Here is a 57671-nt window from a genome sequence, read left to right on the forward strand (position 1 = left end):
GGGGGGGGGGGGGGGGGGGGGGGGACATGTCTGGGGTGTGGTGTTTGGAGTTTAAAAGGCGATGCCCCCGACCCATACTATCGGGGGCATCGTGGAGTGACGGTGCGGGGTGCCGCATTCCGCGTACTCTCTTCACCGCGGGTAGATGCGGTCGTCCTTTGCCGGAATTAGGACGGCCGGCGGTGAAGTCTGGTGAACCTATCGGTGATTGCCTGCCTTCAGGAATCATGTGTGTAAGGCAGGAGGCGGTTCAAAGCTTACTTGCGGCGCGCGGTCACGAGCGCGTCGATGGAGAACTTGCCTGCGCCGCTGTATTTCGTGGTGTTGTTCATGCCTTCAAGCTTGACAAGTAAAGTTTTACACTTCAAGTAAGTCTAGTTTGTGGAGAAAAAGAGTGCAAAACAGGGGGTTTAGATGACGTTTTGTGACGGGGCTCCACGCCCTAAAACACCCGCGAACCGTCTTCCGGAGCTCAAAAAACGTGAGACCCTATAAAGAGACACAGCCACAGACGCACCCCTGCCTGAACGGGGGAGCAGAGTCAGAAAGGCACAGCATGCAGACTAAACCCTCCATCATTGCCGTCGATATGGACGGCACCTTCCTCACCGACTCCAAAACCTTCGACACCGAACGGTTCGCGCGCATCCTGCCCCGCCTGCAGGCGCATGGAATCCACTTCGTCGTGGCGAGCGGAAACACCTACGCCAAGCTGCGGGACTATATGCGCGGCTTTGAAGGGCGAGGTCTTACCTATATTGCTGAAAATGGGGCATACCTTGCTGATGAGAGCGGTCAGCTTGCCGTGCATCCCTTTGTGGAAGAGGATGTGCCGCGCATCATTGAGATAGTGCAGGGACTCGACCAGATTGGTTTGCTGATCTGTACTACCGAAGGTATCTACCTGCCTAAGGACCGCTGTGACCAGATTGTGCACATGATTCGCGGCTATTTTGAAGACACCGGTCAGGAGCTTCCCGAAACCCTCACCCTGGAGGACTTTGCGGCGTTCTTCTTCCCCGGCTCGGTCATGGTTGACTCTATTGAAGATTTTGAGGGTGCACCCATTAAATTCCCGCTGCTGACCCCGCCAAAGCAGACGCAGCAGCTGAGCGTCTACCTGCGCGAGGCTCTTCCGCAGACCGTCACCCCGATGGTGAGTGGCTTCGGTGCCATTGACCTGGTGCGTACCGGTGTCAATAAGGCGACCGGTCTGAAGGACCTATGCGAGCGTCTGGATGCTGATCCGGCGGGCATTCTTGCCTTCGGTGACGGTGAGAACGACATGGAGATGCTCCGCTACGCGGGCTGGGGTGTTGCTATGTCTAACGCCCCGGAGGTTGTGCGAACTGCTGCTGACGAGGTGATTGGCTCGAACGAGGAACAGGCAGTTCTGGAGTATCTGGAGCAGCTCCTTGATCGTTTGGAAGCTTCGCACTAGACGCTTCACAAAGAGACGCGCAGAAGCCTTTGCATGCGGGGCGGCGCGGGCCTGGGTGAACCTCAGGTAAACACCGCCCTGAAATATTCTGGCAAGGTCGCTAGAAGCCCATGCTGGTAACGAACAGCGCCCGTGAGCACAGAATCTATCCGATATAATTAACAGAATTAGTTTTGTACCCGTTTAAGGAGAGAAAGATGGCGGGAAACCCGCTTCTGAATTCAATGACGAAGAATGTCACTCAGGGTGACTCTCGTTTCGGTCGTTTTGGTGCGCAGCCGCAGCAGACCAGCCAGCAGGCGCAGTACGGTCAGCAGGCACAGTACGGTCAGCAGCAGACCTATGGCCAGTACGGTCAGCAGTATGATCAGCAGGGCTACGGCCAGAACACCTACGGCCAGCAGCCCTATGGCCAGCAGTATGGTCAGCCCCAGTACGGTCAGCAGGCACAGTACGGCCAGCCGTACGGTGAGGCTGACTACGGCGTAGCAGCCCCCACCTACTCGGAGCCCATCCCCGCCGGTGAGCGCCTGACCATGAACGATGTCTTGGTTAAGACCGGTATCAACCTGGGCCTGGTCGCTGTCGGTGCCGCTGTTGCATGGAATGCACCGGTGCTGCTGCTCCTGGGCATGGTTGGCGGTCTGGTCCTGGGTCTGGTGAACTCCTTCAAGAAGAAGGTTTCCCCGATTCTGGTCATGACCTACGCGCTCATGGAAGGTCTGCTACTCGGTGGTCTGTCCGCTGTTGTGGATATGCGCTACCCCGGCGTGGCAGTTCAGGCGGTTCTGGCAACCCTCGTGGTTGCGGGTGTGACCCTGGCTCTCTTCGCCAACGGCAAGATTCGCACCACCCCCAAGCTGAATAAGATTTTCATGATTGGTGCGCTCAGCTACCTGGGTTACGGCCTGGTGTCCATGCTGACCGCGGGTATCTTCGGTTCCTCGCTGAACAGCTTCTCTATTGGTGGTATTCCGCTGGGCCTGGTGGTTGGTCTGTTCGCTGTTGCGCTGGCAACCTACTCGCTGCTGCTGGACTTCACCACCACCTCCGAGGCTGTGGAGGCTGGCCTGCCCGAGCGTGAGTCTTGGCGCCTTGCTTTCGGCCTGACCGCTTCTCTGGTCTGGCTGTATGTTGAGATCCTGCGTGTTCTCATGTACCTGGCAAGCATCTTTAGCAACGACTAAAGCTCACTTTGAGGCGGCGGTACCGTGATGGTGCCGCCGCTTTCGCCGCTTTACTTCCCCGATGTATCGAGGCGCAGGGGAGGGGCGCAACAACATCACCACATACCGCCTCCGCTGGGGCAGCCGAAGCTGCCCCGCGCGGGCGCGACACCGATAACGAGTTGGAGACACCGTGAAAATTACACCTGTTGCAGAAGAGCATGTAGCCGAGGAGGAGCGCGGCTACCGGGTGCCTTTTGCTATGGAAGTTGCTGGTGCTTGGGCGTGGCGCATCATTATGATTGCCGGTGCCGGTTGGATCCTTTGGAAGGGCCTGGGGCACGTCTCCCTGCTGGTTATTTCTCTTCTGGTGGCTCTGCTGCTGGCGGCTCTGCTGAGCCCCGCCGTGATGCTTCTGCGTAAGAAGGGCGTTCGTGCCGGTAGCGCCGCGGCTATTGCCGAAATCGGTATGATTCTGGTGCTCGCCGGTATTATTTCGCTGACCGGTCAGCAGATTCTGCGCGGTTTTGTGTCCATGGCGGATAAGGCGATGCAGGGCTACCAGCAGCTGATTGGTTGGCTGAAGAACCTCGGCTACGAGTTCGGCGCCGACCAGATGAACCAGCTGTTGGATCAGATGGAGAGCGCTGTAACCAATAACCCCAGCTCCGTGCTGCACGGTGTGTCTCAGGTAGGTTCGACTGCGGCTGAGGTTGCGACCGGTACCCTGCTGACCTTGTTTACCCTGGTCTTCTTCCTGATGGAGGGCGAGCGTATCTGGCTGTTCGTCACCCGCCTCTTCCCGAAGGATGCGCGTGCCGCAGTCAACGGTGCGGGTCGCGCGGGCTGGAAGTCCCTGGGAGCGTACGTGCGCGTTCAGATTCTGGTGGCGGCTATTGACGCTATCGGCATCGGTATTGGTGCCGCAATCCTGGGTGTTCCGCTGGCTATCCCTCTGGGTGTATTGGTCTTCCTCGGTTCCTTCGTTCCGGTGATTGGTGCCCTCATATCTGGTGCTGTGGCTGTGCTGCTGGCGCTGGTTGCTCTGGGGCCGGTGCAGGCGCTGATTATGCTCGGTATTGTTCTGCTGGTTCAGCAGCTCGAATCCCACATTCTGCAGCCGCTCATTATGGGTAAGGCTGTTTCCCTGCACCCGCTGGCGGTTATTTTCTCGGTGGCTGGTGGCTCCATGATTTTTGGTGCGGTGGGTGCTCTGTTCGCCGTACCGACTCTGGCTGTGGTCAACTCGGTGGTGCGTTACCTGGCGAACCGTGACTGGGAGAAGGAGGCGCCTCGTGAGGAGGAGTTCCTCTTCCCGCATGAGCTGGAGCGCCGTAAGAAGGCTGAAGAGTCTGAAAAGGCGAAGGAAGCTAAGACTTCCGAAAGATCTGAAGAATCTAAGGAATCTGAGAAGGCTTAGAATTCAGTTCATTGTGATTAACCGCGGGCTAGACGCCCGCACATAAGCTAGGTGGGGGCCGTTCTTGCACTATCTGTTGAGAGTGCGGGGATGGCCCCTGCTTTATGCCGGTGCATCCTCTAAAATGGAGTGTGCACTGTGCCACCGCGCGTCTTTCAGCGTGCGGGGCTAGGTGCCGCCAGAATACGTACCTTCAGAATGGAAACCTCGTGAGCGTAGATCTCGACTCCCTGCCCGTGACCCTCACCGACATTGAACGTGCCGCAGAGCTGCTCGAAGGCGTTATTGAACGCACCCCCGTCGCTCATTCGCGTGCGCTGAGCCAGCGCCTCGGTTCCGAGGTTTTCTTTAAGTGCGAGAACCTGCAGCGTGCCGGTTCCTTCAAGGTGCGCGGTGCGTACGTGCGTATGGCGAAGCTTTCCGAGGAGGAGAAGAAGCGCGGCGTCGTGGCGGCGAGCGCGGGTAACCACGCTCAGGGTGTGGCTCTGGCGGCTGACCGTCTGGGCATTAAGGCTCGTATCTACATGCCGCTGGGTGCGGCGCTGCCGAAGATTACCGCGACCCGTGATCACGGTGCTGAGGTTGAGTTGCACGGCGTGACCGTGGATGAGGCTCTGGCGGAGGCGAAGCGCTACGCCGAAGAGACCGGCGCGGTGTTCGTGCACCCCTTCGACAATGAAGACATTATTGCCGGTCAGGGCACGATCGGTCTGGAAATCCTGGAGCAGGTTCCGAATGTTGACACCGTGATTGTGGGTGTTGGCGGCGGCGGTCTGCTGGCTGGCCTGTCCGCTGCTATCCGTGCGAAGGAGCAGAAGCTCGGCAAGAAGATCAAGATTATTGGTGTTCAGGCGGAGCACGCGGCGGCGTACCCCCTGTCGCTGGCTGCGGATGCTCTGGTGCCGCTGAAGAAGGTTTCCACCATCGCTGATGGTATTGCGGTGGGCCGCCCCGGCCAGATGCCTTTCTCCATCATCAAGGAGCTGGTGGACGATGTGGCGACCGTGAGCGAAGATGATATTGCTCGCGCCCTGATTTTCCTGATGGAACGTAACAAGCTTGTGGTGGAGCCTGCCGGTTCGGTGCCCGTGGCGGCGCTGATGAACGGCAAGCTGAAGGAAGAGTACGGCGACCTGGGTACGGTCGTGTGTGTGCTCTCCGGCGGCAATATTGACCCGATGCTGATGTTGAAGGTGATTCAGCGCGGTCTGTCTGCGGCTGGCCGTTACATGACCGTAAAGATGATGCTTTCTGACCGTCCGGGTGAGCTGGCAACCATTTCCCGCATTATCTCTGAGAACGACGCGAACGTGACCGGTGTGGACCACACCCGCGTGGGTGGCTCGCTCTCCATGGGGGATGTGTCGATTACGATCGATATGGAAACCAAGGGCATGGAGCATTGCCGCCAGGTGATTGCCGCTCTGGAGGACGCGGGTTTCAAGCCCATCATCGTCTACTAAGCCGATATATTTATTAGCCGACGAGCTGTAATAGGTGCGCCTGCGACTTATAGGCAGAACGCAAGAATAGACACAAACAGTGTGGGGCACTGACCGTTGATGGTCAGCACCCCGCACTGTTTGTTTTATATCTAGCGCTGTCTCTTAGCTCTAACTTCTTAGCCCTGGTAAGGGGTTGCGGAGATAATCTTGGCGCTCAGTTCCTTACCGTTCGGAGCGGTGTAGGTGACCTCGTCGCCCTGCTTAGCGCCCATAATTGCTGCGCCGAGGGGGGACTTCTCGGAGAAGACCTTCAGGTCGCTACCTGCCGGCAGAGTGTCCTCAATTTCGCGGGAGCCGAGTAGGAACTTCAGGGTGCGGCCGGCAACCTCAGCTTCGATAACCATGCCGTGTTCTACTACGCCGTCGTCAGCGGGAGTGTCGCCGATGTGTGCGGTTTCCAGCAGGTGCTTGAGCTGCTTGATGCGCGCTTCGTTCTTCGCCTGCTCGTCGCGTGCTGCGTGGTAGCCGCCGTTCTCGCGGAGGTCACCCTCATCGCGTGCCTGCGCGATGCGGTCAACGATTTCCTGGCGGTACGGGCCGGAGAGGTACTCCAGCTCCTGGGTGAGGCGGTCGAAGGCGTCCTGAGTGAGCCATGCACCGGTGTTTTCAGCCATGCGTGTCCTTTGCTTATGCGCCGGCTCTGCCGGTGCGAAACGAATAAACCCGCTACCGCGTGCCGCGTTCAATGCGCGGCGGTACCGGTAACGGAATGAATCAACAGACCTATTCTAGAGCACCGGAGGATTTTCGGCTGTTATGCCGGTCGTATCTTCCCCTCTGGGCACATCTTCGCCGGTACGCACGCCGGTAGCTGAACACTCCGCCAGCATCATCCTGTTTCTTGCCAGTGAATCTGCTGATATGACGGCACGTTTCACGACGTCACACGGCGTCATCTGCGCTAGTGCACCGGCGCTATCCTTGGGTATCATACGAGAAGCTACAACCGTAAAATTTCTGCCGTGTAGCGCTCGTATTCGCGAATCACAGACACATCATCGACCCCTGGCGCATCACCTAAAGGAGACCACCGTGAGCGAAGCCATTGAACAGCTGAAGGCAAACCTGCCGACTCACCCTCCCGTGGACTCCCTCAAACCGCTGGAGGAGGACTACACCGGTCTGCGCATCCTCGCGGTGCACGCCCACCCGGACGATGAGTCCTCCAAGGGCGCCGGTACCGCCTCGGCGTATATTGCCCGTGGTGCCCGCTTCATGGTGGCGACGATGACCGGCGGCGAGCGCGGTGACATCCTGAACGAGGAGGTCGATAAGAGCCCCCGTGCGCACCGTGACCTGCCGGGTCTGCGCCGCGCTGAGATGGCGGCTGCCCGCGAGATTATGGGTATTGAACACCGCTGGATTGGCTTCTTCGACTCTGGTCTGCCCGAGGGTGACCCCATGCCGCCGCTTCCCTTCGGTAGCTTTGGCACCATGCCCCTGGACCGTGCCGCCGCGCCGCTCGTGCGTCTGGTGCGTGAGTACCGCCCGCACATCATCATCACCTATGACGAAATTGGCGGCTACCCGCACCCCGACCACATCATGACCCACAAGGTTGCCGTGGAAGCATTCGAGAAGGCGGGCGACCCGGATGCCTACGTGGGTGAGGGTGAGCCCTGGACCCCGCTGAAGCTCTACTACGACCGCGCATTCAACCCCGAACGCACCCTCGCCCTGCACGAGCATCTGCTCGATACGCACGGTGAGAGCCTGCTGAGCGGCTGGATTGAGAACCTCGCGCACCGCGCCTCCTCGGGGGAGGCACCTCGCCACGAGACTACGACCCGCATCCTGGTTCACGAGCACTTTGAGCAGCGCGATCAGGCTTTGCGCGCGCACGCCTCGCAGGTGGACCCGAACGGCGTGTTCTTCGCCGTGCCCAGCGAACAGCTGAAGGACATTTGGCCCTGGGAGGACTACACGCTGGCCGCCTCGCACACTGAGGTTCAGCTGCCCGAATCTAGCCTGGACGAGGGCCTGAGCGACTACTACGTTATCTAGGCTGGGGTGCATCGCCCCGCGCGTTACAATGATGCCCTTCACCCACGATATGAGTCGTAGGTGAAGGGCATCATCCATTCTTAGGCGCGCGATGCGTGCAGCCCCTGTGCACAACCCCGAACGCCGCCACCAGATGCCACAAATTTTGAGCCGATTCTCAGCCCAACCGTGATGCCGATTGCCGCGAAGGTACGGCGCGGCGGCGTAGAATAAGAGCTTGGACTCTTTCGTTATGAGCCCGCTGAATTATCTGCCACGACAGCCGAATGAGGTATGAGCTATGAGCGCCAACGCCCTGCCCGTGATTACTGTGCACGGCCACGCCAGCAACCCCGGCACTGTCACTGAGCCTACCGTCTATGAGCAGGCTCTGGCGCGCTCGCTGAGCCCCGAATCCCTGCCGGCACATATTGGAGTGCTGGTGGACGGTAACCGCCGCTGGGCGGCTCAGCGCGGCTTGAGCACCCGTGAGGGCCACGCCGCCGGTGCGGAGCGAATTATTGATTTTCTTGCCTGGTGTACTGAGCTGTCGATTCCGCAGGTGAGCCTGTACATGCTCTCCACTGAGAACCTGAAACGCCCCGAGAAGGAACTGACCGGTCTGGTCGCTGTGATTGATGCGTTTCTGGTGCGTCTGGTGGAATCCGCCTGCGGTCCGGTGCGCGCTATCGGCAATATTGACCTAATTCCTCCTCAGCTGCACGAGCGCCTGGATTGGGCGATTGAGCAGACTGCGCACCTGCCCGGTGTTCGCGTGAACATTGCGGTCGGTTACGGCGGACGCCAGGAGATTGTGGACGCGGTCCGCTCGGTTCTGCGTGAGGCCGCCGCTGAGGGCGCATCCTTGGACTCGCTTGCTGAACAGCTGAGCGTGGAGGATATTTCTTCGCACCTGTACACTGCCGATATGCCCGACCCGGACCTGCTGATTCGCACTTCGGGTGAGCAGCGCCTGTCCGGTTTCATGACCTGGCAGAGCGCGTATTCTGAGTTTTATTTCTGCCGTGCCCTGTGGCCGGATTTCACGCGCGTTGATTTTCTGCGTGCTCTGCGGGATTACGCGAATCGTTCCCGCCGATTCGGTTCCTAGACCTTAGATGCTCTAGCGCCATCGGTGCATGTTTCTCGGCTGGCTGGTTCCTGACTAGTTGGTTCCTGGCTAGCAGTCTCTGGTAGTACAGCCTCCAGCAATACAGAATGGACGTTCTATGCTCGCTGAGCTTTCCCGCCTCTACAACGCTGGAGGCGCCTCCGTTATTGCCGCTTTGGTGCTCGGCAGCTACCTGCTGTATTTTCTGTGGTGTGCCCTGCGGCTGTGGCGTATTGACATGCGGGAGCACCGTCTGCCGCACCGCATCCTGATTCCTCTGGCTATTGCCACCTACACGGCGTTGCCGGTGTCTTTGCTTTTTGCCGGTCGCCCCGCCGATATTTGGCGTGTGATTGGTGCCGGTCTGGCACTGTGGTTCTGCTACCTGCTTCTGCGTATCCTGTCTTTTGGTACGCTGGGCCGCGGGGATGTGAAGCTTGCCGGTATTCTGGGCGGTGTGCTCGGGTACCTGTCTTGGGCGAATCTGGGGTGGGCGTCGCTGGTGACGTTCCTTGCCGGTGGTCTGGTGTCTTTGGCTCTGGTGTTGTTCACGAAGGTGCGTGGTAGCACCCGCATTGCCTTCGGTCCGTTTATGCTTCTGGGGGCGCTGGTGGCGTTGGCTGCTCCGGCGTATTCTCTGTGGTAGATTCCGAAGTAGGGTGACCGTCCGGCTAAATGGCGGGCTTGTTCTGTGTGCGGCTCGGGGCTGTTTGCTCTGCTCTCTGGCACCTATTCCCGGTAGATTTGCCGGGGCTTTTGAAAGGTTGATGTTATGCCTACTCCTCCCTATATCCGTAAGCTGCGTGAGCGGATTGGTTCGGATTACCTGTGGCTGTCCGGTGCGACGGCTGTGGTGTACCGTGAGCAGGATTCTAAGGTGCTGCTGGTGCGCCGTAGCGATAACGGGGCGTGGACCCCGATCACGGGCATTGTGGACCCGGGGGAGAGCCCCGCACTGACCTGCCTGCGTGAGGCGCAGGAGGAGGCGAACGTGCAGATTGAGGTGCTGGAGCTGGCGCAGGTGAAGGCTGACCCGCCGATGCAGTTCGGTAATGGTGACCGCTGCCAGTTCTTGGATCATACGTTCTTGTGCCGCTGGGTTTCTGGTGAGGCGAAGGTGAATGATGAGGAGTCTTCGCAGGTGCGTTGGGTGGATGTGTCTGACCCGGCGGAGCGTGCGTTGCTTTCGGAGCGGATGCTGGACCGTATTGATGCGGCGCTGAACTATGATGGCCACTGCCGTTTTGGTTTGGAGTCGGTGCCGCCGGAAGAGTACTAGACCGGCTGCTGGGGCTGAGTAAAAGCGACGAATGAGGCGTGTAGATACAGAGGGAGGGGCGACCCGCCGTCATGGCGAGTCGCCCCTCCCAGTATTTTTATGACAGTTTGTTACATGTTATTGGGTGGTTCTTCCTGTTTTTCTGTGGGAGTGGGGGACTGGAAGCCTGAATTTTGCCATGGTTTTATTTTGTTTTTGTCTTTTTTACCTTAATTTGCGTCTGTGTATCGAGTTATGAGTGGTTTGCATGAGATGCTTTATATATGACACGGGTTACATTGGGAGTGACGGCCCGTATTAGTCAGTAACCCGAGAAAGATTCGTTCACGTGATGTTCTGGTGAGCGTAGTCGCTTTCCTTTTACTCTGCCTATAAATCTTTAAGGCATGCCATTTTCTGTGAACTAGGATCATCGTGTTCATCACAATTGTTAGCAGCTATTTTGATGCGTGCTGGGAAGAGGAAAGCATGACAACACATAAAATACCCTGGAGAATCTACGTAGCCCTTATTGGCTCTCTGGTGGGTACAGGAATATATTCCTTCGCCCTACCCATTGCGATTCTCGCTAGTACAGGCGAAATTGGGCTGGCTGGCGTAATGGCGGTAGCCATGCAAATCCCCAATATCGCCTTGGCATATCCACTAGCAACCCTATCTGATAGTCTGCCTCGAAAACCTATGATTGTGATTGCCGGGGCAGTAAACATCCTCAGCATCCTTACCTTGGCGTTGATGATTGAGCAGCATATGCTGTCATGGTTCGCCATCGCCGCACTAGGATTTGTGAGCGGTGTCTTCTCTGAGCTGGCTGCTGCCTCAGAAGCAGGATATATTCCGCAGCTTCTCGGACGAGAAAACCTTCTTTCGTACAATGCACGTCGTGAAATTTGCGAGGGAATATCCGCAATCATTGCGCCCCCTACGGCAGGATTTATTGTTCTTGTCGCGGGTGCAACGGTCGGTCTTATCGTCCCGGTGCTCCTTTTCGGAGCGGCAACTATTTCATACGCAACGTTGCCATCCGTAGAGATGGAAACTAAAACTGAGCAACGCGAAACCGCACAACATGGGTTTATTCACCGCATGTTTGACGGTATCCAATACATGTTCTCCGGTGCTCCGCAGAGACTTATCCTTGTCTACACGTTCTTCTTGGCGGCAGCTACGGCATCGTATTCACTCATCATTATTTACCGCCTGTATGAGGAGCTCACTTTTGAAGCCTCAGTGGTAGGCATGATTATGGCCTGCAGCGGTATCGGTGGTATCGTCGCGGCGCTCATCATCGATCGTTTCCTCTCTTTCGAGAACACACGAGGAATGCTGCTGGTCGCCAACGTCGTATCCCTGCTCGGAATACCGCTGGTCACCATCAGCAATAACCCCGTAGTGCTCGGCGCCCTGCTCTTCATTCTGGACGTAGGATGGGCATCAGCTTTCATCTTCTCCAACAATCTGCGTGACTGCATTACACCGAATGAGCTACTGGGGCGAGCCAGCTCCCTTGACGGCGCCGTGTTTGGATTAGGAACGCTGTACTCGATGGGCGCGGTAGCACTGATGCTTGACCATCTCGGCTCCTTCAACGCTGCGCTTGTCGTCAGCATCCCGGCTGTACTCTGCCTCATCTACACGCTGGTCCACTATAAACAGTTCAAAGTGTTCAATATTGTTGAACAATAGCGAGGACCCGCTACCACCTTAATGACGGAGCAGAGAACACATACAGAGGGAGGGGCGACCCGCCGTCATGGCGAGTCGCCCCTCCCTCTATGGTTAAGCCGCGAACCTCAGGCGAGGTTCAGGCGGGTGAGATTAGAAGTTGCCCAGCATCTTGGTGACGTCCAGAGCCGCATCCAGCTGCTCCTCAGTCACTTCGCCGCGCTCCACATAACCCAGAGCCACAACTGCCTCACGGACAGTCACCTTGTGAGCCACCGAGTACTTAGCGATCTTCGCAGCAGCCTCGTAACCAATCAGCTTGTTCAGCGGGGTCACGGTCGACGGCGAAGCCTCAGCCAGGAAGCGGCAACGGTCAACGTTAGCGGTCAGACCGTCAATCATCTTCTCCGCCGAAACGCGAGAAACGTTAGCGAGCAGGCGAATCGACTGCAACAGGTTAGCAGCCATCACCGGGATACCCACGTTCAGCTCAAACGCGCCGTTAGTGGAAGACAGAGCAATGGTTGCGTCGTTACCGATAACCTGAGCGGCGACCATGATGGTAGCCTCACAAATCACGGGGTTGACCTTACCGGGCATAATCGAGGAGCCGGGCTGCAGATCGGGGATGTGCAGCTCGCCCAGGCCGGTGTTCGGGCCCGAACCCATCCAGCGGATGTCGTTGCTGATCTTCATTAGGCCGTATGCCAGGGTGCGCAGCTGACCGGAAACCTCAATCAGGCCGTCACGGTTAGCCTGAGCCTCGAAGTGGTTACGAGCCTCGGTCAGGGGCAGGCCGGTCTCCTCAGCGAGCAGCTCAATCACGCGAGCGGAGAAGCCGTCCGGGGTGTTAATGCCGGTACCCACAGCGGTACCGCCCAGGGGAACCTCAGCCACGCGGGGCAGGGAAGCGTTCACACGCTCAATGCCGTAACGCACGGTTGCGGCGTAGCCGGAGAACTCCTGGCCCAGGGTGATGGGGGTTGCGTCCATCAGGTGGGTACGACCGGACTTCACAACGTCCTTGAATTCAACGGACTTGCGCTCCAGGGACTCAGCGAGCACCTCGAGAGCGGGAATCAGGTCCTTCACCAGAGCCTCGGTCACAGCAACGTGCACGGAGGTGGGGAAGACGTCGTTGGAGGACTGGGATGCGTTCACGTGGTCGTTGGGGTGAACCTCAATGCCCTTGGACTCCAGGGAGCGGGTTGCCAGGGTTGCCAGAACCTCGTTCGCGTTCATGTTCGAGGAGGTACCGGAACCGGTCTGGAAGACGTCAATGGGGAAGTGGGCGTCGTACTTACCGGTTGCTACCAGATCCGCTGCGTCGCGGATAGCCTGGGCGCGCTCAGCGTCGAGCACCTTGAGTTCCTCATTGGCGGTCGCGGCTGCCTTCTTCACGAGGGCAAGCGCACGAATATGGGCGGATTCGAGGGTCTGACCCGAAATCGGGAAGTTCTCGACTGCGCGCTGGGTCTGTGCACGGTAGAGTGCATCAGCCGGAACGCGAACTTCGCCCATGGTGTCATGTTCAATGCGGTATTCAATGTTTTCAGCCATACCTCTAGGATAGGCGTTCAAAGTGGCTTACGTCGCCTCGAAAAGGTGTCAAAAGAGGAAAAACGCTCATAAATTTTGCGGCGCGAGAAGGCGCAGAAAAACCCCGCCCCCGGCAGATGTGCGAACACGCTACCGTGGCGGGGGTATCCCATAGAAAAATCTGTTGTTAAGTGCGAGCGTGTGGGTTCTCGCACTAAGGATCGTAACGAGCAGAGAAGAAGAAGTTTAGTCCAGGTTCTCGGCAACCACAACGCGCGGGGGAGTCTTCACGACCACCGGAAGTGTCTGGGTCGGCGGGTTCTGCGTGTCGTTCTTCTCCTCCGGCAGGGTGAGGTCCTGCGAACTGAACACCAGCTCCGCCTTACCCTCCTTCAGATGGTAGAAGACACCAATCACGGCGACCTTACCCTCAACCACTGCATCCGAAATGATGTGGGACTGCTCAATAATGCGGATAGCGGTCTGGCGGGTATGCTCACGCACCATGTCGTTGACGGTCGGGTTCTCCGGCAGCTTCGGAGACATTGCCGAAGGCAGGATGTGCTGGACCAGGTTACGGATGAAGCCGTGCGGCATCTCGCCGGAGTCTAGCGCATTGCTAGCGGCAGTGACCGCACCACAGGAGTCGTGGCCAAGAACCATCACGACAGGGGTCTCAAACTCTTCGACCGCATATTCGAGCGAACCAAGAGCAGCATTCTCCAGCACATGGCCGGCGGTGCGAACCACGAACGCGTCGCCCAAGCCGAGATCAAAAATAATCTCTGCCGCAAGGCGGGAGTCACCGCAGCCAAAGATTGAAGCAAAGGGGAACTGGCCGGCGGCTAGGTCGGTGCGGCGGATAGTGTCCTGGTTGGGGTGCTCGTTGCTGCCCTCAATAAAACGACGGTTGCCGTCTCGAAGACGCTTCCACGCTTCTGCGGGGGTCGGTTGAATACCAGCCATGTGATGCTCCTTAGCGGACAGGGACAGGAACTCGTATATGCTCACCCGCTCGTTTCTGTGGGCGGCGGTGGGGAAGCTTCAATCGCTCATGCTGAAGCTCAAGTTGGTTCCGGGGTCCCGCGAAATAACCTATCTCAAATATGCCTTAAAAATGCAAAAAATAGCTAGTTTGGCACGCCTTCCCGTGCCTAAAGGCACAAAAAGAGGCGTAAAGAGAGATGAAGCCCTCACAGATTTGCCGCATCTGCTCACGATAAAGTCAACACGCACGCAAACTCGTTCAGAACAAGAAAAACGAAGCGCCCGCGCGCTATCCTGAAAGGAGCACTACTGCGTCGGCGACTTCGTGCTGGAAAGAACCAGCCAGCCGACGGTGTATTCAGAATCCTCGAAGGTGAGTCTATGACTACGAACAACAATCACGGCGATCGCAACCTTGCAATGGAACTGGTCCGCGCGACCGAAGCTGCAGCAATTGCTGCAGGTCCCTGGGTTGGCGCAGGCGAAAAGAACCTCGCAGATGGTGCAGCCGTAGACGCAATGCGTTACCGCCTCTCCACCGTCAGCTTCAACGGCACCGTCGTCATTGGTGAAGGCGAAAAGGACCAGGCCCCCATGCTGTACAACGGCGAGAGCGTAGGCGATGGCTCCGGTCCCTCCCTCGACGTGGCGGTTGACCCCATCGACGGTACCCGCCTGACCGCTCTGGGCATGGACAACGCCCTCTCCGTGATTGCTGTAGCAGACGGTGGCACCATGTTCGACCCCTCCGCAGTGTTCTACATGGAGAAGCTGGTCACCGGCCCCGAAGCTGCAGAATTCGTCGACCTGCGCCTGCCCGTCAAGCAGAACCTGCACCTGGTCGCTAAGGCAAAGGGTAAGAAGGTTAGCGAGCTGACCGTATGCGTGCTGGACCGTCCCCGCCACGCCAAGCTGATTCAGGAGATTCGCGAGGCAGGCGCCCGTACCCGCATCATCCTCGACGGTGACGTCGCTGGCGCTATCGCAGCCTGCCGCGAAAACACTGGCGTGGACCTCATGCTGGGCACCGGCGGCACCCCCGAAGGCGTTGTCGCAGCATGCGCTATCAAGGCAACCGGTGGCGTCATCCAGGGCCGCCTGGCACCGACCGACGAGGCAGAGCGTGAAAAGGCACTGGAAGCCGGCCACGACCTCGACCGCGTGCTGACCACCAACGACCTGGTCACCAGCGACAACTGCTTCTTCGCCGCAACCGGTATCACCGACGGCAAGCTGCTGCGCGGCGTGCGCTACAGCAAGAACGTTGTGACCACCCAGTCGCTGGTTATGCGTTCCTCCTCAGGCACCGTGCGTACCGTTGAGGCAGAGCACCGCCTCTCCCGCCTGCGCGAGATTCTCTCACACACCAAGAGCCCCGAAGAGCAGTAATCTTCGAAGGGCAGTAATCTTCGCCACCGCAAGGGCTGAGGAGCCGCACTAAGACTCCTCAAACATTGCACATACATACACAGAGGGAGCCGCCCCCACCGAAGAACTCGGTGAGGGCGGCTCCCTCCGTATATTTAGCTTTTAGTTCTCAGGATACGCCCCAGTAGCGGTGCGCCTGAACCCGTTAGCGAGAGCGGAAAGACTGAACCTTCGCCTTCGCCTTCGACACAGCATCACGAACAGCCGGACGAGCCTTGTACGCCAGCGTGTAGGCGCGGTAACCCAAAGAAGTTACCGGAACATCCCAGGTACCCGGGTACTCCACCGACTCGCCGCCAAAGGACTTCTTGAACTTGGTGAAACCAGCCCATTCGTGGTCCGGCTGATCCTCCGGCGCAATGCCGAAGAGGTCAACGTACTTCAGGCCTTTACGCTTAGCGTCCAGGATAAAGTTCGTCACTACCGGAATACCCGCGGACAGGCGACGGTGCTCAAAAGAAGCCGCCGCATGCGCGTAGGTGCGGGTGTCATCCGAATCGTACACAAACGCCGCCGCAATCGGGGTGCTCTCACCGTTCTCATCGGTCAGCTTTGCAATGTACAGGGATGCCGCACCGGCGGGCATCAGCACGCGAGCAACCTGCATCAGGTACTCATCCTGCTGACGGTTAAAACCATTACGGTCCGCAGTCTCATCCAAGAACGCGAACAGAATCGACAAATCTTCAGGATTCGTCGACACCTCAATGGTCACGCCCTTCTTGTGGATATTGCGGTGCAGATTGCGGTTATTGGACTTCATGCCCTTGAGGATCTCGTCCTCAGAGCCCGAAAGATCAATAATCTGAGTGTGCGAAGGCTGCACCTGGCGAGGAGCCAAAACCGAGCCGCGACGAGCCAAGAAAGTAGCCGCATCCTGATCGCCCCAAATAGCGGATTCAGTCGGCTCAATGCGAACAAACAGGCAACGAAGCTTTGCAGCCTCTTCCTTCAACGACGCGAGAGCCTCATCAAAAGCCACAGCACTGGAGGCAACCGGTCCGTACGGGCTGTACAGGTAGCGGCCGGTAGCGCCGCCCTCAACGGTCGCAAGGTACGACCAGCCGTTACCGCTCTTACGGATCACGGTGTGACCATTAGATTCCTGAAAACGTGCCCAAATATCGGACTGAAGAATATTGCTCATCCTTCTAGTGTATCCGAGCTTAGGGAACGTAAGCCTGGGGCTCCGACGAAGCCTCGGGAGCGGAAGCGGGGCGGGGTGCGGAGGAGCTCTCCTCCGCCTCACGCTCAGCGGCTGCCTTAGCCTTCGCCTCGGCAACGCGGGTGCGCAGAGCTGCTCCCTTGTCCATTGCGGTCTGGCGCAAATCCTGAGAGAACTGACGCAAATCAGCGTGAACCTGCTGAGCAAATGCATCGGTACCCGAACCCAAAATACGCAGAGCCAGCAGACCCGCATTGCGAGCACCGTTAATGGAGACGGTAGCTACCGGAACACCAGCGGGCATCTGAACAATCGACAGCAGCGAATCCATACCCTCGAGGTTCTTCAGGCGTACCGGAACACCAATCACGGGCAACGCGGTGACGGAAGCGAGCATACCGGGCAGGTGAGCGGCCCCGCCGGCACCGGCAATAATCACGCGAATACCGCGGCTGTGAGCCTTCTTGCCGTACTCAATCATGTCCTCGGGCATGCGGTGTGCAGAAACAACATCAGCCTCGTAAGGGATGCCGAACTCGTCCAGAACCTCGGCTGCGGCCTCCATGACCGACCAATCCGAATCCGAACCCATCACAATGCCAACAATGGGCTGGGAAGAATCATAGGGAGACTGAGACATAATCCTCATATCCTTTCAGGATGCGGTGGCGAACCACCATCAACAGGGTGCGTCGGATACGCAGGATGCTCTCACCCCACGCACCGGCTAAAACAGGGGCTACAGGGGGCGGCCGTCACGCAAAATGGAGGCGGCATTCGCGGCGCTATGGCGCAGCGCCTCAAGCTCAGCCACCGTGCCAGAAATATTCACGTGACCAATCTTGCGGCCCGGACGAGTCTCCTTGCCGTAGAAGTGGATCTTTGCGCGCGGTTCAGCCGAAAGCGCCAGCGGGTAGACACCGAAAATGTCTTCGTTCTCGCCGCCCAGATAGTTCTTCATTACGGCAACACCCTCCAGCACGGAGGTATCACCCAGCGGCAGGTCGAGTACCGCACGCAGGTGCTGCTCGAACTGGCTGGTCACCGAGCCGTCCTGAGTCCAGTGGCCGGTGTTGTGCGGGCGCATCGCCAGCTCGTTGATGTAGAAGCCCGCGGGGGAGCCGGGCACCTCAAACATCTCAACAGCCATTACGCCGGTCACGCCCAGCTCGGAGGCAATGGTCACCGCAGCGGCCGCGGCAGCCTCAGCGATCTCGGGGTCCAGGTCCTGTGCGGGTGCAATGACCTCATCACAGATGGAGTTCACCTGGATGGTCTCAACAACCGGCCAGGGGCGCACCTCGCCGCTTTCACGGCGAGCCACCAGCGCGGAGAGTTCACGGGTAAAAGGAACCTTCTCCTCGGCAAGCAGAGCCGAGAAATCAGTGCGGGAAGGCAGCTGCTCGAACCATTCGGCGCTGCGCTCGCGAGCCTCCTCGGGGGAATCCAGAACGAGTACGCCCTTGCCGTCGTAGCCGCCGCGCGGGGTTTTCAGCACTACGGGCCAGCCAATTTCATCGCCGAAGGCGAGCAGTTCGTCCAGGGTAGAAACCTTAGCCCAGCGGGGGTTCGGCAGGCCCAGACGCTCAACGGCAGTGCGCATCAGGAGCTTGTCCTGAGCGTACTGGAGAGCTTCGGGACGGGGCTGAACATTCACACCCTCCGCCATGAGGGTGCGCAGAAATTCGGTGGGCACATGCTCATGGTCGAAAGTGATGACATCCTTGCCGCGAGCAAATTCGCGGAGGGTGTCCAGATCTTTGTAGTCCCCGACGGGTGCGGTACGTACCGCTGCCACGGCGCCAACGGTGGGCGCCTCCGCGAGAATCTGCAGGTTCAGGCCAAGGTTAGTTGCTACGGGAGCCATCATGCGGGCCAGCTGGCCTCCGCCGATGACGCCAATTACGGGTCCAGTCACAGGGTAAGTCACATCACCTAAGTGTACCGGGTTCGGAGATCCTGTGGGAGCAAGACCACAATAAGGTCACAGAATAAGTTCAATGGGGATGCGGAGCCCAATATTTGGGCGTGAATACCGGAAGAAATCGTAAAAACCTGCCTTCTGCGCGGCCGGGGAGAGAGGAAACTATCAGCGCATGATGAAAAGAATCCACCCGGTAGCTGAGAGGTCTATGGAAAAACTCCCAAAGGGACAAACAACGCACCGGGACTGTATTAACATATAAGAGCTTGTAAAAGAGGCCGAAGCACCACGCAGTGACAACGTAACCAACGCTCACCGTCGCAGCATTGGCACCTTTTTCCCGATAAATCTCCGCTAGATAGGTCCCGCATGAGCGCACAGACGAAACCGACCCTCACCGAACGCTTGAAATCCCTCTGGGACAGCTACGGTATTGAGGTTCTCAAATTCGGTACCGTGGGCGGTGCAGCCTTCATCGTGAACTCTGTGACGGTGTGGGTGCTGATGATGACCATCATGTCGGAGTCCCACACCAAGGCGAAGGTCGTTGCAAGTATTGTCGCAACTATCTTCTCCTGGCTCATGAACCGACTGTGGACCTTCCGCGACTCCCGCTCCGAAAACTGGAAGCGTGAAGCGGTCGAATTCGGTCTGGTCAACCTGCTCGGTATTCTCGTTGAAGCAGGCTGTGTGGCATTCAGCACCTACGTGCTGAACCTGCGCACCCCCGAGGCGTCCTTCATCTCCGGTACGATCATCGGTACCATTCTGGGCACCATTCTTCGCTACTTCCTCTACCGCTTCTGGGTATACGGTTCGCACCGCCAGAAGGTTGAAGCGGGCGAAGGTACCGACCACGAGGAGCTCGGCCGTATGTTTGATGAGGCCGCCGCCATTCTTGACGGCGAAGAACCTGCAGCACGTAAGGCAACCTCTGAAGCAACTGCACCTGAGGTACAGTCGAAGCCGGGCTCGCAGAACTCCTAAGCTCCTCGGATTGAACTCCTCAGATTGTAGAAGTAGCTTAGTTAGAACGTGGTATAACGATTCATCCCCCGACACGAACGGTGTCGGGGGATGAATCGTTTAAAGACCTATATGTTTGTTCGCGCTCCGTATGATTGGTAGCTTTCCGTGTGATTTTTCAGGCAACAGGGGAGGGATGCTATGCGTGGGGAATCTCCGCCGCACGCTCGGCAACCATCAAAGACGCCAGCTGCTCATCCTGCCAGTTGACGCTCGGGTCAGCCACAAACACCGCATGGCCCGAGACCAAAATAGCTAGCACCTCCAGCAGGGCGTTCAGGGTCGCCTCCGAGGCATCAAAACCGTAGTCGGGGCTCAACTCCAAAGCGAGCGCACGCTGCCTCGAAGGTAGCGTATAGCCCACCGTACGATAGGCCTGTGCCTGCGTGAGAGCCTGCTCGTAGGCTTCCGCGTAGCTGAAACCCTCAATGATTTCTGCCGAACCATCGGGAAGCAGGCCCGAGTACTGATCGCCAAAGCTACGCACCAGAGCGCAGTAATCGAGCACCTCCTCGGCGTGCGGAGCCAGTGCCTGCAGATCGCCGGTGTAGGAAAGCGCCAGCGGTGCACGGTCAACCGCCAGAAGGTACGCGGAGTCATTTGTATAGCTCGCCTCCTGCTCGGTGCAGACCGCGGCAACCAGCGGCTCATCCTGATCGAGGAGAGCACCCACGCGCAGCGCCGCCAGGCCCAGAACAATAGTACGCCAGTGCAGGGGAGCCTGAAGATCAAAACCCTCGCCGGGCGCCAGTTCACATTCTTCAACTAGCAGGTTTGCGCTCTTATCTACCCAGTTCATGAGGACCCTGCCGGAGAGTTCAATGCGCTCGCCGTTTGCCGAGTACCAGATGAGGGCGGGGGTCTGCTGGCTGCTGAGCTTCTCAAAGAAGCGGTTCAGAGTTGTAGGCACGGATGCGCCGGTGGGGGAGAGAGTAACCATGGGTTTCACTCTACCGCACCGGGGGTGGAGCGGTCAGGGAGAATGCGCTCGGTACTAAAAGATGCAAAGGTAAAGTAAAAACGCCTAAGGGTGCCCTAAAAACCTAATGGTTCAAAATGTTTGACAGTCCTAAAGCCTCATTTTGGTAATGTGGTATAAAAATAAGTTGGAAATGTAAATGCTTCGCAATGCCTCGGAAAAATATTCAGAAACTGCATAGTGAAAAAGATAAGTTTTCCTTATCTAATTATTAGATTCTTTCCCCGAGCTTGAGATGGGATGGGTGAGGGTGGTCGCCGTAAGCCCTTATATTTGCAATCAGGATGCGAAATTTGCAGGCGGTGGAAACTAACCCTGGAGAAGGGGAAACTTGAGGTGCTCTTTAGGTGTGAGTGAGGGCAAGTGGCATGCTTGAAAATATATAAAGGTCAAATTTACATTAAATATGACGCCCCTAACACATACATCTAAATATTGTTTAAGTCTAGTTTGACGAAACGGCGTGTCGCACGTCTAATAGATATATAAGCGTGTTTGCTCTGGAAGGGACAGTAGAGGCCAAGGCAAACCATGCCATACCATACACACTAAGATTCCGTCCACGACGGATCCGCAGACTCATTAAGCTCACAATGAGAACACAGAAGGAAAACCCATGGGCTCCTACATTGCATCGGACCGCTCCATCGCGGCCGCGCGCGCATCAGGCGCTCAGCACCGTAGCATGAATCCCACTCAATCTCTCGAAAAAGCCTCCGACGCCTTTCTCGCAGACGCAGAACGAAACATGCCTGCCTGCACCGACGTATGGACCGCAGCGGCAGGGTGCTACGGAACCGAAGGCGAAGACGGAGAACTCGCCTGGCAAGCTGAAGCACTCTGCGCCCAGACCGATCCCGAAGCCTTCTTCCCCGAGAAGGGCGGCTCCACCCGAGATGCCAAAAGGGTATGCGGTGTATGCCCCGTGCGCGAAGAATGTCTACAATATGCAATGGACAATGACGAGCGCTTCGGAATCTGGGGCGGGCTGTCAGAACGTGAACGCCGCCGACTGCGCAAGCAGGCGAGCTAAGCCAGGAAGGTACCACCCACATGCAGACCGCACGACTGTGCTCCCGCCAAACCTGCCAGCGAGAGGCGACTGTTACTCTCCACTACTCCTACGCAGACTCCACGGCAATCATTGACGCACTCTCAGAATTCCGCGAACCCCACGCCTACGACCTCTGCGACGAACACGCCGCACGGCTGACGGCACCGCAGGGTTGGCGAGTGGTCTACAAGGTACCCGTCCAGGGTTCGGACACCACCGAATCCTAGAATTCGAACCCAAGAATTTAAACACCCGAATGCAAAGAACCTTCCGCGAATTCATGCGGAAGGTTCTTTGCGTATGAGAAACTGGCAGATAGTACAGACACCCGCAACTCACTCAAACACCGATCACTCGAAAAGAACGCGAGATCCATGAGCAAAGAAACACACCGAGGAATGTGGGGCGCATTGCGCCCGGCCATCCGCCGAAATAGCGCCGAAGAACTCCTCAAAGCTCGCCGAGCAGAGACCGTGACCAGCGAACCGGCACCGCACACCGGAGCCTTCGGCCGCATCGCAGCAGACGTACCCACCGTCGCCGAAGAACCCGATCTGCCTACCGGCTCCGTACCCGTCGTCCCCGCACGCAGCAAACTCCGCGAACAGGGCGTCGGCACCCGCGTACGCACCCGCACCAACGTCTCCACCGGCTTCGTGCCCCTCGTACGCGATTCGCAGAGCACCCCCAAAAACCCGACGCTCAGCGACCTCAACCGCGAAACCATGCAGAAGGCCGCCGAAGCAGAAGCAGCTGCAGCAGCAGAAGCCGAAAATGCGGCTGAAGCAGAAGCCGTCGCTACCGCGGATGCGGCAAGTACCTCCACCGCCGGACGCAAGTACCGCACCGAAACCACCCGCACCGGTCACACCCACGCGGTCGCAGACCCCAACGCGCCGCTGTCCTCCCTGGCGGCCTCGCCCGAAGCAGCAGAACGCGCTGCAGCTCGCGAAGACGCCGTGGAAGACACCCCGCGTTTCCTCAAGCTCCGCGCTACCCTCATCGCGCTCACCGTACCGCTGACCGTACTCATGATCGCGATCCGCGCTGTAGCCTCCGCACCCTTCCTCTGGCTCGAATACCACCGCCCCGGATTCCCCGAAGACAGCTACGGCTACTACCTTATCGAGAGGATGCGCCTGGGCTCCTACGGTGTGGATTACATCAACAACTTCGCGCCGCGAGAATACCTCGCCCGCGTCACCACCGGCGCCGACAATACCCTCGCCTTCACCGAAGCAGAAGTGAACCACATGCACGACGTGAAATGGGTACTGCTCATCGCCACCGTAGCTGTTGCCGCACTCTTCCTGCTGACGCTCTTGAGTAGCATCTCCCTGCGCGAGCGCGCCCCCGGAACCATCCGCCGCAGCCTCTTCTGTGGCGCGTGGATTACCCTGGGACTCATCGCGGTGCTCGGCGTTGTGGGCTTCTTCGGTTGGGAATGGCTGTTCACTACCTTCCACCAGGTATTCTTCCCGCAGGGCAACTGGGAGTTCTCCGTACGAAGCTCCCTCATCCGCCTCTATCCGCCGCAATTCTGGATCGATGCAGCAATCGCCGTAGCGGTCCTCGTGACCGCGCAGATTACCCTCCTCCTCGTGACCACCTGGTCTACCAAATACCGCAAGCTCAAGGCAGAACGCCGCCGCCAGGAACGCCAGGAGCTGCGCGTCAAGCTCGCCTCCGCACGAGTCGGCGACAACTAAAAATCATCAGCCACTTCACCGTGCAAGCCAGTGCGGAAAGGGCACAACAAAGGGGGCTGGGCTCTACCACACGGTAGAGCCCAGCCCCCTTCGCTATACCTAAGTTTGCATCGCTCGCGCCGCGGCCCGGGCCTAAAACCAAGCCTAGAACCAGGACTAAAACCCCAGCCTAGATCCGCCTAAAACCCATGCCCAAAAACCGAGCTTAAATCCAGGACTTAAACCACATATGCGAATACCACTGCTCATACGGAATCACCTGAGCAGTCCACAACGGCATAAAGTACGCGCTCAACACCAGCACACCCACCAGGTAAATCGCCACCAGCGTCACGCCCAAACGAGCACGCAACACCGAACCACGAGAACCCGACAGCACCAGACCCAAAACACCCGCCAACAGCAGGATCAGGAACGGCTCAAAGGACAGGGCGTAGAAGTAGAACATCGTGCGAGTCGGGTACATAAACCACGGGAAATAGCCCGCACCGAACACAACCAGCAGCGCGCCAAAACGCCAATCCCGCTTCAGCAGCAGAACCAGAAGCGCCACAATAATAGCCGGAATAAAAGCCCACCAAATCGCCGGGTTACCGATATTCAAAATAGCCTCGGAACAGGACTTCACGGTACAACCCGAAGAACCCAGCTTCGGCGACTCATAGTAGTACGAGGTCGGGCGGCCCAAAACCAGCCACTGCCACGCCTGCGAAGAATATGTATGCGGGCTGCTCAAACCAGAATGGAACTTAAATGCCGAGACATGGTACTCCCACAGGGAACGCAAATCCTCAGGAAGCCACATGACACCCTTGCCCGGGTTCTCAACCGCCCAGCGGCGGAAATACGCATTCGAGGACTGGAACCAGCCCGCCCAGGTGCTCAGATACACCAGCAGGCCCACACCAATCATCTGGAAGAACGCGGGGATGCCGTCACGCACCAGCGCCGTCAAACCCCACTTGTTCAGACCCACAATACGGCGAGCATTAATATCCCAAAACACCGTCAGCAGACCCATCGCCGCAATGAAGAACAACGAATTCCACTTCACGCCCACCGCGGCACCGGCACACACACCGGCAGTGAAACGCCACAGGCGCAGACCCATGATCGGGCCCCACGGCATCGGCGGAAGCACACCGCTATTCTGACGTGCCGCCTCCGCAATATTGCGCGCCAACACGCGCCGCGCCTGAATACGGTCAAGCACCAGACACGCAAAAGTCGCCAAAATCCAGAACATCTGGAAAATATCCAGCAGAGCCAAACGAGACTCCACCAGCATCAGACCATCCACAGCAGCCAGCAGCGCCGCAATAGTCGCCACCGTCATCGAACGGAACAGCAACCAGCCAACATAGGCAATCAACGCCACCGACAGGGTGCCAATCACCGCAGCAGAAACACGCCAACCAAAGGGATTATTATCACCAAAAATTGCCATGCCCGCGGCAATCATCCACTTACCCAACGGCGGATGCACCACATACTCCGGCGAATCCGTCAACAGACCCGACGGGTGACCCGCAACAAAGGAAGCATTAGCCTCCTTCGACCAGCTCAACTCGTAGCCATAATGCACATACGAGTAGGCATCCTTGGCGTAGTACGTCTCATCAAAAACAATGGCATTCGGATGCGCTAAATTATAAAAACGCAGAATGCCGGCAACCAGCACAATCAATGCAGGCGCCAACCAACCCCAACGCGGGGCACGAATATAGGCAACAGCGAGCGCATCCAGCAGAGAATCGAGGCTGTAACGATTACGTCCAGACGAAGAACGGGTCGAAACAGCCGGACCAGCCGGAGCGGCAGATGCGGGAGAAAGTAGCTTAGGTATCTTCACCCCATCAATCCTAAAGGGTCAGAAGGCACGATGCACCATTTCAGCCCGTGAACGGCATATATGACGCACCCGGCAAGCCCGCCCACGCTAGCTACTTCTACCGGCGAGCTCACCCGGTAAGCTCACCCGGCACCGGATTGAGCGCGGGCGTTACACTTAGTGGGTACACGAAGACCAGACACACACATGAGGCCTGCCATGACCGCACCCGCAGAATACACCGAAGAAACCACCGACCCCTCAGAAACGGTCGAGGCACCCCAGACTGACACCGCTGATACCGCTGATACTGCCGTCACCTCCGAAGAAGGCGGCGTGCTCATCCTCGGCGGCACCCCCATCGGTAACCTCGCCGACGCCTCCGATCGACTGCGCTCAGCCCTCGCCACCGCAGACCTCATCGCCGTGGAAGACACCCGCAAGCTACGAACCCTCGCCTCCGGGCTTGGTGTGCGCACCCGCGGCCGCATCATTGTCAACCACGACCACAACGAAGCCGAACGCAGCGAAACCATCGTGCAGGCGGTACAGGATGGTCAGCGTGTGCTGCTGCTCTCGGACGCGGGCATGCCCACCATCTCCGACCCCGGTTACGTTGCCGCCGCAGCCGTCGCAGAAGCCGACCTGCCCGTCACCGTTGTGCCCGGCCCCTCCGCAGCGTTGACCGCGCTTGCGCTCTCCGGCCTACCCACCGGACGATTCACCTTCGAAGGTTTCCTCGCCCGCAAGGGCTCCGAGCGCACCCGCCGCCTCGCATCGCTGGCGGGGGAGGAGCGCACCATGATCTTCTACGAATCCCCGCACCGCACCGCCGCAACCCTGGCAGACTTCGTGCAGACCTTCGGTGCCGACCGCCGCGGAACTGTCAACCGTGAGCTAACCAAGCTCCACGAAGAGGTTCGACGCGGTACCCTGGCAGAGCTTGCCGAATGGGCTGAGTCTGAACGCGTCCGCGGCGAAATCGTCATTATCGTTGAGGGCGCACAAGCCCCCGAAACCCCCGAAGCGCAGGACGTCGTGCAGCTGGTCCTCGACCGTGTAGCGGGCGGCGAGCGCCTCAAGAGCGCCTGCGCTGCGGTCGCCGCCGAGACCGGCACCTCCAAGCGTGACCTGTACGAGGCGGCACTGGCTGCCCGCTCAGAGTAACCCAGAGTCACCTCGCAGCTTCACCCAAGTTTTACCCCGCAGTTTTATCCCGAGGATTTATCAATGTGTCAGAGCCATCCCGGTCCTGAAATCACCCAGGAGTACCTGAACTCCCTCGCCACCCTGGTGAACTACACCCTGCCCACCCCCGCGGCACTCCAGGCAACCGCCCTGCCTAACGGCTGGGCACCTGTCCCCGGTGAAGTACCCGCACCCTATCAGGCGGAACTCTACACCGGCATCAGCGACGCCGAAGGCGGAGAAGGAACCCGCCGCCGCTCCACCACCGGCGAGAACGGCCGCAGCCGCAACCTGGTATTCCCGCCCGCCCCCGAGCCGCTGCCGTACCCCATCGTGGATAACCACACCCACATGGATCTGCTCGACGGCGAAGTAGAAATCAGCGCCCGCGACGCACTCGACGCTGGTGAAAAGCTCGGCATCGCCGCCATTGTGCAGGTCGGATGCGATATCCCCTCCTCCCTGTACGCGGTCGCCGCCGCGCAGGCTGATGAGCGTGTCCTCGCTGCCATCGCGATTCACCCCAACACCGCCCCCGAACTGGCTGCAACCGGTCAGCTGGAGGCGGCGCTAGCCACCCTCGACGAGCTCGCCACCGCCGACCGTGTACGCGCTATTGGTGAGACCGGCCTGGACTATTTCCGCACCGGTGAAGAAGGCATGGAGGCGCAGCACTACAGCTTCCGCGAGCATATTCGCATTGCGAAGAAGCACAGCCTGGCGCTGCAGATTCACGACCGCGATGCGCACGAGGATGTTGTGCGCATCCTGGATGAAGAGGGCGCACCGGAACGTACCGTGTTCCACTGCTATTCGGGTGGCCCGGAGCTTGCCGCAATCTGCAATGAGCGCGGCTGGTACATGAGCTTTGCCGGCACAGTGACCTTCAAGAATTCGAAGGGTATTCAGGAGTCGTTGGCGATGTCTCGCCCGGAGCTGATTTTGGCTGAGACGGATGCACCGTTCTTGACCCCGCATCCGTTCCGTGGCCGCCCGAATGCGTCCTACATGACGAACTACACGGTGCGGTTCATGGCGGCTCACCGCGGCGAGGAACTGGAGGCGCTCTGCCGCCGTATCCGTGAGAATTCGGAGCGGGTTTACGGTCAGTGGTAGGCGTGTAGTACACCCTGTAGCGGGTAGCTACTCTGAGTCGCCTCGCGGTGCGTGTCTGTGTGCTAGACTGTAGCAACTACAAACAATTCACTCAAACAGCTATGCCATGATCTGGTCTGCTGTATTTAGGCACGTATGGTGCCTCAATAACGTGTTCAAAATTTGGTGCTGCAAACATCCCTGCAAGAGTTTATGTTGAGCACCCCATGGCTGGTGCTTTAGGAGGACACTATGGCAAAGATTCTGAAGTATGTTCTGGGCCTGGATGGCGCGAACCGTTTTGAATCGTTCTATTCGGTGGGCGTACCCGCGAAGGATTTTGTTCGTTATTCTGCGGTGGATAACCGTGATGATCACGTCACTGATGACGAATTTGACGTTGAGTTTTTCCGCAATCGCTGGCATCGCGACCCTAGCCCCGCGGAGAAGGGTTGCATGCTCAGCCACGTGAAGATGTGGGAGGACTTTGTCGCCTCGGATGCTGACTGGGCTCTGATTGCTGAGGATGACAGCCTTATTTCTCCGGATGCTGAGGCGGTGGTGAATGCAATCATCACCAAGTACCCGCAGGTTCAGATGGTGAACCTGTCCGATGGGCACACGTTCAAGGCGGGCACCATGAACCCGCGCATGGACTATATTCGCCTGTCTTTGCTGTCTCCTTTTGTACACAGTAAGTACCGTATGGGTAAGCTGTACGGTTCGACTCGTCTGGCCTGCACCGGTCTGTACCTGATTTCCCGTTCGGGTGCTGAGCTGCTGCTTAAGCAGTTTGAGGATAAGGTGCCGGGCACTGTGGCTGACGATTACAAGCTGTACCAGCAGTGGGGTGTGGATGCGCGTTTTGTGCAGCCCGGCCTGTGTGATTGGGAGGGTAGTAGCGTCATCCTAGATTCCGGTAAGAGTCACCTGGAGATGCTGACTGAGAAGCAGAAGGGTGTGAACGCTTTGGATCGCCTGCGTATTGCCTTGGCTCCGAAGAAGCGTATTACGAACGCTAAGAACGCTCTGGACGCCACTCTTGATGAGGTAAAGCAGCGCCTGGGCAAGGTGAAGTAAACAAGCTTTTTTGCGCAGTCCCTCTCCGTCACATATATGGTGGGGAGGGATTTTTTACGGGTATTTCATATTTTGCGTGTGAGATTGTGCACAAAGTGTGAGACATAACAGGAAGCTGTGCGCCAATTACTGGGGCTATCTTAGCTTGGGTGATAGGGTATTTTATACATATCATTCACTCACTAACTAGGCAGTATGTCATGGTGCGCGTGCGCTTTCGGCGTGCCCCGTATATGCTGCTGCCGAGTCAATACTTCGGCAACTCATGCAGGGCGCATGTCGTTTCACGCTAAGGCTGTATGGGCGTGCCACAGAAAAGGGAACACCATGGCAAAAGTCCTAAAATACGTCCTTGGTATGGACAATAAGAATCGCTTTGAATCTTTCTATTCGGCGGGTGCGCCTGCCCAAGATTTTGTGCGCTACTCTGCCGTAGATAACCTTGACGGCCATGTCACTGATGAAGAATTTGATGTTGATTTTTTTCGATCCCGTTGGCATCGTGACCCGAAAAACGCCGAACGAGGATGTATGCTCAGCCACCTGAATATGTGGCGTGATTTTCTAGCAAGTGATGCTGACTGGGCCCTCATTGCTGAGGACGACATTATTATCTCCGCAGATGCTGAGCCCGTAGTGCAGAATATTATTGCTAAGTATCCGCAAGTCCAGATGGTTGTTCTCTGTGATGCCTTCGCGCTCGAAGCGGGTAAGATGAACCCGCGGGTGACATATCCTCGTATCTCTTTGCTCTCTCCGTTCGTATACGGTAAATACCGTATGGGAGGGAAGTACAGTCTGACCCGCTTGACCGGTACTGGTCTATACCTAATTTCGCGTTCCGGTGCTGAACTTCTTCTGAAGAATTTTGATAAGGGAACCCCTGGTACTGTGGCTGATGATTACCCCCTGTACGAGGAATGGGGCATGGACGTGCGCTACGTACAGCCTGGCCTATGCGATTGGGAAGGCTCTAGCCTCATCGAAGACCTTGGCATTCGCCACGTTGAAACGCTGTATAGGGGTCTGCAAGCTAATAACATTATTGGTCGCTTGCGTGTTTTGCTAGCGCCGAAGGCACGTTTGGCCAACGCTAAGAACGCCTTGCTGTCTACCGTTGAAGATGTGAAGCGTCGCCTGGCACGGTAACCTGGAGTGTAGAAACCTACACCTACCGAAGGAACACCGTGAACGATCTGCCCCTGCTCGGCCCCGCTGAGATTCGTGAGCTTGCCGAGATGCTGGGTATTCGCCCGACGAAGACTCTTGGGCAGAACTTTGTGATTGATCCGAATACGATTCGTCGTATTGTCAGCGCGGCAGAGATTTCACCGGAGGAGACGGTGCTGGAGGTTGGCCCGGGCCTGGGTTCGTTGACCCTCGGCATCCTGGATGCTGCGAAGGATATGGTTGCGGTTGAGATTGACCCGCCGCTGGCTCAGCAGCTTCCGCACACGATTGAGAAGTTCTGCCCCGAGAAAGCGGGCGATATTGATGTGGTGCTCATGGATGCTCTGAAGGTCACCGAGCTGCCCCGCACCCCGGACGCCCTGGTGGCGAACCTGCCCTATAACGTGGCGGTTCCGGTGCTTCTGCACCTATTTGCGCAGTTCTCGAGCATTCGTCACGCCATGGTGATGGTTCAGGACGAGGTCGCCGACCGTCTTTCGGCGACCCCGGGTTCGAAGATCTACGGTGTGCCCTCGGTGAAGGCTAATTGGTACGCCGAGGTGTATAAGGCGGGCGTGATTGGCAAGAACGTGTTCTGGCCTGCACCAAAGATTAACTCGGGCCTGGTGGGTTTCCGTATGCGCGAGGAGCCTCTCTCCACCGTTGACCGCGACCTGGTGTTCACGATTGTGGACGCCGCTTTCGCTCAGCGCCGTAAGACTCTGCGCGCTGCGTTGAGCTCCTGGGCGGGCTCGGGTGCGCGTGCGGAGCAGATTTTAATGGCTGCCGGTATCGCTCCGACGGAGCGCGGTGAGAAGCTGGATATTCACGGTTTTATCCGCATTGCGGAGGCTTCGCTGACTGTCCCGGCTGAGCCTGTAACGGAGTAGCTTCTTCCCGCTCTGAATTTTTCACTAACGTTCTCACGCGAGTTCCCGCGCGAAAGGTGTATACGCTGATGAGTACCGCCTCCCAGGTCGCTATTTCGGTTGATGCTCCAGGTAAGGTCAACCTGTATCTTGCCGTGGGGGATGTTCGTCCGGACGGCTACCACCCGTTGACTACGCTTTTTGCGGCGGTCTCTTTGATGGAGACCATCACGGTCTCTGAGAGGCAGATACCGGGGCTGAGCTTGAGCATGGATATTGTGCCCGGCTCCCTGGTGGATCAGCAGATGCAGGCGGGGCAGTTCGACTCTGCCGCTGTGCCGATGGATGAGCGGAATCTCGTGTATCGTGCCGCTGCGCTGATTCTTGCGGAGCACGGTATCGAATCTGCCCCGGTGCTGCACCTGCATATTGCGAAGGCTGTACCCGTGGCAGGCGGTATGGCAGGCGGCTCAGCGGATGCAGCTGCCGCCCTCATTGCTACAGACCGCTACCTGCACGCAACCGGCCGCACCGGGGCGCTCCTGACCCAGACAGATTATGAACGTCTTGCCGCGCAACTGGGCGCCGATATTCCCTTTAGCGTGCGTGCCGCGCTCGGGCAGACCCTCGCACTGGGGCAGGGGACCGGTACCGAGCTGCAGAACGTTGCGGCTCCTCGGAAACCCCTGCATCTGGTGATTGTTGCCGCGCAGTTTGGCCTCTCAACCCCCAGTGTCTTCAAACAGTTGGACGCCGGCCGCGCCTCGGCGCTGTACCCCGCCTCCGGTGAGCTGCTAGAACCCGCAGAGCTTCTCGAAGCACTGAACTCTTACGACGGTTCAGAGGCGGCGCTCGCCTCCTTGACACCGCTGCTACATAACGATCTGCAGGCTCCCGCACTTTCGTGCGCCCCGCAGCTGGAACAGACCCTGAACCTGTGTGATAGCGAGGGCGTGTACGCGTCCCTGGTGTCCGGTTCCGGTCCGACGGTGCTTCTGCTGGTTTCTTCGCAGGCTCGGGCGGAGGCTCTGGCTGCCTCTCTCCGCGCTGCGGGCAACCATGCTGTAGCTACCGAAGTAACTAGTGCATAGCTTTTTTATCTGTCACACTAGATAACGATTTATCACTCACTGACTTCTACCGTTCTCTGATTGAAAGGGAGGATACGATGAAGGTTAAAAATATTGTTGTCGCCCAGGACCGTTTTAGCCTTCTTGGCGGTATTACGACAGTTAACAGGATTTTGGGTAGGGCTTTCGAAGAAGCAGGGTACAACGTTAGCTACCTGGCTCTCTACGACAATATGGGAGATAACCCTGACGCAGTCACTCCTGATTTTATTGTTCGATCTGGTTCGCTTGTTTCGAAGACCACTCATAACAATCTGGTGTACAACAACCCCGGCCCCCTGGGCGCTGTGCTGACTGCCAAAAAGGGATTTACCGCGCTGTGGGACCGTTACAACGCGGTGCGTACCCGTCGTTACCTGCAGTCTTTGGGCGAGGAGACTGTCATTTTGACGACGATGACCAGTATCGCCACGTACCTGGTGGATTATGCGCGCTCTGCTCAGAAACAGGGGATTGGCTACCTATACGAGTTCCATAGTAGCTATGACAGCTCATACCGTCTGGACGCAGAGAAAGAGTTGCGTCAGATTTCCGATACCTTTGATTCTTTCGTTGCGCTTTCTGAAGGTGACGCGCAGCTTTTCGCCCAGTGGCTGAACCGCCCGGTGGATGCCGTATCGAACCTGAACGCATCGTTGGACCCTGCCGTTGAGCGGAAGGTTCTGGCGTTGGCTGAGCAGAAGAAACCGGTGGTGCAGTATATCGGCCGCTACTCTGAGGAGAAGGGCCTGATGCGTATCCTAGAGAGCTTTATCGCGTGTGCGACGGAGTTCCCCGAGTGGATTTTGAAGCTTAATGGTAGCGGCGATGAAGCGATTGAGCGTCAGGTGAAGGAGCGTATTGCTTCTCTGGATTCTGCCCTAGCTGAGCGCATTGTGGTGGGCGGTCCTCTGAACTCTGATCAGGTACTTGAGGCCTATGCTGAAGCGTCGTTGACCATTGGTGCGTCTGACTTTGAGGGCTCACCGATGTCTCTGCAGGAAGCGATGCGTGTGGGTACTCCTATGGTGTCGTACCCCTCATGCTGGGTTTTGCGTGACGTGCTTCCCCAGGTGGGTTACTTGGCTCAGGAGCGTAGCATAGAGGCGCTGACCGAACAGTTGCGTGTTGCGATGGGCGATGATGCGCAGCGTGCGGAGAAGTCCGCGCGTTGCTTCCAGAAAGCCCAGGAGTACACCCCGGAGCATATTGTGCGCCGTTGGGAAGAAGTCTTCGCCTCAATTAAGCGATAGTTATATAACGCAGGATAAGAGAAAAAGAATGCCGGTTCTAGAATCATTCTAGGACCGGCACTCTTTTATGCGCGTTTAGTGGTTGTTCATGAGCTGACGCTCGGGAACCGCGCGGAAGCGGTACTGGAACATACCCTCAAGTGCACCCAGGTTTGCGCCTGCTTCTCGTGCACCTACCAGACGAGTGGCTGGGGAAAGCAACAGCGGTAGGGACTTTGCTAAAGCGATGACGGAATACTTGATGCTGGGGCCGTTCATACCCTGGTCTTTGAAGCGCATCCACAGGAGCATACGGTAGTGCTGGTAGTTGCGCTGCTGACGGAAGATCTTCTTCGGCGTAGAACGAAGACGGTAGTGTACCAGCGATGCATAAGTCTTGTAGAAGGGGACGCCACTCTGGCTGACACGCCAGGAAAAATCGGTTTCTTCAGAACCTGCGATGTAGCTACAATCCATACCGCTGTTGCGCAGGTACACATCACGCGGGACGGAGAAATTGCAACCGGTAATTGAGGGGAGGAAACCGGCGAAAGGTGGGATTTCTTCTTCGGTCTCTACCAGAGAGGGATTCGCTAGGACCTTCTCATCGGAGTCGAGGGGAACACCATAGGCGTTGAGCACCTCAACAGGATTGTGATTGTGCAAGTTAGCACCCGAAACGAGTGCGGGACCGTGCTCTTCCTGGACCGCCAAGTGGCCGTCCAGCCACCCGGTTTCTACGTAGTCGTCGGAATCGCAGTAGACGAGAATCTTGCCACGTGCCTCACATGCGCCGACATTACGGGCGTTGGCGGGGCCCTTAATATTGCTGGAATCCACCCAGCGGAGAGGGTAGGGGGCGTCGAAGGCCTCAACCCGAGCGATGGTGTTATCGGTACTGCCGTTATCGCTAACGACCACCTCAAAAGAGCGGGTGGTGGTTTGCTTAGCTAGGGCCTCCAGCTGTGTGGTGATGAAACGGGCTGCGTTGTACGCGGGAATTACGACAGAAGCCTCGTACTCGTACTTTTCGCTCATGTTACTCCCCCAAATTCTTAATGCGGCGGGCAGGAACACCCGCGTAAAGGCTGTTCGGCTCGCAGTCGGAGACCACTACGGCGCCCGCTGCAATCATGCATCCGGCGCCAATGGTCACGCCGGCAATGACGGATACATTCTGTCCAAGCCAGGAACCATCACCAATCACGATGGGAGCCTCAATATTTTCGCCGGCACGCTGACGGGAAGGGCCCATCTCGTGGCTTGCGGTGCATAGGGTGACGCGTGGTCCCAGGTAGACGCGGTCGCCGACCTGTACGGCACGGTCGATAAAGATATCGCGGTTGACCCAGCAACCGGAGCCAATCTGGGCACCGGGAAGAACTTCGGAGCTGGGGTGCACGTAGGTGTCGTCACCAATGGTTACGCCGGAGGCGCGGAACTTTTCGATGCGTGCTGCGCGGCGCTTAGTCTTCTGCTTCAGAAAATGCTGATGCTTGAGTTGTTTGAGAGTGTTGAGCATAGATACCTTCATAAGGGCGGGCGGGAAAATTGCTCCCTAAAAGTGTTAAAAGCTAATACCTATAGTAACGGGATACCGCCCCGGAACGAGGCGGTATCCCGCAGGAGCAGAGGAGAAATCCGCTGTTATATATGGCACATGAAGCTGGTGTTACCCCAGCAGCTCGGAGAGTTCGAGCCAGCGCATTTCTAGCTCGTCAATCTCATCCTGAAGTGCCTGCTGCTGCTCGCCGAGCGCCGCCAAACCTGCGTAGTCCGAGGCATCGTGCGCGCTCATCTGCTCGGAGAGCTTCTCCTGCTCTGCAGCGAGCTTTGCCAGGCGACGCTCAATCGCACCGGACTCCTTCTGCGCCGCACGCAGCTCGGCACCGGAGACCTTCGGGGTATCCGGCTCAGCAGAATCCTGCGCCGAGGATGTGGCACGCGCCTGCGCGCTACCGGCGGCAGAACCGCCAGCGCCGGCTGCCGAGAGCGCCAAATACTCGTCCACACCACCGGGCAGATGACGGAACGAACCGTCAATCACGGCGTACTGCTGATCGGTCACACGTTCCATGAGGTAACGGTCGTGGCTAACCACCAGCAGGGTGCCCGGCCAGGTGTCCAGCAGGTCCTCCATCGCGGCGAGCATATCGGTGTCCAGGTCGTTGGACGGCTCGTCGAGAATCAGCACGTTCGGTTCATCCAGCAGAATCAGCATGAGCTGCAGGCGACGCTTCTGACCACCCGAAAGGTCCTTGACCGGGGTAGACAGCTGCGCGCTGGTAAAGCCCAGACGCTCCAGCATCTGCGAGGGGGACAGCTCCTTACCATCAGCAATGTAGCTGCGCTTCTTGCGGCCAATCACATCCGAGACGCGGTCGTTAGCGACCTCGTTGAGCTCATCGAGCTGCTGGGTCAGGGTCGCAATCTTCACGGTCTTACCGTGCTTGACGCGGCCCTCGGTCGGCTTCAAATCACCGGTCACCAGAGAGAGCAAAGTGGACTTACCCGCGCCGTTCACGCCCAGGATTCCGGTGCGCTCGCCGGGGGTGATACGCCAGGTGACCTTCTTCAGCACGGGACGCTTGCCGCCGGGCATCGAGGGGTCGTCGTAGACGACGGAAACGTTTTCGAGGTCGATCACGTCCTTGCCGAGGCGGGAGACCGCCATCTTCTTCAGCTCCACGGTGTCACGCACCGGTGGAACGTCCGCAATGAGGGCGTTGGCGGCATCAATGCGGAACTTCGGCTTGGAGGTACGCGCGGGCGCACCGCGGCGCAGCCAAGCGAGCTCCTTGCGCATCAGGTTCTGACGCTTCGCCTCTGCCGCGGCTGCCTGGCGGTCACGCTCCACACGCTGCAGGATGTACGCCGCGTAGCCGCCTTCGAAGGGCTCGACGATGCGGTCGTGCACTTCCCAGGTGTCGGTACAGATTTCGTCAAGGAACCAGCGGTCGTGGGTGACGACCATGAGTCCGCCAGCATTCTTGGACCAGCGGGACTTCAGGTGGTTAGCGAGCCAGGTGATGGCTTCAACGTCCAGGTGGTTGGTAGGCTCGTCGAGCATGAGCACGTCCCACTCCTGCGCGAGCAAGGAGGCGAGCGCTACGCGTCGACGCTGACCACCAGAGAGTGAAGAGACGGGTGCATCCCAGGGCAGATCGGAGACCAGGCCCGAGATGACATCGCGGATACGGGACTGCGAGGCCCACTCGTATTCGGGGGTGTCGCCCACGATCGCGTAGCCGACGGTGTGGTCGTCGTCGAGAACATCGGACTGGTCAAGGTAGCCGATGCGGGTGCCGCCGCGCACGGTGACGCGGCCGGAGTCCGGTTCGAGCCGGCCGGCAAGGATTTTCATGAGGGTGGACTTGCCGTCGCCGTTGCGACCGACAATGCCGATGCGGTCGCCTTCGTTCAGACCGACTGTGATGCCTTCAAAGATGGTTCGGGTAGGGAATTCGAGGTGCAGCGATTCGCCGCCAAGTAGATGTGCCACGCCTTCTAGGGTACAGGGTGAGTGTTCAGTTCAAGTAGCGTTCCAAGCTTTGATGAGGGGGTACTTGGCGGTGCTGAGAAAAGCTGTGGGGATTGCGGGGTGCGCGGCTAAGTTGAGCACAGATATTTGATAAACTGAGGAAAGCATTTCCTGCATTGCGCTGTTCTATGCCCAAAATGGCGGTCAATGACAATGGGGACCCGTAGCCGGGAACTCATATGAATGTATGGATAATCCGCCATGGTGTAATGGCAGCACAGCGGCCTTTGGAGCCGTTTGTCTAGGTTCGAGTCCTAGTGGCGGAGCGTAAGCACTCAACGGCACCGTTGATAGAGAGTTAGCGGTCCGCGCTCACTCCTCACTCTTACAACCTCGTCTAAGGAGTCTTCCCAGTGAACACTGAACTGGCACCCTCTGCAGTGATTGTTCTCGCTGCAGGCGCTGGTACGCGCATGAAGTCCGCTACCCCCAAGGTCATGCACGGCATTGGTGGTCGATCCATGGTTGAGCACGCCGTCGCTGCTGCACGCGATTTGAACCCCGAGCGCCTCGCTGTTGTGGTGCGCCACCAGCGCGATAAGGTCGCTGAGCATGTGCTTGCGTTTGACTCTGAGGTAACCATCGTTGATCAGGATGAGATTCCGGGTACTGGTCGCGCGGTTGAGGTTGGTCTGAATGCCTTGGACGCGCAGGCACCCGTCTCCGGCACCGTTCTGGTGACCTACGGCGATGTTCCTCTGCTGCGCCCCGAGACCCTGCGCGAACTGATTGCCTTCCACGAAGAGGATAAGAACTCCGTAACCGTCCTGACCACCCACATTGATGAGCCCGGCGCCTACGGTCGTATTGTCCGTAACCAGGCTGGCGAAGTGACCGCCATTGTTGAGGCGAAGGACGCGTCTCCCGAAGAGCTCGAAATTACCGAGATTAACTCCGGTATTTACGCTTTTGACGCCGCTGTTCTGCGTGAGGCACTGCTCGAGGTGACCACCAACAACGCACAGGGCGAGAAGTACATTACCGACGTTCTGTCCATCGCTCGTTCTAAGGGCTACCGTACCTCCGCTCTGGCTATTGAGGACCGCTGGGAGGTTGAGGGTGCTAACGACCGCGTGCAGCTGGCTCAGCTGGGTCGTATGCTCAACAACCGCATCCTCGAGGCTCACATGCGTAACGGCGTGACCATCGTTGATCCTGAGAACACTTGGGTTGACGTCACCGTCACCATTGAGAACGACGTAACCCTGCTGCCCGGTGTGCAGCTGCACGGTTCTACCACCGTCGCTACCGGTGCTACCATTGGCCCGGACACCACCCTGACTGACATGACCGTTGAGGCTGACGCTACCGTCATCCGCGCGCACGGTCACGGCGCTGTCATTGGCGAAGGTGCAGCTGTTGGTCCGTTCGCATACCTGCGCCCCGGCACCACCCTGGGCAAGGACGCTAAGCTTGGTACCTTCTGCGAGGCTAAGAACTCGCAGATTGGTGATGGCGCAAAGATTCCGCACCTGTCCTACGTTGGCGACGCCACCATCGGTGAGGGCGCGAACATTGGCGCTGGCTCTATCTTCGCGAACTACAACGGCCTGGTGAAGAGCCGCTCCGTTATTGGCGCGCACGCCCGTATGGGTGCTGCAGGCATTTATGTTGCACCTGTTACTGTCGGTGACGGTGCCTACTCTGGCGCGGGCGCGCTGATCCGTAAGGATGTTCCTGCAGGCGCCCTCGCCTACTCTGAGACTTCCCAGCGCATTATCGATGGCTGGGTTCTGAAGAACCGTGCTGGTACCGAACCCGCCGAGGCTGCTAAGGCTGCTGGCGCTCAGGATCCGGCAGAATCCTAATTCGAGGAAAGAACAACACCATGAGTAGCGAGATTACCAACCCCGGTGAGCGCAAGCTTGTAGTGGTCTCCGGTCGAGCACACCCCAAGCTTGCCGAGGAGATTGCACAGTCACTTGATCACGACCTGCTGCCCACCTCCGCATACACCTTCGCCAATGGCGAGACCTACGTCCGCTTTGAGGAGTCGGTGCGCGGTGCGGACGCTTTCGTGATTCAGTCGCACCCGGCACCCATCAACGAATGGCTCATGGAGCAGATCATTATGATCGATGCGCTCAAGCGTGCATCCGCTCGTTCCATTACCGTGGTGTCTCCCTTCTACCCCTACGCTCGTCAGGACAAGAAGCACAAGGGTCGCGAGCCTATCTCGGCACGTCTGATTTCGGACCTGTACAAGACCGCTGGCGCTGACCGCCTGATGTGCGTTGACCTGCACACTTCGCAGATTCAGGGCTTCTTCGATGGCCCGGTCGACCACCTCTTCGCGATTCCGGTGCTGGCGAAGCACATCCGTGATCGCGTTGAAGATCTGTCGAACGTGACCGTCGTGTCCCCGGATACCGGTCGTGTGCGTGTGGCTGAGCACTGGGCTAATCTGCTGGACGGCGCACCGCTGGCGTTCGTGCACAAGACCCGCGACATCAACGTCCCCAACCAGGCTGTTTCTAAGACTGTTGTGGGTGACATTGAGGGTCGTACCTGCGTGCTGATTGACGACATGATTGACACCGGCGGCACCATTGCTGGCGCTGTGAAGGTCCTCATGGACAAGGGCGCGAAGGAAGTTATCATCGCAGCAACCCACCCGGTTCTGTCCGATCCGGCTGCTGAGCGTCTGTCTCAGTGCGGCGCGGTGGAGGTCGTTGTGACCAACACCTTGCCCGTGTCGGAGGAGAAGCAGTTCGATAACCTGACTATTCTCTCCATCGCTCCGTTGATTGCTCGTGCTATCCGCGAGGTCTTCGACGAGGGCTCTGTGACCGAGATTTTCGATCACTAAGCTTTCTGAAAGCATGAAGAAAGTCCCCCGCTGACCGTTGGTCGGTGGGGGACTTTTTGTTGTATGAGGCTAAAGCTAACCCGGCAGGGACAGATACTTGTCCCTGCCGGGTTAGCGCTCTATACAGTGCAGTGTGCTTAGCGGTGTGCCTGTGCAAGCCAGGGCAGAATCACACGGAGGGACTGCTCCACCTCGTCCACGGCAACCTTCGCTGCTGCGGAGCCGCGGCGGTAGGGGTCTTCCAGTTTGTCGCTATCGAGCGGACGAGCGCCGTACGAGTATAGGTAAGAGAGCGGCTCGGCGCGGCGTGCATCCTCACGGATACGTGCAACCTGCTTGAGCAGCTTGATCTTGGCGTGGTGCTGGGGCCATTCGCGCACGATCCAGTCGGCGTGTACCTTCTCCGCGACCAGGATAATGGTGGCGTTCTCGACGATCTGGCCGTTGAGCTGGCGGGAGGCGAAACCTTCGGGGTTGTAGCCGCGTTCAATAAGTTCGTTGGCTACGTGCTCGTAGACGCCGTGGCCAACGAGTGCGCCGGTGCCCGCGCTGGCGAAAATCCACTTGTCTTCCAGACCGTATTCTGCGGCGAGGTGCTTGGAAATCACCTCACCGGATGCGCTGCGGGCAATGTTGCCGGTGCAGACGAAGACAGCTTCGAAGGGGCCGTCGCCGCTCGTGCTGCCGGTACGGTTGAGGGTTTTGGGGGAGAGCCTGAACAGCGGGGTGCGCTCGCCTCGGGAATCAGTAGCGGGGGAGGACTGTACGTTTCCTGCGCTCTGGCTGTTGGCTTCTTCGGGGTCGGCGAGTTCTTCGGCATCGACCGTGGGCGCGTTGTGGTGGCCCACGCGGATGATGCTGGGGCCGGTGGTCTTGCCGTCTACGTCGAGGATGTCGCCGGGGGTGGCCTCGATGTCGGTGTGGGTGAGGGGCTGCGCGGAGACGGTTGCGGTACCGTCGGCGCTGAGCTCTTCTTCAGGCGTGACTTCCTGGCTGGCTACCTCGGCGGGGGAACGGACTTTGTAGTCTTCGATGGCTTCGCGGAGCGAACCGTCGGGGGTGATGGTACGGCTGGCTACCCCGCGGCGGTTCTTGCCCGCCAGTTCGGGGTTGCTCTTAATGAGGGAACGGACTCCAGCAGCAATATTTGCGGAGGGAGAGGCGGCGGTTGCCTGCTGCTCCTCGGCAGTTTCTGTGGAGTTGGTTTTGTCCTCTGAGGAGCCCCACGCGTACTTGTCCTTGAGGGACTTGATGTTGAAGATGCCCATCAAAAAGCCTTTTCTAATTGACGTACCCAACAGTAAACAGGGAAGCCGGAAGTGTCGGGTTTGCTGAATGAATAGTATCTATCATACCGAGTTACTTGCACTTTCAACGGTTCCTTTTCCTGTGTGTGGCGAATACCCATAAATGTCTTGTGTTTTAGCTACGAATTAGAGGTGCTTCTTTCCGCTAAAGATGACCAAAAGTACAAGCTTGATGCTGAAAATGTTTAGAGGGTGCGTGCTAGAATTGGCGTGAAATGCTGGTCTTCTTCTCGCTCAGGGGCCAGCGAGTACACTCACCAACGAGGACCAATGAAGAGCATTTATACTAAGCTTCGCCTGTTTTTTCCCGGACGGAGCTTTACGCTACTTGTCTTTAACCTGATCGGCCTGTTCGTTCTGTCTTTGATGGAGATGGTCGGTGTTGCTGCTGTTCTTCCCATCGTGAATATTGCGATGGGCGCGGAAATTACCGGCTATCTGGCTGTTCTCTCGGATGCTTTTGGTAATCCTCAGCGATCTGAGCTGGCGCTCTATCTGGGCAGTGTTCTGGTGCTCGTCTTTGTCATTAAAGGCATTGCATCGCTCATCTTTAAGCGCTGGAGCCTGAAATTCACCGGTTACCAGCAGTTGGCAACTTCTTCGACTATCCTTAACCACTACATGAAGGATAGCTACTTCAATCATAGGAAGTCCCAACCTGAAGATACTGTGTATCTGATTGGTACTTATGTGGTTTTTGCTTACCGCGGTTACGTCGGCTCAATTATTAACTTCATCGGTGACCTACTGTCGGTTCTTGTGTTGCTGGTGATGATTCTCTGCGTTATGCCGATTCCGGCTTTGATTGCCTTTGCTTATTTCGGTATCACTATCTCTGTGATGCAGTTCTTCCTGCGTCAAGGAAACGCTAAGTACGGTGAGATTTCTGCTCGTGCCGGTCGTGACGCTCTCCTCTCGCTTTTCGACAACATCAAGGGTTTTCGCGAGATTCGTATTTCTAATTCGCGTGAATTGACCGTTGAAGAGTACCGCCAGTACGCGCTGCGTAGCGTGAATAGCGATGTGAATATTTCCTTCTTCGCTGATTTCCCCAAGTACGCTCTAGAAATTATCTTCATTGTCGGTATTGCAGGTCTTTTGGGTCTGATGACATCGACCCAGGGAGCCGATAGTCTGCCAGCTCTGATGCTTTTCGCAACCGCATGCATCCGTATTCTGCCGAATGCCACCCGTATGGTTGCTTCTCTGGGCAGCATTCGTGCGAACGAGTTCGCTAGTGAAGAGGTTGCTAAGGTTATCCGCTCAATGAGCCCCGAAGAGCAGCGTCTGCAGATGGTTAAAGCCAAGAGTGAAGTTGACCCGGCAACCATTATCAACTCGGGTATTGAACTCGTGGATGTTCAGATCGATAACTTGGTCTACCGTTACCCGGATGGTGATAAGGATGTTCTCAAGGACATTCAGCTGGATGTTCCGGCTGGTACCTCGGTTGCTTTCGTGGGTGGTTCCGGCTCGGGTAAGACTACTCTGGTTGACTTGATTCTTGGTCTGCTGATCCCGGCGAGCGGTACGATTTCTAGCCAGGGTAAGGATATCCATACTGATTTGCCTTCCTGGTACCAGAAGATTGGTTATGTCCCTCAGGATCCCTACCTGGGTAATGGCACCCTGCGTGAGGCAGTTGCCTTCGGTATCCCCGACAAGCACATTGACGATGACCGTGTGCTCTACTGCCTTGAGTTGGCGGAGCTGATGCCCGTTGTCGAGACTCTGGAAGAAGGCATTAACACTCCGATTGGCGAAAACGGTAACCGTCTTTCCGGTGGTCAGCGTCAGCGTGTGGGTATTGCGCGTGCGATGTACCGTAACCCGAGCCTGCTGGTTATGGATGAGGCAACCAGCGCACTGGACAATGAGACTGAGCACAAGATTACTCAGACCATTAACCGCATCTCCCAGGAGATTACCGTGATTATCGTGGCTCACCGTCTTTCCACGGTGCGTAACGTTAACCAGCTGGTGTACCTCTCCCAGGGCCGCATCGCGAATAAGGGAACTTTCAAGGAAGTTCAGGCTGCCAACGAAGAATTTGCGAACCTCGTTCGCCTGGGCCAGCTGCCCGACTAATTGAAACTATGGGGGGTGATCGTATGCAGAAGTAAGTACGGTCGCCCCCCATAATTTAGCCTTCTATCGATTGTGATTTTTAGGCACCTCACTCAAAGGACATTATTGTGATTCATACCCTCCGTGTTTCTGCGGTTATTCCTTTCTACGGCGAGCCGGAGCCGGTTCTTGCCATTATTGACACTCTGCGTGCTCAGCAGGGTATTGACCCCGCCGATATTGAAATCGTTGTCTCGGATGACGTTTCGCCCACTCCCTTCCCCGACGTTGAGGGCGTGACCGTGGTTCGCCGCCCTGTGAATGGTGGTTTCGGTAAAGCTGTGAACTCCGGTGTTGATGCCGCGACCGGTAAATGGGTTTTCATCCTCAACAGCGACCTGGAGCTGGATAACACCTTCGTCTCGCGCATGCTCGCAGCCGTGGAACGCCACGGCGAGGTGCTGGCTAGCCCGCAGATTATTGGCCACGATGGTAAGCAGCAGTGGGTGGCACGTAAGTTCCCCACCGCAGCGCATGTGGCGTGGGAATGGTTCACTCCGCTGGCTCGTTTTAAGCCGACCAACTGGTGGCACCGCGGCGTTGGCCACGATGTTGAAGCATGCACCGGCACCGCGGACGCGAAGGTCGACTGGGTTATGGGTGCGTGCATGGTCGTTCCTCGCGCGACCTTCAACCGCATTGGTGGTATGGATGAGCGTTTCTACATGAACAGCGAAGAGGTGGATTTCCAGTACCGCCTCTCGAACGCTGGTGTGGACCGTTACCTGATTCCTTCTGTGACTGTCACCCACGAGGGAGGAGGATCTTCGCCCTCCGAGCGCCGTGTGCAGTGGCTAACCACCGCTCGCTTCATTTATGCGGATAAGTGGGGCTGGGAGAAGAAACTCGCGAACCTACTACGTGTGACCAGCTACGTGAACTTCCTGGTGAACTCGGTGCGCGGCCTGCGTAATAAGGATGTGGACGCTCGTGGATTCCTCGCCACCGAGCTGGAGCGTATCGCCAAGGCAGAGCGCCGCGAGAACTAGGGGCGAAACGTGCGGAATCTACAGCGGTAGTTCCGCAAGATTTCTAGTCCTCTTCGTCAGAAGGTGCATATAGAACGTAGGAGGCGACACAGTGCACTCGAGTGTGTCGTCTCCTGCTTTCATTGTAAAATTTCAATAGGTATGTTTTGCCTCAAGTTGCAGGTGAAACTTTCCGTTCCTCTTCGCTCCAACACATAGCACCGCACGGTTCTACCCTGCGGGTTCTTATAGCAAATGCCGACAGGATTCAATCCTCATATGACTCAGCCTAAACTTCTACTGCTCTCACCTGCATTCCACGGGTACTGGAAGGCAATTCAGGCATCCCTGGAAGTGCACGGATACGAAGTGCGCACCCACATTTACGATGCGCCGGGTACTCTGCCCGAGCGTATCCTTAACAAGCTTGCCCATGAGCTGCCCGAGAAGTACCGCCCTGAAAGCTTCGCTGCTCAGGCTACTCGTAAGGCGATTGATGCTTTCAACGAATTCCGCCCCGATATTGTGCTGGTCATTAAGGGCGATATGCTCTCCCGCGAATGGTGGGATCTGCTGGAGACTTCCGGTGTTCGCTACGGTACCTGGCTCTACGATGAAATGCGCCGCATGAGCTACACCGAAGAGGACCTGCACCACCTGGGCGCGCTGGCAAGTTACAGTCCACTGGACGCGCAGCACCTGCGTGAGCAGGGCTTCGAGGTGTTCGACATGCCCAACGCCTACGACACCCATTGCCCTGTTGTCCCCATGCGCGAGGACTCCATCAACTTTGTGGGCGCTAAGTACCCCAACCGTGAGGAGACCCTGCAGGCGCTGGTTGCAGCTGGCCTGCCGGTGCGTGCCTACGGTCGTGCTTGGTCGCGTCACCCCTACGACATTCTGCGCACTAAGCAGTTCAAGGATTCCGGTGTGCCCGCAGGCCGCGATATTGACCGCGCTGAGGCGTACGGTATTATGGCGTCCTCCCCGGCAACGCTGAACATCCACAATAACCAGGATGGTTTCACCATGCGCACCTTTGAGGCTCCCGGCGTGGGCGCTCTGCAGGTGATTGACCGTGCCGATGTGGATCGCTACTACATTCCTGGTGAAGAGGTTCTGGTCTACGAGAGCATTGATGAGCTCATCGAGATTTGTACCCGTATTTTCCGTGAGCCGAAATGGGCCCGTCAGATTCGTGAAGCCGGACAGAAGCGTACTCTGGCCGACCACACCTTCGATCAGCGTGTAAAGATTTTGGAGCAACTATGGGCCTAACCTATCCCATTGATATTGACGCATGGGCTACCTGGCAAAAGCGCCAAAACACCCTGCGATGGGCTAAGAGCGAGGCTCGCGCTCTTGTGGGACGTCTGCGCGGAGGCGCGGCTGAACAGGAAGGCCCCGTCGGCGGCGTGCTGTACACCCGCGGTGCCGTACCCCGCGTGCTCATCGTGCTCGATTCGTTCTCGCCGACGAGCCGTAACTCTCTGCTGGAGCCGCTCAAGTACCTGCAGAACGTCGATGTGGCTCTGTGGGTTCCCGAGGAAGGCGCTTTTGAGCACCTGAACGGTCAGTACGCTACCGAACCGTACACCCACCAGACATGGAGCACCCGTGAAATTTCTGTACAGGATTTGCAGAGCGTACTTCCTGCTGTTCGCGTAGTGCTCTCCCTGGGTCACTACCTGGCACGTGGTGCGGCAGCCTACGAGTTCTCTCGTGCAATCGGCGCTGAGTACTGGGTGGTTCAGCACGGTCTGCTGGTGCCTCAGGCACCGCCGCTACCGGTCGGATGCACCCTGCTGGCTTTCAGCGAAGCTGACGCACAGTTCTGGGCATCGGGTCGCCGCGACGTCACCACTCACGCGGTGGGTTCGCAGCTGCTCTACCTTGCAGCGCAGAAGGCAGCCGGTGCTGAGGCACAGAAGCAGAACGGCCTGGAACCGATCTTCCTGGGACAGATGCACGGCGCGGAACTGCCGCGCGCATCCTTCGCGTACGCTTCCCACTCTTTCTTGAAGAAGTTCGGTGGAAGCTACCGCCCGCACCCGAGCGAGAAGGATAAGCTGTCGGTACTGACCCACCAGCTGTGGGAAAAGGAAGGCATCCGCATTGACCGCTCCGGCACCCCGCTGAACGAGGTGCCGAACCCGGTGGTATCGATCTTCTCTACCGGGGTTCTTGAGGCTGCAATCCGCGGAATCCCGGCGTGGGTTTACCACCCGGCACCGCCGGCATGGCTGGTGGAATTCTGGGACCGCTACGGCATGAACCAGTGGGGTCAGGAACCGACCCCGGCACCGGTTCAGCCGAAGAAGGAACCGGCACAGCGTATCGCTGAACTAATGATTGAAACTTTGGAGGCATAATGCGTATTCTCTGCGTCATCCCCGTGCGCGGTGGCTCAAAGGGCATTCCGCGTAAGAACCTGCGCCCCATTGCAGGTAAGCCGCTGGTCGCATGGACCATCGAGCAGGCACTGGCTGCTAAGGAAGAAGTAGCCGGCGAGCACGAGCTGCGTGTTGTCGTCTCCACCGACGATGCTGAGCTGGCTGATATCGCCCGCGAGTACGGTGCCGAGGTGCCGTTCATGCGCCCGGCACACCTGGCTGAAGACACCACCGCCACCGAGCCGGTCATCGAGCACGCCATCGAGTTCTACACCGAAAACGGTTGGGAACCCGAAGCTGTCATGCTGCTGCAGGCAACCAGCCCGGTACGTCTGCCCGGTACCCTGGCTCGTGCGGTCCGCCAGTTCGCGGAGAACGGTAAGGACTCCATGGTCGGTGTGATTCCGATTGGCCCGTTTATTTGGACTTGGCACGCTGACGGTGAGCCCACCGCGGCGTTCGAGATTATGGCCCGCCCGCGCCGCCAGGAGCTGACCAAGGAAACCTTCCGCTACCGTGAGAACGGTTCGATGTACGTCACCAAGACCCACGTGTACATGGACCACCACAACCGCCTGGCGGGCTACCCCGGCGGTACTATTGATTTGTTCATGCTGGACGAGGTTGAGGGCGTCGACATCGACGCACCGATTGACTTCTCCGTGGCAGAACACCAGCTCACTCAGATCCTGGCCGAAGGCAAGTAACCTTCACCCGCAGCAGTACCTCGTCTGCCGCTCCCGGCTTGACCGGCACTCAGGCATTCAACCAAACACTCAAACGAAAAGGTCAAATCGTGATTATTGAACGCAATATTGCCCCCTACGTGGTCTTTGCTGAAGACCCGATCCTCAACGCTCTGCAGAAGATTTCTGCTAACGGCCAGCGCATCATCTTCCTGGTGAACGAGTCCGGTATTCTGCGCGGTTCGCTCTCTGACGGCGACTTCCGTCGTTGGCTGATTGCTAACCCGACCGCATCCCTGGAGACCAGTGCGCTGGAGGCAGCGAACACCAACCCGCAGACCGCACCCGCTGATGCTGATCCCGAGACCCTGCGCGCATACTTCGCGAAGGGCATCAACCACGTGCCGCTGACCGACGAGCGCGGTCACCTCGTGGCACTGGCAATGGATGAGCAGGACGTCCTGCGCATCGGTAAGCACACCATCAGCGAGGATTCCCCCTCCTTCATCATTGCTGAGATTGGTAACAACCACCAGGGTAGCGTTGATTTCGCTAAGGAACTGGTGGACCTGGCTGTTGAGTCCGGCGCGGACGCTGTGAAGTTCCAGCTGCGTGACATGGACGCTCTGTACCGCCAGCGCGGCGCAGCAACCGCAGGTGAGGACCTGGGCGTTCAGTACACCCTGGACCTGCTGTCCCGCTTCTCCCTGACCGTTGACCAGATGTACGAGGTCTTCGACCACGTCAAGCAGCACGACATGGACATCATGTGCACCCCCTGGGACGCACCCTCCGTGCAGGCACTGGTTGACTACGGTATCCAGGGCATGAAGATTGCTTCTGCTGACCTGACCAACCACGAGCTGCTGCGCGACGTGGCTTCCCGCGGCCTGCCCATGCTGGTTTCCACCGGTATGAGCCGTGAGGAAGAGATCCGCGAGTCCGTGGCTCTGCTGCGTAACGCTGGCGCATCCTACGCTCTGCTGCAGTGCCAGTCCGCGTACCCGGCACCCTTCAAGGACGTCAACCTGGCGTACATGGACCGCCTGGCTGAGATTGGTCAGTGCCTGGTCGGCTACTCCGGCCACGAGCGTGGCTACCACGTGCCGATTGCTGCTGTTGCTCGCGGCGCGAAGATCATTGAGAAGCACTTCACCACCGACAAGACCCTCGAGGGTAACGACCACACCGTATCCCTGCTGCCTGAGGAATTCAAGGCAATGGTTCAGCAGATTCGTGAGGTTGAGACTGCTATTGGTTCCGCTGCTCCTCGCGAGGTGTCCACCGGTGAGCTGATGAACCGCGTGAACCTGGCTAAGTCCCTGGTTGCTACCCGCCACATTGCTAAGGGCGAGGTTGTGACCGAGGCTGATGTTGCTGTGAAGTCCCCCGGCCGCGGTCTGCAGCCGAACTACCTGCCGCAGCTGCTGGGTCGCACCATGCAGCGCGACGTTGAAGAAGGCTCGTTCTTCTTCGAGGGCGACCTGAAGGACGACCTGGTGACCCGCCGCGACTTCAAGTTTGACCGTCCCTGGGGCCTGCCGGTTCGTTACCACGACTACAAGCCGCTGATTGAAGAGGCGAAGCCGGACTTCCTGGAGTTCCACTTCTCATACAAGGACCTCGAGATTAACATCGACGACGTCTTTGACTCCAAGCTGGACATGAGCTTCACCACCCACCTGCCCGACCTGTTCGCAGGTGACTTCCTGGTGGACCTTGCGTCCAAGGACCCCGAGGTGTGGGAACGCTCCATCGCTGAGGTTCAGCGCACCATCGACATCACCCGTGACCTGACCCGCTACTTCACCGTAGACGAGGACCCGGTCATGGTCGTGACCATGGGTGGCTTCACCAAGGATAAGCACATCCCCGCCGCTGCACGTGCCGAGAAGTACGAGCGTATCGGTGAGGCGCTGAAGCGTCTGGACGCATCCGGCGTTCGCTTGGCGGCTCAGACTCTGCCTCCGTACCCCTGGCTGATGGGTGGTCAGCAGTACCACAACCTGTTCCTGGATCCGAAGGACACTGCAGAGTTCTCGCGTGCGTTCGACACCGCGCTCTGCCTGGACATCTCCCACACCATGCTTGCTTGTAACTTCCTGAACATTCCGCTGTCGGAGGCTGTCGAGCAGCTGGCACCGCTGTCCATCCACCTGCACCTGGTGGACGGCACCGGCGTTGACGGTGAGGGCGTTCAGGTCGGCGAAGGCGATGTCGACTGGGCATCCCTGGGCAAGCAGCTGCGTGAGCTGGCTCCGAAGGCATCCTTCATTCCCGAAATCTGGCAGGGCCACATCAACAACGGTGAGGGCTTCTTCACTGCACTGGACCGCCTCGAGAAGTGGCTGTAGAAAGTAGACACTTACTTATGAATTCAAACGGAGTTCCCACGGCCCTGTGGGTCGTTCCGGTTCCCGAGTTTGGTGGAGTAGCTCGGCACGTTGTCGATATGGCACGTGCCGGGCTCCCCGGCTTTAACCTGGTGGTTCTCGCACCCGAGGGTAAGCTCACGAGCCGTCTTGAGGAACTGGGCGTCACCGTCATCAAGGCTGAGTTCGGCCCCGACTACGGTTTTAAGACTTCTTTTGCTTCTTTGCAGAAGGCTGTTGAGCAGCTCCGCCCGGACATCGTCCACAGCCACCTGGCGTATGCGGACGTTGTCGCAACCGCTGTGGTGAATGCTCTGCGTATCCGTAGCGTTATCAAGCGCGGCACCTGCGTGCCGAAGCTCCTGACCACTGAGCACGGCATTGCCGGTAATGACTCGGTGTACCACGGTAGCTCCTGGCGTTCTAAGCTCATGGAGACCGTGCATCGTGTGCGCCTGTGGGGTACCGATCAGGCGATTGCTGTTTCTCGTTCTACCGCTGATCAGATGCGTGCCAAGTGGGGCGCTCGTGGCGTGGAGCGGGTGTACAACGGCGTGGATATCCCCGAGGTGCACGCGGCTGTTGAGCAGCAGCGTGTTCCCGCAGAGGGAGGTCCGCGTATTCTCTCGCTGTCCCGTCTGTCCCCTGAGAAGGGCATTGACGTGCTGCTGGATGCTTTTGCACAGCTTCGTGCTGATTACCCGCAGGCTCATCTTGAGATTGCGGGCTCTGGCGATTTGGCGTCCGAGTTGCAGGCTCAGGCTCAGCGTCTGAACCTGGGTGATTCGGTGACCTTCAGCGGCTTCGTTAACCCGATTGAAGCGATGGGTCGTAGTGACATGATTGTTCAGCTGTCGGTGTGGGAGAACTGCTCCTACACTCTGCTGGACGCTAAGGCTGCTGGCCTGAAGACGGTCGCTACCGCTGTGGGTGGTAACCCGGAGATTTTGGGTGCCGACGAGCTGGTGGACCGCCAGAGTGCAACCCTGACTCAGGATGTTCTGCAGGCTATGCGTGCGCAGCTGCAGAAGGATGAGTCTGAGCCTTTCGCCTGGATTTCGAATGAGCAGATGGCTGCTCAGACGGTTGATATTTACACTCGTGTACTTCGAGGAGGCCGATGATGAGCCAGACTTCGCAGGTTTACGCGCATCTGAACGAACCCACCGAGAAGCCAGAGGTTTCGCGTTTCTCTGAAACTGTGTCTCGCGGTAGTAATTACGTCCGCCATCAGACCAGCCAGATTCGTATGCCTGAGTTCATAATGGCATTCCTCTTGCTTTTTGGCGAGGCGGTACCGGGTGTTGGTTTGCCCTTTAACCAGGTAATCATTCTTTTGCTGGCGCTGTACGGTCTGACCCGTAAGCCAACTTTTGACGTGAGTCATTTTTCGGGTCTGCGCGCAATTATGTTTATTGCAATGGGTTACCTCGCAATTGTCTCGTTCTACGGTGTACATTCCGAGGACGCATCGGATTGGACGCGTCGTTTGCTTCGTCTTGTAGCGGCAACGGTATTGATTTGGACTATTGCCGCTGGGCGTCTGCATATCCGCTCGATTATTCTGGGCTACTCACTAGCGATTATGTTTAACGCAGTAGCTTATTTTGCTGGGTTTGCGCCGGTGACTGGTTATTACGGTTTTTTGACCGGTTGGTTGAATGACAAGAACTTCTCGGGTCTGGTGTACTGTCTGTTTGGTCTGTTGATTCTGAGCTTTGCCCGTAACAAAATTGAAGTTATCGGCACTATTGCTGTTTTCTCCGGGCTGCTATGGGCTACGGGTTCTCGTACCTCTATCGCGGCGTATGCAGCGGGTCTGATTTGGATCGTTGTTGCTCACCGTATGAAGACCTTTGGTCGTATTACGTTGGGTGTAGCGCTGTACTGGTTAATTGATATCTTGACTAGTGATTACGCGCAGTCCGGCGTCTTTGCGGACCGTACCGGTACGGATGCGCTTCGTTCACTGATTGACCAGGCATCTGAGATTAAGGTTCAGGCTTCTGGCTTCTTCGGCCAGGGCTTGGGTGAGGCATACGTATACCTGGCACATACCGGTTCGAAGACCTGGTTCCTCCATAACTCGTACTGGTCTGCTCTGATTGAGGGCGGCTGGCCATGGATGATTCTGGTTGTTACCATCACCCTGCTCTTTATCGTGAACGTGTTTAGCGGCAAAAAGACTCTGCCGCCGAAGTTCTATGTTGTGCAGGGCGCTGGCGTTGCCATCATGATTTGTGCATCCCGTCTGGGCGAGGTGTTCTACACCTGGCCGTGGGCTATTGCATGCGGTCTTGCTCTGCGCGTGTTGTTGCTTGAGCGTGAACAGCGTTTGGGTACCGGCCACGATGAGGCAAGTATCGAAGGCTTTGACGAGCGGATTGAGGTTCGTGATGCTGAAGAAGCCGATAACCACGTACTAGCTGCCCAGAACGCCCATAAGGCGTAGAGGATATTCACTTTGTATCCTCTGCCTCGACAGGTAGTTTCTCTATGTCTTGAGCATAGCGCGCAACGCTTATTGGAGCGCCTTGTTCTGACGTATCCGGGGAACCTAGACGGTTCTGTAGAAGAACAATATCCCCTTCCCCTTGTGAATTGCTCTAGGAGTAGAACAATGAAGAAAGAACTGTATATTGCTACCAATAACGGTGATATTGGTGGCGGCGAGGTCATGCTTCTGAACATTGCCCGCGCAGCCCGTAACCTTGGGTACAAGGTCACCATTGTGGGCCCCTCGGAACCGAAGCAACTCATGGAAGCTGCCGCGGATGAGGGTTTCCCTCGCATTATGTTGCCTGCTAAGAACCGCGCACAGTACATGCTTGCTCTGCGTGCATGGCATGCCCAGAACAAGGACGTACTGCTCTGGTGCAATGGTCTGGTTCCCGCAGTAGCAACGGGTGGCCGTAAGAACCGCATCGTACACCTGCATCAGTACGCTACTGGTATCAATGCCAAGCTGGTACCGTTCGCTCGTCGTAATGCATCGGTTACTTTGGTGCCTAGCCGTTACGTCGCACGTGCATGCCCTGGTAGCGAGGTTTTCGCTAACTGGGTCAACGGTGTCTCAACTGAGCTGGACCATCACGTTGGCGATCGTCGTCTGCGTGTTGGTTTCTTGGGTCGTCTGACTCCTGCTAAGGGTATTCCTACTTTGTGCGAGGCGTTGAGTATCCTCAACAAGGACGAGATTATCTACGACTTCATCATCGGTGGCGAGCCTGTATTCGCTTCTGAAGAGGGCCGTGCTGAGGTTGAGACTGCTCTGGCCCGTGTCGCACCGTTCAGCACTCGCTTGGGCTGGACCACTCCGGACCGCCTGTTCTCTAACATTGACATGCTGGTTGTCCCCTCGGCGGGTGCTGAAGAGTCTTTCGGCCTTGTGGTTGCTGAAGCGATGAGCGCACGCATTCCTGTCGTTATCAGCGACGCTGCACCCTTGATGGAGGTCGTGGGCGGCAACGGCTCCTACCCCTACATCGTCCCGGTGAACCAGCCGCAGGTACTTGCTCAGGCCATTGAGAAGCTGGGTCAGGAAATCCGTGAAGAGACTGAAGAGCTGGCAGAACGTACCTCCGAGCTGTTCTGGCGTTGGCAGGAGAATTACTCGCCTGAAGCAGGTAAGGTCCGTGTTGGTGAGATTCTGGAACGTTTTATCCGCTAAGGTGCTTCTAACCCTATAAATCATTCCCAACGGATATCCTCTCACTCAAACCCGAAGGAAAATTATGACGACTACCCACCGTTACAAGGCTGCGGTTATCATCCCCTCTCGCGGTGGTGCAGATATTCTGCACTACCCGCTGGATGCGCTTGCCGCCCAGACCGAGAAGGACTTCCAGGTTATCGTGGTCCTCGACGGCGATATTGACAACAGCGAAGCTGTGCTTGACCGCTATATTGCGGAAGGCAAGCTGAACCTGACCAAGATCGTTTTCGAGGAGAACCGCGGTCGTGTGGCAGCGCTGAACGCTGGTCACCGTGCGGCTGATGCGGATATCCTCATCCGTTGCGATGACGATCTTGAGCCTGCTGCTGACTATGTCGAGGCGCAGATTCGCCTGCACCGTGATTATGACGGCGTAATTGGTACCTTGAAGAACGTGTACCCGGACACTCCCTATTCTCGTGTGTACGGTAACTTCCGCGATGCCCGATTCAAGGAAGGTGCCCTCAGCGTAGCTGAAGAGGGCCGTTGGCTGTACTGGAACGGTAACTCGTCTATTTCTGCGGAGTACTTTGACCGTACCGGCGGATACGATCCCGCGTACCGTCTCTACGGTTGGGAAGACGTAGACATGGGCAAAATGGTCCATGACGTTGGTGGCCACATCATCATCTCTGATGAAGTTGAGGTCAAGCACTATGCAGAGGCTACCACCACTGCAGTGCGTGCCCTGCGTGCCCTACACTCGGGTTCTGCCCGTACCATCTTCGTGCGTAAGCACGGCGATGCGGCGCACCCTGCCCCGAACCCGACCGGTCTCTGGGGTTTCTTGGTCAAGACTCTCGCTCGTTTCACCACCGAGAAGACCATCAAGGCTCTGGGAGACGCGAGCGATAAGATTCTGCTCAAACTGCCCGCTAAGGCGGCTGAGAAGCTTGTGGCACTCCAGGTTGAGGCTGCATCTTACGCCGGTATTCACTATCCTGAGCGCGCTCAGAAAGTTTTCTAGGAGGAAAAGAAAATGTCACTCACGCAGCTCTTGACCTCCGCTCCGTTTACCGGACCGAAGAACCCCGACGCGGTGCTTGCAGATATCCCGAAGAGCCTCAAGAAGCTTGGCCGCCTGGCGCGCCGTTACGTGCCGCTGGTCAAGCCTGAGGCTACTGAAGAGATTGCAATTGCCCACGACTATCTGACTCAGCGCGGCGGCGCGGAGCGTGTTGTTCTGGCGATGCACCGTGCGTTCCCGGACGCACCGATTTACACTACTCTGTACGACCCGGAGGGTACCTTCCCCGAGTTCAAGGACGCGAAGATTATCACAAGTCCTTTGAACAAGATTGGTTATCTGCGTCGTAACCACCGCATGGCTCTACCGATTCTGCCGTTTGCTTCTTCTTTCTTGAAGGTGCCGGCTGAGCGTGCTGTGGTGTCGACGACCGGTTGGGCGCACGGCTTCAACTTCGCCGGCCGTAAGTTCATTTACTGCCATTCGCCGGCGCGTTGGCTGTACCTGAGCGATCAGTACCTGGGCGAGAAGAGCACCGGCCCCGTACCGCTGCTGCTGAAGACCCTGCGTCCTGGTCTGATGCTCTGGGACCACTGGGCGGCTCACCGCTCGGCGGTGTACGTGGCGAACGCGAGCATGATTAAGAAGCGCATCGAGAACGTGTACGGCAAGAAAGATGTTCCGATTTTCTTCCCGCCGCACTCGGTAGACACCACCGCACCGGTTGAGCCTATCCCAGGTCTGGAAGAGTTCACCGAATCGGATGATTATTTCCTGGTCGTTTCTCGCCTGTTGCCCTACAAGAATGTTGATAAGGCTATTGAAGCCTGCAACAAGTTAGGTAAGAAATTGCTGGTGATTGGTCGCGGTCCGGAGAAGGAACGCCTGGAAGCGCTTGCGGGCCCGACCGTTCGTATCGTTTCGGGCGTTTCGGACGCGCAGCTACGTTACGCGTACCGTCATTGCCTGGCACTGCTGGCTATCTCTTATGAGGACTTCGGCATTACTCCGCTGGAAGCGGGTGCTAGCGGCAAGGCCGTGATTGCCTACCGTGCGGGCGGTTTCCTGGATACCATTCAGGAAGGCAAGACCGGTATGTTCATCAACCAGCCGACCGTGGAGCAGCTGGTGGAAGCTCTCAAAGCTTTCAACCCGGATGACTGGGATGCCGACTACATCCGTGAGCACGTTGACGGTTTCTCGGAGGCTCGTTTCATCACCCGTCTGAAGAGGTACGTGCAGGCTCTGCCCGAAGACTAAAAGACCTAGACAGCTCATAGAAGAAGGCGGGGCGGTAGAACTATATATAATCTACCGCCCCGCCTTCTTATGCATTCTGAGAGCCTTAGCGGGCTTCTAGGAGCCCCTTGGAGAGCAACTCGGGAATAAAACCCTCGATCTGCGGTCCCATAATCTCTACCGGCTGTTCATACATTTCGCAGAGCGCATCGATAGCATCCTGCAGAGACATCGGATCTTCAAAAATACTCCAAATAATGGAGGCTGAATCCTGAAGAACAGACAGCTCACCGTTGGCAAGATTCGCGAGATAAGTTGCCGTGGGGGAGTACTTAGTGAACTCTTCAGAATGAACGTACGCGATGTTCTCGGGGATACCGTATACGGTCTGACGGGAATCTACTGGATTGCTCATTTATTCACCTTGATTCCGAAACGCTCAAAGAACTTTGCACGTATCTCTGCCTTAGTGGGAGTGCGTCCCAGCTGCATCGCCAGATGGTCCTTATTCACGAGGAAAATATTCTTGAGGGTGCGTAGCTTATCGTGCAGGGTGGTCGCCGACTGCAGGCGCCCAATCCACTGAATATAGTGGGGCACATCCTGGGAGACCGACAGCCACAGCAGGTAGTCGCGGTTGTCACGGTACTGCTCTAGACCGCCCATAGCCGCGCTATATGCGAGGGATGAGTCAAGCTCCTCCGCGCGGGCTCGTAGGCGCTGCCAATCGCTATAGGAGAGCAGAGAAACCAGATAGTTAATATCCGCGCTGTAGCGTGATGCCGCACGGGCGCGGTGAAGCACCACGAGAAGACGCGCGTCCAGATCACTGGGGACAGTGCAGGGACGGTGAGCAATCATGCGGGTCTTACGTGCAGCCCAGACGCGGTCAAACGCCTTCTCATAATCGCCGTGGCGTCCAAGACCGGGGAAGAAACGATGAATATCGGTCAGGCCCCATGAAGCGTGGTAGAGCGTCATTGCGTGCTCGAACACTGAGCCTGTCTCGAAGTGCGCTTGAATACGCCATCCATCTGCCAGAAGAATCTCTACAAAACGGTCCACATGAGAGGGACGGACCAGCAGGTCAGCGTCGGAGCTGTACCTACCCTTGCGGTAAATTTCCTGGGAGAAAGCGTAGCCTTTGACATGCAGAATATCGATGGAGTGCATGTCAGCCATTCGCTGGAAGTAGGCGTGCGCAAGCCGAATCCGTGCCGCCAGAGGAGTAGTCTGCGGCTCCGGGGTATTGGGTGAGTGAGTGGTCACAATAGCCTTTCGGTGCACATGTATACCAGATAAGTATAAGGCGGGACGGGCAGAAAAACTGCCCATCCCGCCCCTAAGTCGCTCCCTATAGTTTAGGGCGCTTATTACGTTATTACTTCTTAGCCGAGGACTTCTTCGACGACTTCTTGTCGCCTTCCTTGCCGTAACCGTAGTAGGTTGCATAACCAACGTAGGCGCTTGCGTAACCGAAGCCGTAGTAGGAGTTACCCAGGCCCTTACGGGGCGCACGGTTCAGAACCATACCGAGGAGGTTAGCGTTGACCTTCTTCAGGATGTTGGAAGCTTCAGTCATCTGCTCACGGTGGCTTCGGCCGATAGAACCAACGAGAATCACGCCATCCACGGAGTGGGAGAGCAGCGAAGCGTCGGTCACGGGCAGTAGCGGCGGAACGTCAACGACCACGATGAACTCTTCGGAGAGCTCGTTAATCAGCTGGCGCATCTTATCCGAGCCCAGAAGTTCGGAGGGGTTCGGGGGGATACGGCCTGCAGGCAGGACGAAGAGGTTCGATTCACCGAGCTGGTGTACAGCGTTAGCAATCTCAACCTGGCCAGCCAGAACCTGGGTCAGACCGACCTTAGCGTCCAGCTTCAGCTTCTTAGCCACGGTCGGGCGGCGGAGGTCGGCGTCAATGAGGATGACGGGCGAACCCGCATCAGCCATTGCGCGAGCCAGCGACAGCGACACGGTCGACTTACCTTCACCTGGCACTGCGGAGGTGACGATGAACGAACGCGGGGGAGTGTCAACATTCACGAAGCGTAGGTTGGTGCGCAACTGACGAATGGATTCCTGAGCGATATGGTCGTCGGTGTCACCGTTAACGATATTCTCTTCGTTCAGGTCGTCACTGATGGGCAGAACACCGAGGATGCTTGCGCCGGTTGCCTTGGTAGCGTCGTCACGGGTACGGATGCGCTGATCCAGTGCACGGCGCAGGAAGATTGCCGCGTAGACCAGAACCAAACCGGTGCCAGCACCGATGAGCACGTTCTGCTTGTAGTTCGGAGCTACCAGCGGCGGGTTCACGCTCGCGTTATTCAGCGGAATCACGCGAACGGTGTTGCCACCAGTTGGAGAAACAACAGCATTGTCGCCGTTTACCAGAGCCTGAGCGTTACCGGGGTTCTGCTCAATTTCCTTGATGTAGTCGGCAGTAGCCTGCAGAGCACTGTTAGCGAGCAACTGTGCGTTCTTCGGGGAAGAAGCCTTAGCGTTCACGGTAATCAGTGCAGCATTTTCACCTGCAGTTGCGGTGAGGCTACCGCGAATTTGACCGGTGGTCATCGACAATTCGGGGT

Annotated in this window: 50 protein-coding genes and 1 tRNA gene (1 of these 51 only partly in view); 36 read left to right on the top strand and 15 right to left on the bottom strand. The window is 57.7% G+C overall.

The window, feature by feature from the left end; all coding sequences use genetic code 11:
- Nucleotides 1-556: 556 nt before the first annotated feature.
- From HMPREF2927_RS05465 to ilvA, 4 genes are all read left to right on the top strand, one after another.
- On the top strand, nt 557-1441 hold the full coding sequence (locus HMPREF2927_RS05465) for a Cof-type HAD-IIB family hydrolase (protein WP_070686240.1): 885 nt from the start codon (nt 557-559) through the stop codon (nt 1439-1441).
- A gap of 197 nt (nt 1442-1638) precedes the next feature.
- Nucleotides 1639-2628 (top strand): Bax inhibitor-1/YccA family protein, encoded by a 990-nt coding sequence (locus HMPREF2927_RS05470; RefSeq protein WP_044150729.1) that lies wholly within the window; start codon nt 1639-1641, stop codon nt 2626-2628.
- A gap of 172 nt (nt 2629-2800) precedes the next feature.
- On the top strand, nt 2801-4027 hold the full coding sequence (locus HMPREF2927_RS05475; RefSeq protein ID WP_070686242.1) for an AI-2E family transporter: 1227 nt from the start codon (nt 2801-2803) through the stop codon (nt 4025-4027).
- A 209-nt stretch (nt 4028-4236) separates the two neighbouring features.
- Nucleotides 4237-5490 carry a threonine ammonia-lyase gene (ilvA, locus tag HMPREF2927_RS05480; RefSeq protein ID WP_070686244.1) on the top strand — a complete coding sequence of 418 codons (1254 nt, stop codon included), beginning with the start codon at nt 4237-4239 and terminating at the stop codon, nt 5488-5490.
- Nucleotides 5491-5648: 158 nt separating this feature from the next.
- Here the strand turns inward: ilvA and greA are convergent, their stop codons facing one another.
- On the bottom strand, nt 5649-6146 hold the full coding sequence (gene greA / locus HMPREF2927_RS05485) for a transcription elongation factor GreA (RefSeq protein ID WP_044150727.1): 498 nt from the start codon (nt 6144-6146) through the stop codon (nt 5649-5651).
- Nucleotides 6147-6564: 418 nt separating this feature from the next.
- Here greA and mca point away from each other — a divergent pair, with 418 nt between their 5' ends.
- The 5 genes from mca (at nt 6565) to HMPREF2927_RS05510 (ending at nt 11591) form a co-directional block, all read left to right on the top strand.
- On the top strand, nt 6565-7536 hold the full coding sequence (gene mca / locus HMPREF2927_RS05490) for a mycothiol conjugate amidase Mca (protein ID WP_070686246.1): 972 nt from the start codon (nt 6565-6567) through the stop codon (nt 7534-7536).
- Between the two features lie 280 nt (nt 7537-7816).
- The gene (gene uppS, locus HMPREF2927_RS05495; protein WP_070686248.1) at nt 7817-8626 is read left to right on the top strand and encodes a polyprenyl diphosphate synthase; all 810 of its coding nucleotides are present in this window, start codon (nt 7817-7819) and stop codon (nt 8624-8626) included.
- Between the two features lie 118 nt (nt 8627-8744).
- Nucleotides 8745-9272 (top strand): prepilin peptidase, encoded by a 528-nt coding sequence (locus HMPREF2927_RS05500; RefSeq protein WP_070686250.1) that lies wholly within the window; start codon nt 8745-8747, stop codon nt 9270-9272.
- Nucleotides 9273-9398: 126 nt separating this feature from the next.
- Nucleotides 9399-9905, top strand: coding sequence for an NUDIX hydrolase (locus HMPREF2927_RS05505; RefSeq protein WP_005506863.1), 507 nt, complete (start codon nt 9399-9401; stop codon nt 9903-9905).
- A gap of 414 nt (nt 9906-10319) precedes the next feature.
- Entirely contained in the window at nt 10320-11591 is a 1272-nt protein-coding gene (locus HMPREF2927_RS05510; RefSeq protein WP_233992220.1) for an MFS transporter, read from the top strand.
- 132 nt (nt 11592-11723) lie between these two features.
- On the opposite strand, the gene HMPREF2927_RS05515 is transcribed toward HMPREF2927_RS05510, so the two are convergent.
- Together HMPREF2927_RS05515 and HMPREF2927_RS05520 are read right to left on the bottom strand one after the other, a co-directional pair.
- The gene (locus tag HMPREF2927_RS05515) at nt 11724-13130 is read right to left on the bottom strand and encodes a class II fumarate hydratase (RefSeq protein ID WP_060823847.1); all 1407 of its coding nucleotides are present in this window, start codon (nt 13128-13130) and stop codon (nt 11724-11726) included.
- 225 nt (nt 13131-13355) lie between these two features.
- Nucleotides 13356-14075, bottom strand: a complete 720-nt coding sequence (locus HMPREF2927_RS05520) for a carbonic anhydrase (protein WP_070686252.1) — start codon at nt 14073-14075, stop codon at nt 13356-13358.
- A gap of 37 nt (nt 14076-14112) precedes the next feature.
- On the opposite strand from HMPREF2927_RS05520, the gene HMPREF2927_RS05525 reads away from it, so the two are divergent.
- Both HMPREF2927_RS05525 and glpX read left to right on the top strand, forming a co-directional pair.
- Nucleotides 14113-14394 carry a hypothetical protein gene (locus HMPREF2927_RS05525; protein WP_070686254.1) on the top strand — a complete coding sequence of 94 codons (282 nt, stop codon included), beginning with the start codon at nt 14113-14115 and terminating at the stop codon, nt 14392-14394.
- Nucleotides 14395-14477: 83 nt separating this feature from the next.
- Nucleotides 14478-15485, top strand: coding sequence for a class II fructose-bisphosphatase (gene glpX / locus HMPREF2927_RS05530; RefSeq protein ID WP_070686256.1), 1008 nt, complete (start codon nt 14478-14480; stop codon nt 15483-15485).
- 184 nt (nt 15486-15669) lie between these two features.
- Here the strand turns inward: glpX and HMPREF2927_RS05535 are convergent, their stop codons facing one another.
- The 3 genes from HMPREF2927_RS05535 to HMPREF2927_RS05545 all read right to left on the bottom strand — a co-directional run bounded on the left by HMPREF2927_RS05535 (nt 15670) and on the right by HMPREF2927_RS05545 (nt 18619).
- On the bottom strand, nt 15670-16671 hold the full coding sequence (locus HMPREF2927_RS05535) for a lipid II:glycine glycyltransferase FemX (protein ID WP_070686258.1): 1002 nt from the start codon (nt 16669-16671) through the stop codon (nt 15670-15672).
- A gap of 19 nt (nt 16672-16690) precedes the next feature.
- A complete protein-coding gene (purE, locus tag HMPREF2927_RS05540) occupies nt 16691-17329 on the bottom strand; it encodes a 5-(carboxyamino)imidazole ribonucleotide mutase (protein ID WP_049350050.1) in 639 nt (212 codons plus the stop codon).
- A 99-nt stretch (nt 17330-17428) separates the two neighbouring features.
- Nucleotides 17429-18619 carry a 5-(carboxyamino)imidazole ribonucleotide synthase gene (locus HMPREF2927_RS05545; RefSeq protein WP_070686260.1) on the bottom strand — a complete coding sequence of 397 codons (1191 nt, stop codon included), beginning with the start codon at nt 18617-18619 and terminating at the stop codon, nt 17429-17431.
- Between the two features lie 363 nt (nt 18620-18982).
- On the opposite strand from HMPREF2927_RS05545, the gene HMPREF2927_RS05550 reads away from it, so the two are divergent.
- Complete coding sequence (locus tag HMPREF2927_RS05550) at nt 18983-19600, top strand: GtrA family protein (RefSeq protein WP_070686262.1); 618 nt, start codon at nt 18983-18985, stop codon at nt 19598-19600.
- Nucleotides 19601-19778: 178 nt separating this feature from the next.
- Here the strand turns inward: HMPREF2927_RS05550 and HMPREF2927_RS05555 are convergent, their stop codons facing one another.
- The gene (locus HMPREF2927_RS05555) at nt 19779-20579 is read right to left on the bottom strand and encodes a TIGR03089 family protein (protein WP_070686264.1); all 801 of its coding nucleotides are present in this window, start codon (nt 20577-20579) and stop codon (nt 19779-19781) included.
- 655 nt (nt 20580-21234) lie between these two features.
- Here HMPREF2927_RS05555 and HMPREF2927_RS05560 point away from each other — a divergent pair.
- The 3 genes from HMPREF2927_RS05560 to HMPREF2927_RS05570 all read left to right on the top strand — a co-directional run bounded on the left by HMPREF2927_RS05560 (nt 21235) and on the right by HMPREF2927_RS05570 (nt 23381).
- Nucleotides 21235-21651 (top strand): WhiB family transcriptional regulator, encoded by a 417-nt coding sequence (locus tag HMPREF2927_RS05560; RefSeq protein ID WP_070686266.1) that lies wholly within the window; start codon nt 21235-21237, stop codon nt 21649-21651.
- A 20-nt stretch (nt 21652-21671) separates the two neighbouring features.
- Nucleotides 21672-21899 (top strand): DUF3499 family protein, encoded by a 228-nt coding sequence (locus HMPREF2927_RS05565; protein WP_070686268.1) that lies wholly within the window; start codon nt 21672-21674, stop codon nt 21897-21899.
- 147 nt (nt 21900-22046) lie between these two features.
- The gene (locus HMPREF2927_RS05570) at nt 22047-23381 is read left to right on the top strand and encodes a DUF1461 domain-containing protein (protein ID WP_070686270.1); all 1335 of its coding nucleotides are present in this window, start codon (nt 22047-22049) and stop codon (nt 23379-23381) included.
- Between the two features lie 205 nt (nt 23382-23586).
- Here the strand turns inward: HMPREF2927_RS05570 and HMPREF2927_RS05575 are convergent, their stop codons facing one another.
- Complete coding sequence (locus tag HMPREF2927_RS05575) at nt 23587-25233, bottom strand: dolichyl-phosphate-mannose--protein mannosyltransferase (RefSeq protein ID WP_070686272.1); 1647 nt, start codon at nt 25231-25233, stop codon at nt 23587-23589.
- A 198-nt stretch (nt 25234-25431) separates the two neighbouring features.
- On the opposite strand from HMPREF2927_RS05575, the gene rsmI reads away from it, so the two are divergent.
- From rsmI to HMPREF2927_RS05610, 7 genes are all read left to right on the top strand, one after another.
- The gene (gene rsmI, locus HMPREF2927_RS05580) at nt 25432-26379 is read left to right on the top strand and encodes a 16S rRNA (cytidine(1402)-2'-O)-methyltransferase (RefSeq protein WP_070686274.1); all 948 of its coding nucleotides are present in this window, start codon (nt 25432-25434) and stop codon (nt 26377-26379) included.
- A 63-nt stretch (nt 26380-26442) separates the two neighbouring features.
- Nucleotides 26443-27516, top strand: coding sequence for a TatD family hydrolase (locus tag HMPREF2927_RS05585; RefSeq protein WP_070686276.1), 1074 nt, complete (start codon nt 26443-26445; stop codon nt 27514-27516).
- 231 nt (nt 27517-27747) lie between these two features.
- Entirely contained in the window at nt 27748-28575 is an 828-nt protein-coding gene (locus HMPREF2927_RS05590; RefSeq protein WP_070686278.1) for a glycosyltransferase family 25 protein, read from the top strand.
- Nucleotides 28576-28902: 327 nt separating this feature from the next.
- Complete coding sequence (locus tag HMPREF2927_RS05595; RefSeq protein WP_070686280.1) at nt 28903-29724, top strand: glycosyltransferase family 25 protein; 822 nt, start codon at nt 28903-28905, stop codon at nt 29722-29724.
- Nucleotides 29725-29762: 38 nt separating this feature from the next.
- Nucleotides 29763-30635, top strand: coding sequence for a 16S rRNA (adenine(1518)-N(6)/adenine(1519)-N(6))-dimethyltransferase RsmA (rsmA, locus tag HMPREF2927_RS05600; RefSeq protein WP_070686282.1), 873 nt, complete (start codon nt 29763-29765; stop codon nt 30633-30635).
- 68 nt (nt 30636-30703) lie between these two features.
- Complete coding sequence (locus HMPREF2927_RS05605; RefSeq protein ID WP_070686284.1) at nt 30704-31705, top strand: 4-(cytidine 5'-diphospho)-2-C-methyl-D-erythritol kinase; 1002 nt, start codon at nt 30704-30706, stop codon at nt 31703-31705.
- A 77-nt stretch (nt 31706-31782) separates the two neighbouring features.
- Nucleotides 31783-32976, top strand: a complete 1194-nt coding sequence (locus tag HMPREF2927_RS05610; RefSeq protein ID WP_070686286.1) for a glycosyltransferase — start codon at nt 31783-31785, stop codon at nt 32974-32976.
- Nucleotides 32977-33051: 75 nt separating this feature from the next.
- On the opposite strand, the gene HMPREF2927_RS05615 is transcribed toward HMPREF2927_RS05610, so the two are convergent.
- The 3 genes from HMPREF2927_RS05615 to HMPREF2927_RS05625 form a co-directional block, all read right to left on the bottom strand.
- Nucleotides 33052-33993: a glycosyltransferase family 2 protein gene (locus tag HMPREF2927_RS05615; protein ID WP_070686288.1), complete on the bottom strand. Its 942-nt coding sequence runs from the start codon at nt 33991-33993 to the stop codon at nt 33052-33054.
- A gap of 1 nt (nt 33994) precedes the next feature.
- Nucleotides 33995-34477, bottom strand: coding sequence for an acyltransferase (locus HMPREF2927_RS05620; protein ID WP_070686290.1), 483 nt, complete (start codon nt 34475-34477; stop codon nt 33995-33997).
- A gap of 150 nt (nt 34478-34627) precedes the next feature.
- Complete coding sequence (locus tag HMPREF2927_RS05625) at nt 34628-36457, bottom strand: ABC-F family ATP-binding cassette domain-containing protein (protein WP_070686292.1); 1830 nt, start codon at nt 36455-36457, stop codon at nt 34628-34630.
- 234 nt (nt 36458-36691) lie between these two features.
- Between HMPREF2927_RS05625 and HMPREF2927_RS05630 the strand changes: the two genes are divergently transcribed.
- From HMPREF2927_RS05630 to HMPREF2927_RS05640, 3 genes are all read left to right on the top strand, one after another.
- Nucleotides 36692-36762 (top strand) — tRNA-Gln (locus HMPREF2927_RS05630).
- An 87-nt stretch (nt 36763-36849) separates the two neighbouring features.
- On the top strand, nt 36850-38304 hold the full coding sequence (glmU, locus tag HMPREF2927_RS05635; protein ID WP_070686294.1) for a bifunctional UDP-N-acetylglucosamine diphosphorylase/glucosamine-1-phosphate N-acetyltransferase GlmU: 1455 nt from the start codon (nt 36850-36852) through the stop codon (nt 38302-38304).
- Between the two features lie 20 nt (nt 38305-38324).
- Nucleotides 38325-39305, top strand: coding sequence for a ribose-phosphate diphosphokinase (locus tag HMPREF2927_RS05640; protein ID WP_070686296.1), 981 nt, complete (start codon nt 38325-38327; stop codon nt 39303-39305).
- Nucleotides 39306-39442: 137 nt separating this feature from the next.
- Here HMPREF2927_RS05640 and HMPREF2927_RS05645 read toward each other — a convergent pair whose 3' ends face one another.
- On the bottom strand, nt 39443-40573 hold the full coding sequence (locus HMPREF2927_RS05645) for an arsenate reductase/protein-tyrosine-phosphatase family protein (protein ID WP_070686298.1): 1131 nt from the start codon (nt 40571-40573) through the stop codon (nt 39443-39445).
- A 309-nt stretch (nt 40574-40882) separates the two neighbouring features.
- Between HMPREF2927_RS05645 and HMPREF2927_RS05650 the strand changes: the two genes are divergently transcribed.
- The 11 genes from HMPREF2927_RS05650 (at nt 40883) to HMPREF2927_RS05700 (ending at nt 55100) form a co-directional block, all read left to right on the top strand.
- Entirely contained in the window at nt 40883-42700 is a 1818-nt protein-coding gene (locus HMPREF2927_RS05650; RefSeq protein WP_070686300.1) for an ABC transporter ATP-binding protein, read from the top strand.
- Between the two features lie 107 nt (nt 42701-42807).
- Nucleotides 42808-43728, top strand: a complete 921-nt coding sequence (locus tag HMPREF2927_RS05655; RefSeq protein ID WP_070686302.1) for a glycosyltransferase family 2 protein — start codon at nt 42808-42810, stop codon at nt 43726-43728.
- Nucleotides 43729-43986: 258 nt separating this feature from the next.
- Nucleotides 43987-44985, top strand: a complete 999-nt coding sequence (locus HMPREF2927_RS05660; protein ID WP_070686303.1) for a CgeB family protein — start codon at nt 43987-43989, stop codon at nt 44983-44985.
- Entirely contained in the window at nt 44976-46079 is a 1104-nt protein-coding gene (locus HMPREF2927_RS05665; RefSeq protein ID WP_070686306.1) for an RNA-binding protein, read from the top strand. The genes HMPREF2927_RS05660 and HMPREF2927_RS05665 overlap by 10 nt, the downstream gene beginning before the upstream one ends.
- Entirely contained in the window at nt 46079-46807 is a 729-nt protein-coding gene (locus HMPREF2927_RS05670; RefSeq protein WP_070686309.1) for an acylneuraminate cytidylyltransferase family protein, read from the top strand. The genes HMPREF2927_RS05665 and HMPREF2927_RS05670 overlap by 1 nt, the downstream gene beginning before the upstream one ends.
- A gap of 89 nt (nt 46808-46896) precedes the next feature.
- Entirely contained in the window at nt 46897-49140 is a 2244-nt protein-coding gene (locus HMPREF2927_RS05675; protein WP_070686311.1) for an N-acetylneuraminate synthase family protein, read from the top strand.
- 17 nt (nt 49141-49157) lie between these two features.
- A complete protein-coding gene (locus HMPREF2927_RS05680; RefSeq protein WP_070616733.1) occupies nt 49158-50282 on the top strand; it encodes a glycosyltransferase in 1125 nt (374 codons plus the stop codon).
- Nucleotides 50282-51610: a hypothetical protein gene (locus HMPREF2927_RS05685; RefSeq protein ID WP_246822786.1), complete on the top strand. Its 1329-nt coding sequence runs from the start codon at nt 50282-50284 to the stop codon at nt 51608-51610. Before HMPREF2927_RS05680 ends, HMPREF2927_RS05685 begins: the two co-directional genes overlap by 1 nt.
- Before the next feature lie 168 nt (nt 51611-51778).
- Entirely contained in the window at nt 51779-52828 is a 1050-nt protein-coding gene (locus HMPREF2927_RS05690; RefSeq protein ID WP_070616737.1) for a glycosyltransferase family 4 protein, read from the top strand.
- A 64-nt stretch (nt 52829-52892) separates the two neighbouring features.
- Nucleotides 52893-53840, top strand: coding sequence for a glycosyltransferase family 2 protein (locus HMPREF2927_RS05695; protein WP_070686313.1), 948 nt, complete (start codon nt 52893-52895; stop codon nt 53838-53840).
- Nucleotides 53841-53852: 12 nt separating this feature from the next.
- Nucleotides 53853-55100: a glycosyltransferase gene (locus HMPREF2927_RS05700; RefSeq protein WP_070686315.1), complete on the top strand. Its 1248-nt coding sequence runs from the start codon at nt 53853-53855 to the stop codon at nt 55098-55100.
- Nucleotides 55101-55185: 85 nt separating this feature from the next.
- Here HMPREF2927_RS05700 and HMPREF2927_RS05705 read toward each other — a convergent pair whose 3' ends face one another.
- The 3 genes from HMPREF2927_RS05705 to HMPREF2927_RS05715 all read right to left on the bottom strand — a co-directional run.
- On the bottom strand, nt 55186-55494 hold the full coding sequence (locus HMPREF2927_RS05705; protein WP_070686317.1) for a PqqD family protein: 309 nt from the start codon (nt 55492-55494) through the stop codon (nt 55186-55188).
- Complete coding sequence (locus HMPREF2927_RS05710; RefSeq protein ID WP_070686320.1) at nt 55491-56348, bottom strand: nucleotidyltransferase family protein; 858 nt, start codon at nt 56346-56348, stop codon at nt 55491-55493. The genes HMPREF2927_RS05705 and HMPREF2927_RS05710 overlap by 4 nt, the downstream gene beginning before the upstream one ends.
- A gap of 112 nt (nt 56349-56460) precedes the next feature.
- Nucleotides 56461-57671 carry the 3' portion of a tyrosine-protein kinase domain-containing protein gene (locus tag HMPREF2927_RS05715; protein ID WP_070686322.1) on the bottom strand. Its footprint extends 262 nt past the window's final position, so only the last 1211 of its 1473 coding nucleotides appear in the window; its start codon lies beyond the right edge, outside the window; it ends in the stop codon at nt 56461-56463.

This window comes from Rothia sp. HMSC061E04 (assembly GCF_001813685.1).
GTDB lineage: Bacteria > Actinomycetota > Actinomycetes > Actinomycetales > Micrococcaceae > Rothia > Rothia mucilaginosa.

Excerpts from the sequence above, each read along its gene's own strand:
- HMPREF2927_RS05465 (WP_070686240.1), top strand. The coding sequence starts at position 557 with ATGCAGACTAAACCCTCCATCATTGCCGTCGATATGGACGGCACCTTC.
- HMPREF2927_RS05470 (WP_044150729.1), top strand. The coding sequence starts at position 1,639 with ATGGCGGGAAACCCGCTTCTGAATTCAATGACGAAGAATGTCACTCAG.
- greA (WP_044150727.1), bottom strand. The coding sequence starts at position 6,146 with ATGGCTGAAAACACCGGTGCATGGCTCACTCAGGACGCCTTCGACCGC.
- uppS (WP_070686248.1), top strand. The coding sequence starts at position 7,817 with ATGAGCGCCAACGCCCTGCCCGTGATTACTGTGCACGGCCACGCCAGC.
- HMPREF2927_RS05500 (WP_070686250.1), top strand. The coding sequence starts at position 8,745 with ATGCTCGCTGAGCTTTCCCGCCTCTACAACGCTGGAGGCGCCTCCGTT.
- HMPREF2927_RS05505 (WP_005506863.1), top strand. The coding sequence starts at position 9,399 with ATGCCTACTCCTCCCTATATCCGTAAGCTGCGTGAGCGGATTGGTTCG.
- HMPREF2927_RS05515 (WP_060823847.1), bottom strand. The coding sequence starts at position 13,130 with ATGGCTGAAAACATTGAATACCGCATTGAACATGACACCATGGGCGAA.
- HMPREF2927_RS05520 (WP_070686252.1), bottom strand. The coding sequence starts at position 14,075 with ATGGCTGGTATTCAACCGACCCCCGCAGAAGCGTGGAAGCGTCTTCGA.
- HMPREF2927_RS05525 (WP_070686254.1), top strand. The coding sequence starts at position 14,113 with ATGCTCACCCGCTCGTTTCTGTGGGCGGCGGTGGGGAAGCTTCAATCG.
- glpX (WP_070686256.1), top strand. The coding sequence starts at position 14,478 with ATGACTACGAACAACAATCACGGCGATCGCAACCTTGCAATGGAACTG.
- HMPREF2927_RS05535 (WP_070686258.1), bottom strand. The coding sequence starts at position 16,671 with ATGAGCAATATTCTTCAGTCCGATATTTGGGCACGTTTTCAGGAATCT.
- purE (WP_049350050.1), bottom strand. The coding sequence starts at position 17,329 with ATGTCTCAGTCTCCCTATGATTCTTCCCAGCCCATTGTTGGCATTGTG.
- HMPREF2927_RS05550 (WP_070686262.1), top strand. The coding sequence starts at position 18,983 with ATGAGCGCACAGACGAAACCGACCCTCACCGAACGCTTGAAATCCCTC.
- HMPREF2927_RS05555 (WP_070686264.1), bottom strand. The coding sequence starts at position 20,579 with ATGGTTACTCTCTCCCCCACCGGCGCATCCGTGCCTACAACTCTGAAC.
- HMPREF2927_RS05560 (WP_070686266.1), top strand. The coding sequence starts at position 21,235 with ATGGGCTCCTACATTGCATCGGACCGCTCCATCGCGGCCGCGCGCGCA.
- HMPREF2927_RS05565 (WP_070686268.1), top strand. The coding sequence starts at position 21,672 with ATGCAGACCGCACGACTGTGCTCCCGCCAAACCTGCCAGCGAGAGGCG.
- HMPREF2927_RS05570 (WP_070686270.1), top strand. The coding sequence starts at position 22,047 with ATGAGCAAAGAAACACACCGAGGAATGTGGGGCGCATTGCGCCCGGCC.
- rsmI (WP_070686274.1), top strand. The coding sequence starts at position 25,432 with ATGACCGCACCCGCAGAATACACCGAAGAAACCACCGACCCCTCAGAA.
- HMPREF2927_RS05585 (WP_070686276.1), top strand. The coding sequence starts at position 26,443 with ATGTGTCAGAGCCATCCCGGTCCTGAAATCACCCAGGAGTACCTGAAC.
- HMPREF2927_RS05590 (WP_070686278.1), top strand. The coding sequence starts at position 27,748 with ATGGCAAAGATTCTGAAGTATGTTCTGGGCCTGGATGGCGCGAACCGT.
- HMPREF2927_RS05595 (WP_070686280.1), top strand. The coding sequence starts at position 28,903 with ATGGCAAAAGTCCTAAAATACGTCCTTGGTATGGACAATAAGAATCGC.
- HMPREF2927_RS05605 (WP_070686284.1), top strand. The coding sequence starts at position 30,704 with ATGAGTACCGCCTCCCAGGTCGCTATTTCGGTTGATGCTCCAGGTAAG.
- HMPREF2927_RS05610 (WP_070686286.1), top strand. The coding sequence starts at position 31,783 with ATGAAGGTTAAAAATATTGTTGTCGCCCAGGACCGTTTTAGCCTTCTT.
- HMPREF2927_RS05615 (WP_070686288.1), bottom strand. The coding sequence starts at position 33,993 with ATGAGCGAAAAGTACGAGTACGAGGCTTCTGTCGTAATTCCCGCGTAC.
- HMPREF2927_RS05620 (WP_070686290.1), bottom strand. The coding sequence starts at position 34,477 with ATGCTCAACACTCTCAAACAACTCAAGCATCAGCATTTTCTGAAGCAG.
- HMPREF2927_RS05640 (WP_070686296.1), top strand. The coding sequence starts at position 38,325 with ATGAGTAGCGAGATTACCAACCCCGGTGAGCGCAAGCTTGTAGTGGTC.
- HMPREF2927_RS05645 (WP_070686298.1), bottom strand. The coding sequence starts at position 40,573 with ATGGGCATCTTCAACATCAAGTCCCTCAAGGACAAGTACGCGTGGGGC.
- HMPREF2927_RS05650 (WP_070686300.1), top strand. The coding sequence starts at position 40,883 with ATGAAGAGCATTTATACTAAGCTTCGCCTGTTTTTTCCCGGACGGAGC.
- HMPREF2927_RS05660 (WP_070686303.1), top strand. The coding sequence starts at position 43,987 with ATGACTCAGCCTAAACTTCTACTGCTCTCACCTGCATTCCACGGGTAC.
- HMPREF2927_RS05665 (WP_070686306.1), top strand. The coding sequence starts at position 44,976 with ATGGGCCTAACCTATCCCATTGATATTGACGCATGGGCTACCTGGCAA.
- HMPREF2927_RS05670 (WP_070686309.1), top strand. The coding sequence starts at position 46,079 with ATGCGTATTCTCTGCGTCATCCCCGTGCGCGGTGGCTCAAAGGGCATT.
- HMPREF2927_RS05680 (WP_070616733.1), top strand. The coding sequence starts at position 49,158 with ATGAATTCAAACGGAGTTCCCACGGCCCTGTGGGTCGTTCCGGTTCCC.
- HMPREF2927_RS05685 (WP_246822786.1), top strand. The coding sequence starts at position 50,282 with ATGAGCCAGACTTCGCAGGTTTACGCGCATCTGAACGAACCCACCGAG.
- HMPREF2927_RS05690 (WP_070616737.1), top strand. The coding sequence starts at position 51,779 with ATGAAGAAAGAACTGTATATTGCTACCAATAACGGTGATATTGGTGGC.
- HMPREF2927_RS05695 (WP_070686313.1), top strand. The coding sequence starts at position 52,893 with ATGACGACTACCCACCGTTACAAGGCTGCGGTTATCATCCCCTCTCGC.
- HMPREF2927_RS05700 (WP_070686315.1), top strand. The coding sequence starts at position 53,853 with ATGTCACTCACGCAGCTCTTGACCTCCGCTCCGTTTACCGGACCGAAG.
- HMPREF2927_RS05705 (WP_070686317.1), bottom strand. The coding sequence starts at position 55,494 with ATGAGCAATCCAGTAGATTCCCGTCAGACCGTATACGGTATCCCCGAG.